Annotated in this window: 54 protein-coding genes and 1 tRNA gene; 31 read left to right on the top strand and 24 right to left on the bottom strand. The window is 73.3% G+C overall.

Going from position 1 to position 55763, the window contains the following annotated elements; translation table 11 throughout:
• The first annotated feature begins 92 nt into the window (after positions 1-92).
• Genes RE027_RS14615 through RE027_RS14605 form a run of 3 tightly spaced genes read left to right on the top strand, consistent with a single transcriptional unit; the run spans position 93 to position 2038 of the window.
• Complete coding sequence (locus RE027_RS14615) at positions 93-356, top strand: PLDc N-terminal domain-containing protein (protein WP_368809005.1); 264 nt, start codon at positions 93-95, stop codon at positions 354-356.
• Positions 357-401: 45 nt separating this feature from the next.
• Positions 402-1085 carry a tetratricopeptide repeat protein gene (locus tag RE027_RS14610; protein WP_368809004.1) on the top strand — a complete coding sequence of 228 codons (684 nt, stop codon included), beginning with the start codon at positions 402-404 and terminating at the stop codon, positions 1083-1085.
• Positions 1082-2038, top strand: a complete 957-nt coding sequence (locus RE027_RS14605) for an aldo/keto reductase (RefSeq protein WP_368809003.1) — start codon at positions 1082-1084, stop codon at positions 2036-2038. Before RE027_RS14610 ends, RE027_RS14605 begins: the two co-directional genes overlap by 4 nt.
• Positions 2039-2092: 54 nt before the next feature.
• Here the strand turns inward: RE027_RS14605 and RE027_RS14600 are convergent, their stop codons facing one another.
• Complete coding sequence (locus RE027_RS14600) at positions 2093-2566, bottom strand: acyl-CoA thioesterase (RefSeq protein WP_368809002.1); 474 nt, start codon at positions 2564-2566, stop codon at positions 2093-2095.
• Between the two features lie 197 nt (positions 2567-2763).
• Here RE027_RS14600 and RE027_RS14595 point away from each other — a divergent pair, with 197 nt between their 5' ends.
• Complete coding sequence (locus tag RE027_RS14595) at positions 2764-3393, top strand: YdcF family protein (protein WP_368809001.1); 630 nt, start codon at positions 2764-2766, stop codon at positions 3391-3393.
• 22 nt (positions 3394-3415) lie between these two features.
• On the opposite strand, the gene RE027_RS14590 is transcribed toward RE027_RS14595, so the two are convergent.
• Positions 3416-3667 carry a hypothetical protein gene (locus RE027_RS14590; protein ID WP_368809000.1) on the bottom strand — a complete coding sequence of 84 codons (252 nt, stop codon included), beginning with the start codon at positions 3665-3667 and terminating at the stop codon, positions 3416-3418.
• Between the two features lie 45 nt (positions 3668-3712).
• Between RE027_RS14590 and RE027_RS14585 the strand changes: the two genes are divergently transcribed.
• Positions 3713-4000 carry a hypothetical protein gene (locus RE027_RS14585; RefSeq protein ID WP_368808999.1) on the top strand — a complete coding sequence of 96 codons (288 nt, stop codon included), beginning with the start codon at positions 3713-3715 and terminating at the stop codon, positions 3998-4000.
• A 16-nt stretch (positions 4001-4016) separates the two neighbouring features.
• Here RE027_RS14585 and RE027_RS14580 read toward each other — a convergent pair whose 3' ends face one another.
• Entirely contained in the window at positions 4017-4775 is a 759-nt protein-coding gene (locus tag RE027_RS14580; RefSeq protein ID WP_368808998.1) for an alpha/beta fold hydrolase, read from the bottom strand.
• Positions 4776-4957: 182 nt separating this feature from the next.
• Between RE027_RS14580 and RE027_RS14575 the strand changes: the two genes are divergently transcribed.
• Entirely contained in the window at positions 4958-5740 is a 783-nt protein-coding gene (locus tag RE027_RS14575; protein WP_368808997.1) for a metal-dependent hydrolase, read from the top strand.
• Positions 5741-5744: 4 nt separating this feature from the next.
• On the opposite strand, the gene RE027_RS14570 is transcribed toward RE027_RS14575, so the two are convergent.
• Positions 5745-6602, bottom strand: a complete 858-nt coding sequence (locus RE027_RS14570) for a formate/nitrite transporter family protein (protein WP_368808996.1) — start codon at positions 6600-6602, stop codon at positions 5745-5747.
• Positions 6603-6749: 147 nt separating this feature from the next.
• Between RE027_RS14570 and RE027_RS14565 the strand changes: the two genes are divergently transcribed.
• Positions 6750-6833: transfer RNA gene (locus tag RE027_RS14565), tRNA-Leu, on the top strand.
• Positions 6834-6926: 93 nt separating this feature from the next.
• Here RE027_RS14565 and RE027_RS14560 read toward each other — a convergent pair.
• Both RE027_RS14560 and RE027_RS14555 read right to left on the bottom strand, forming a co-directional pair.
• Positions 6927-8114, bottom strand: coding sequence for a M14 family zinc carboxypeptidase (locus tag RE027_RS14560; RefSeq protein WP_368808995.1), 1188 nt, complete (start codon positions 8112-8114; stop codon positions 6927-6929).
• Positions 8115-8342: 228 nt separating this feature from the next.
• Complete coding sequence (locus RE027_RS14555) at positions 8343-9539, bottom strand: glycoside hydrolase family 26 protein (RefSeq protein ID WP_368808994.1); 1197 nt, start codon at positions 9537-9539, stop codon at positions 8343-8345.
• A gap of 143 nt (positions 9540-9682) precedes the next feature.
• Between RE027_RS14555 and RE027_RS14550 the strand changes: the two genes are divergently transcribed.
• From RE027_RS14550 to RE027_RS14535, 4 genes are all read left to right on the top strand, one after another.
• Entirely contained in the window at positions 9683-10315 is a 633-nt protein-coding gene (locus RE027_RS14550) for a TetR family transcriptional regulator (protein ID WP_368808993.1), read from the top strand.
• A gap of 82 nt (positions 10316-10397) precedes the next feature.
• On the top strand, positions 10398-12962 hold the full coding sequence (locus RE027_RS14545) for an MMPL family transporter (protein ID WP_368808992.1): 2565 nt from the start codon (positions 10398-10400) through the stop codon (positions 12960-12962).
• A gap of 74 nt (positions 12963-13036) precedes the next feature.
• A complete protein-coding gene (gene serA / locus RE027_RS14540; RefSeq protein WP_368808991.1) occupies positions 13037-14233 on the top strand; it encodes a phosphoglycerate dehydrogenase in 1197 nt (398 codons plus the stop codon).
• 376 nt (positions 14234-14609) lie between these two features.
• Entirely contained in the window at positions 14610-15497 is an 888-nt protein-coding gene (locus RE027_RS14535) for an endonuclease/exonuclease/phosphatase family protein (RefSeq protein WP_368808990.1), read from the top strand.
• A 3-nt stretch (positions 15498-15500) separates the two neighbouring features.
• Here RE027_RS14535 and RE027_RS14530 read toward each other — a convergent pair whose 3' ends face one another.
• Positions 15501-16715, bottom strand: a complete 1215-nt coding sequence (locus tag RE027_RS14530; protein WP_368808989.1) for a CapA family protein — start codon at positions 16713-16715, stop codon at positions 15501-15503.
• Between the two features lie 28 nt (positions 16716-16743).
• On the bottom strand, positions 16744-17469 hold the full coding sequence (locus RE027_RS14525) for a DUF1028 domain-containing protein (RefSeq protein ID WP_368808988.1): 726 nt from the start codon (positions 17467-17469) through the stop codon (positions 16744-16746).
• Positions 17470-17711: 242 nt separating this feature from the next.
• Between RE027_RS14525 and RE027_RS14520 the strand changes: the two genes are divergently transcribed.
• From RE027_RS14520 to RE027_RS14495, 6 genes are read left to right on the top strand one after another with little or no spacing between them, the layout of a single operon-like run.
• Positions 17712-19250 (top strand): ABC transporter substrate-binding protein, encoded by a 1539-nt coding sequence (locus RE027_RS14520; RefSeq protein ID WP_368808987.1) that lies wholly within the window; start codon positions 17712-17714, stop codon positions 19248-19250.
• Complete coding sequence (locus tag RE027_RS14515) at positions 19247-20203, top strand: ABC transporter permease (RefSeq protein ID WP_368808986.1); 957 nt, start codon at positions 19247-19249, stop codon at positions 20201-20203. Before RE027_RS14520 ends, RE027_RS14515 begins: the two co-directional genes overlap by 4 nt.
• Positions 20200-21159: an ABC transporter permease gene (locus tag RE027_RS14510; RefSeq protein WP_368808985.1), complete on the top strand. Its 960-nt coding sequence runs from the start codon at positions 20200-20202 to the stop codon at positions 21157-21159. The genes RE027_RS14515 and RE027_RS14510 overlap by 4 nt, the downstream gene beginning before the upstream one ends.
• Complete coding sequence (locus tag RE027_RS14505; protein ID WP_368808984.1) at positions 21159-22190, top strand: ABC transporter ATP-binding protein; 1032 nt, start codon at positions 21159-21161, stop codon at positions 22188-22190. Before RE027_RS14510 ends, RE027_RS14505 begins: the two co-directional genes overlap by 1 nt.
• Entirely contained in the window at positions 22187-23362 is a 1176-nt protein-coding gene (locus RE027_RS14500; RefSeq protein ID WP_368808983.1) for an ABC transporter ATP-binding protein, read from the top strand. The genes RE027_RS14505 and RE027_RS14500 overlap by 4 nt, the downstream gene beginning before the upstream one ends.
• Before the next feature lie 38 nt (positions 23363-23400).
• Positions 23401-25047 (top strand): SLC13 family permease, encoded by a 1647-nt coding sequence (locus RE027_RS14495; protein WP_368808982.1) that lies wholly within the window; start codon positions 23401-23403, stop codon positions 25045-25047.
• 31 nt (positions 25048-25078) lie between these two features.
• Here RE027_RS14495 and RE027_RS14490 read toward each other — a convergent pair whose 3' ends face one another.
• Together RE027_RS14490 and RE027_RS14485 are read right to left on the bottom strand one after the other, a co-directional pair.
• Complete coding sequence (locus tag RE027_RS14490) at positions 25079-25846, bottom strand: endonuclease/exonuclease/phosphatase family protein (protein WP_368808981.1); 768 nt, start codon at positions 25844-25846, stop codon at positions 25079-25081.
• A 95-nt stretch (positions 25847-25941) separates the two neighbouring features.
• Positions 25942-26505 (bottom strand): Dps family protein, encoded by a 564-nt coding sequence (locus tag RE027_RS14485; protein ID WP_368808980.1) that lies wholly within the window; start codon positions 26503-26505, stop codon positions 25942-25944.
• A 233-nt stretch (positions 26506-26738) separates the two neighbouring features.
• Between RE027_RS14485 and RE027_RS14480 the strand changes: the two genes are divergently transcribed.
• The 3 genes from RE027_RS14480 (at position 26739) to RE027_RS14470 (ending at position 30907) form a co-directional block, all read left to right on the top strand.
• Positions 26739-26963 (top strand): hypothetical protein, encoded by a 225-nt coding sequence (locus RE027_RS14480; protein WP_368808979.1) that lies wholly within the window; start codon positions 26739-26741, stop codon positions 26961-26963.
• 191 nt (positions 26964-27154) lie between these two features.
• Complete coding sequence (locus RE027_RS14475; protein ID WP_368808978.1) at positions 27155-29197, top strand: oxidoreductase; 2043 nt, start codon at positions 27155-27157, stop codon at positions 29195-29197.
• 81 nt (positions 29198-29278) lie between these two features.
• On the top strand, positions 29279-30907 hold the full coding sequence (locus tag RE027_RS14470) for an amidohydrolase (RefSeq protein WP_368808977.1): 1629 nt from the start codon (positions 29279-29281) through the stop codon (positions 30905-30907).
• A 171-nt stretch (positions 30908-31078) separates the two neighbouring features.
• Here RE027_RS14470 and rraA read toward each other — a convergent pair whose 3' ends face one another.
• From rraA to RE027_RS14455, 3 genes are read right to left on the bottom strand one after another with little or no spacing between them, the layout of a single operon-like run.
• Positions 31079-31558 (bottom strand): ribonuclease E activity regulator RraA, encoded by a 480-nt coding sequence (gene rraA / locus RE027_RS14465; RefSeq protein ID WP_368808976.1) that lies wholly within the window; start codon positions 31556-31558, stop codon positions 31079-31081.
• Between the two features lie 40 nt (positions 31559-31598).
• A complete protein-coding gene (locus RE027_RS14460) occupies positions 31599-33179 on the bottom strand; it encodes an MDR family MFS transporter (RefSeq protein ID WP_368808975.1) in 1581 nt (526 codons plus the stop codon).
• 4 nt (positions 33180-33183) lie between these two features.
• A complete protein-coding gene (locus RE027_RS14455) occupies positions 33184-33930 on the bottom strand; it encodes a PepSY domain-containing protein (protein ID WP_368808974.1) in 747 nt (248 codons plus the stop codon).
• 160 nt (positions 33931-34090) lie between these two features.
• Between RE027_RS14455 and RE027_RS14450 the strand changes: the two genes are divergently transcribed.
• Genes RE027_RS14450 through pknB form a run of 7 tightly spaced genes read left to right on the top strand, consistent with a single transcriptional unit; the run spans position 34091 to position 43918 of the window.
• A complete protein-coding gene (locus RE027_RS14450; RefSeq protein ID WP_368808973.1) occupies positions 34091-34861 on the top strand; it encodes an FHA domain-containing protein in 771 nt (256 codons plus the stop codon).
• The gene (locus RE027_RS14445; protein ID WP_368808972.1) at positions 34862-35368 is read left to right on the top strand and encodes an FHA domain-containing protein FhaB/FipA; all 507 of its coding nucleotides are present in this window, start codon (positions 34862-34864) and stop codon (positions 35366-35368) included.
• Positions 35369-35371: 3 nt separating this feature from the next.
• The gene (locus tag RE027_RS14440) at positions 35372-36883 is read left to right on the top strand and encodes a PP2C family protein-serine/threonine phosphatase (RefSeq protein ID WP_368808971.1); all 1512 of its coding nucleotides are present in this window, start codon (positions 35372-35374) and stop codon (positions 36881-36883) included.
• Entirely contained in the window at positions 36880-38622 is a 1743-nt protein-coding gene (locus tag RE027_RS14435; RefSeq protein ID WP_368808970.1) for an FtsW/RodA/SpoVE family cell cycle protein, read from the top strand. Before RE027_RS14440 ends, RE027_RS14435 begins: the two co-directional genes overlap by 4 nt.
• On the top strand, positions 38619-40064 hold the full coding sequence (locus tag RE027_RS14430; RefSeq protein ID WP_368808969.1) for a peptidoglycan D,D-transpeptidase FtsI family protein: 1446 nt from the start codon (positions 38619-38621) through the stop codon (positions 40062-40064). The genes RE027_RS14435 and RE027_RS14430 overlap by 4 nt, the downstream gene beginning before the upstream one ends.
• Entirely contained in the window at positions 40061-41854 is a 1794-nt protein-coding gene (locus RE027_RS14425; protein WP_368808968.1) for a protein kinase domain-containing protein, read from the top strand. The genes RE027_RS14430 and RE027_RS14425 overlap by 4 nt, the downstream gene beginning before the upstream one ends.
• Positions 41855-41857: 3 nt before the next feature.
• Positions 41858-43918, top strand: a complete 2061-nt coding sequence (gene pknB / locus RE027_RS14420; protein WP_368808967.1) for a Stk1 family PASTA domain-containing Ser/Thr kinase — start codon at positions 41858-41860, stop codon at positions 43916-43918.
• Positions 43919-43930: 12 nt separating this feature from the next.
• Here pknB and RE027_RS14415 read toward each other — a convergent pair whose 3' ends face one another.
• Entirely contained in the window at positions 43931-44569 is a 639-nt protein-coding gene (locus tag RE027_RS14415; RefSeq protein WP_368808966.1) for an aminodeoxychorismate/anthranilate synthase component II, read from the bottom strand.
• 146 nt (positions 44570-44715) lie between these two features.
• Between RE027_RS14415 and RE027_RS14410 the strand changes: the two genes are divergently transcribed.
• Both RE027_RS14410 and RE027_RS14405 read left to right on the top strand, forming a co-directional pair.
• Complete coding sequence (locus RE027_RS14410) at positions 44716-45117, top strand: cell division protein CrgA (protein ID WP_368808965.1); 402 nt, start codon at positions 44716-44718, stop codon at positions 45115-45117.
• Positions 45118-45211: 94 nt separating this feature from the next.
• Complete coding sequence (locus RE027_RS14405) at positions 45212-45409, top strand: hypothetical protein (protein ID WP_368808964.1); 198 nt, start codon at positions 45212-45214, stop codon at positions 45407-45409.
• Positions 45410-45507: 98 nt separating this feature from the next.
• Here RE027_RS14405 and RE027_RS14400 read toward each other — a convergent pair whose 3' ends face one another.
• The 4 genes from RE027_RS14400 to RE027_RS14385 all read right to left on the bottom strand — a co-directional run bounded on the left by RE027_RS14400 (position 45508) and on the right by RE027_RS14385 (position 48395).
• Entirely contained in the window at positions 45508-46104 is a 597-nt protein-coding gene (locus RE027_RS14400; protein ID WP_368808963.1) for a YceI family protein, read from the bottom strand.
• Positions 46105-46269: 165 nt separating this feature from the next.
• A complete protein-coding gene (locus RE027_RS14395; RefSeq protein WP_368808962.1) occupies positions 46270-46962 on the bottom strand; it encodes a flavin reductase family protein in 693 nt (230 codons plus the stop codon).
• A gap of 164 nt (positions 46963-47126) precedes the next feature.
• On the bottom strand, positions 47127-47678 hold the full coding sequence (locus RE027_RS14390) for a flavin reductase family protein (RefSeq protein ID WP_368808961.1): 552 nt from the start codon (positions 47676-47678) through the stop codon (positions 47127-47129).
• Between the two features lie 21 nt (positions 47679-47699).
• Positions 47700-48395, bottom strand: coding sequence for an alpha-ketoglutarate-dependent dioxygenase AlkB family protein (locus RE027_RS14385; RefSeq protein ID WP_368808960.1), 696 nt, complete (start codon positions 48393-48395; stop codon positions 47700-47702).
• A gap of 146 nt (positions 48396-48541) precedes the next feature.
• On the opposite strand from RE027_RS14385, the gene RE027_RS14380 reads away from it, so the two are divergent.
• Complete coding sequence (locus RE027_RS14380) at positions 48542-49561, top strand: LLM class flavin-dependent oxidoreductase (protein ID WP_368808959.1); 1020 nt, start codon at positions 48542-48544, stop codon at positions 49559-49561.
• A gap of 93 nt (positions 49562-49654) precedes the next feature.
• Positions 49655-50572, top strand: a complete 918-nt coding sequence (locus RE027_RS14375; protein ID WP_368808958.1) for an SGNH/GDSL hydrolase family protein — start codon at positions 49655-49657, stop codon at positions 50570-50572.
• A gap of 118 nt (positions 50573-50690) precedes the next feature.
• Here the strand turns inward: RE027_RS14375 and RE027_RS14370 are convergent, their stop codons facing one another.
• The 6 genes from RE027_RS14370 to RE027_RS14345 form a co-directional block, all read right to left on the bottom strand.
• Entirely contained in the window at positions 50691-51359 is a 669-nt protein-coding gene (locus tag RE027_RS14370; RefSeq protein ID WP_368808957.1) for a DUF3618 domain-containing protein, read from the bottom strand.
• Positions 51356-51829, bottom strand: coding sequence for a phage holin family protein (locus RE027_RS14365; RefSeq protein WP_368808956.1), 474 nt, complete (start codon positions 51827-51829; stop codon positions 51356-51358). The genes RE027_RS14370 and RE027_RS14365 overlap by 4 nt, the downstream gene beginning before the upstream one ends.
• Entirely contained in the window at positions 51826-52641 is an 816-nt protein-coding gene (locus tag RE027_RS14360; protein ID WP_368808955.1) for an ATP synthase subunit B family protein, read from the bottom strand. The genes RE027_RS14365 and RE027_RS14360 overlap by 4 nt, the downstream gene beginning before the upstream one ends.
• A 137-nt stretch (positions 52642-52778) precedes the next feature.
• Positions 52779-53717, bottom strand: a complete 939-nt coding sequence (locus tag RE027_RS14355; protein ID WP_368808954.1) for an SDR family oxidoreductase — start codon at positions 53715-53717, stop codon at positions 52779-52781.
• A gap of 117 nt (positions 53718-53834) precedes the next feature.
• Positions 53835-54647 carry an alpha/beta fold hydrolase gene (locus RE027_RS14350; RefSeq protein ID WP_368808953.1) on the bottom strand — a complete coding sequence of 271 codons (813 nt, stop codon included), beginning with the start codon at positions 54645-54647 and terminating at the stop codon, positions 53835-53837.
• Between the two features lie 102 nt (positions 54648-54749).
• Positions 54750-55361, bottom strand: coding sequence for a superoxide dismutase family protein (locus RE027_RS14345; protein ID WP_368808952.1), 612 nt, complete (start codon positions 55359-55361; stop codon positions 54750-54752).
• Between the last annotated feature and the right edge of the window lie 402 nt (positions 55362-55763).

The following is a 55763-nucleotide window of genomic DNA, read 5'->3' as shown; positions in this document are numbered from 1 at the left end:
TGGTGCTGCAGCCCACTCTACGGGGGACCGGCTCGGGACACGCCTCGGCGCCCGCCCTTGTCCGTCCGCCCCCGCGGTGCCAGTATCGGAGCATGAGCACCTGGACCGCCCTCGCGGCCGGCGGCGCCGAGGCCGTGCGGACGGGGGCGTGGGAGAGCGGCGCGACGGCGGCCGGCGCGGTCGTCGTCGTGCTGATGGTCGCCGCGTCCGCCTCCCTGCTGCGCACCCCGGCCCAGGACCCGGTCCTGCGGCTGCTCTGGCTGCTCGTGATCCTCGCGTTCCCCGTGGCCGGCGCCGGCCTGTGGTTCGTACTGGGCCGCCGCGCGCCGGGCGCCCACGACGCGCACCCCGCGTAGTCGCCTCCGTCCCCCGCGGAGGACCCGGCCGAGAAAGGAACCCGCATGAGCTACTCCCAGGACGGGCACGGGTTCTTCACCCGGGCCATCGACGCCGAGGACCGCGGGCGGCTCGACGAGGCCGAGACCGCCTACCAGCAGGCCATCGTGCTCTTCGAGGAGGCGGGCGACTCCCTGCAGGAGCAGGCCGCCTGCCACTACAACCTGGGCCACCTGTACCTGACGATGAACCGGCCGGACCGGGCCCTCACCGCCTACGAGGAGGCCCTGCGGCTCTTCCACCGCATCCCCGGCAGCGGCAAGCACAAGGCCCGCACGCACCTGATCCTGGGCAGCCTGCTGCTGGAGCTGGAGCGCGGCCACGACGCCGAGGAGCACCTGCTGGACGCGCTGGGGCAGTACCTCGACACCCCCCACGACGCCCACGACCAGGCACAGTGCCACGTCAACCTCGGCCGGGTCTACGAGCTCGGCGAGCGCCGCACCCAGGCCATCACCGCGTACAACCGGGCCCTGGACTTCTACCAGGAGACCGAGGCCACCACCGCGGACCAGGCGGAGTGCTTCACCGCCCTGGGGCGGCTGTACGAGCACGCGGGCCGGATGAAGGAGTCCGGGTCGGCCTACGCGGCGGCGGCCCGGCTGCGCTGGGCCGCCGAGCAGCAGCGCGTGGAGAGCGCGGATCCCGCCCGGGACGCCGGTGTCCCCGAGGGCGAGGACCGCCCGTGAGCTCGCCCCTGATCTACGGCTGCATGACCATCGGCGGTTCGTGGGACGACGCCCCGCCGGACGCCGGGACCGTCGACCGCGCCCGCACGGCGGTGCACACCGCCCTCGACGCCGGCATCACCGACTTCGACCACGCCGACATCTACGCCAACGGGAAGTCCGAGACGGTCTTCGGGGAGCTGCTCGCGGAGGACCCGCGGCTCGCGGGCCGGGTCCGCCTCCAGACCAAGTGCGGCGTCCGCCTGCCCGGCAACACCGCCGCCTCCGGCGCCCCGGTCCACTACCGGCTGGACCGGGACACGATCCGGGCCGGGCTGGAGGGCTCCCTGCGCCGGCTCCGCGTGGACTCGGTGGAGCGGCTCATGCTGCACCGCCCGGATCCGCTCGCCGACCCGCACGAGGTCGCGGAGATCCTGGACGAGCTGCGCAAGGAGGGGCTCATCCGCTCCGTGGGCCTGTCCAACATGTCCACGCTCCAGGTCGCCCACTACCAGCAGCTGCTGGCCACGCCCGTCACGGCCCTGCAGCTGGAGCTGAGCCTGCGGCACCGCGGCTTCGTGGAGCAGCAGATCCTCGCCAACCACCCCGAGGGCGCCCAGCACTCGTTCCCCGAGGGGGTCCTGGAGTACTGCACGGCCAACGGCATCGAGGTGCAGGCCTGGGGCGCCCTGGCCCGGGGACTGTACACCGGCGCGCCGATCCCGCCGGAGGACCAGCACGCCGCCGCCACGGCGGAGACGGTCCGGCGGGTCGCCGACGCGCACGGGGTGTCCGGGGAGGCCGTGGTGCTCGCGTGGCTGATGCGCCACCCGGGCGGCATCCGCCCGGTGCTGGGCACCACCGACCCGCGCCGGATCGCCGCGTGCGCCGAGGCTGCGGCCCTGGCGCCCCGGCTCGGCCACGAGGACTGGTACGCCCTGCTCACCGCCGCGCGCGGCGCCCCGGTGCCCTGAACCCCGCCCGGCGGTGAGCAGCCGGCGGAAGGGCCCGGCGGCCTGCCGGACCGGTCAGCGGAAGAGCGGCGGACCGGCGTAGGGCGCGAGCACCTCCTGCTGCTCCGGGGTGATGCGCAGGACCGTCCCGGTGGCGGGCACGAAGAACGCCAGCTGGGTCTCGGCCCGCACGCACGCCCGGCGGGTCACCACATCCGTGATCTCGAAGCCCAGCGTGAGCGCCCCGCCGCGGGCCGAGACGACCCACACGCGGACCTCCACCGGGGTGTTGCGGTACTCGAGGGCCCGCAGGTACTTGATCCGGTTCTCCGTGATCAGCGCCTGGGTGCCCCCGGGCAGCGCGGAGAAGAAGGGGATCAGCGGGGGATCCACCTGGTCCCCGGTGCCCACGGGCACCCCGAGCGCCGCGATCCGCGCCTCCTCGAGCAGGCGCACGACCTCGACGTTGTTCACGTGCCCGTACGGGTCCATGTCGCCCCAGCGCATGGGCACCCGGCACAGCACCCCGGTCTCTTCCTCCACCGTCATGCGGTCCGTCCTCCTCGGTCGTCGGGCCCGGTCTCCGGCGGCAGGACGGGCATCGGCCGCCGCCCCGCGGGCGTCCCCATCGTAGGCCCGCGCCGCGCGGGGACCGACCCCACCCGGGCCGGTGCAACGGCCCGGGTGCGAGAATGGGCGCGGACCACGGGTCCTCCCGAGGAGCAGGACGAGCAAGGAGCGGCGCCATGACCGGAACCACCCGCACCGGGCTCCGGGCACGGTGGGCGGCGTGGAGCGCCGCCTCGGTGGTCGCCCTCGGCGTGGTCTGGCTGCTCGTCGGCTGGATCGTGTTCCAGCACCCCCGCACGGAGCAGCCGGCCCGCTCGGACGCCCTGCTCGTGCTCGGCCCGCCGGACCGGACCCGCATGGCCGAGGCGCTGCGGCTCATGGACGCCGGGCTGGCACCGGTGCTCGTCGTCGCCACCCCCGGCACCGGGGACCTCGGCGACGACCCGGGAGAGGCCCACTACACGCGCGCCGAACAGACCTGCGCGGCGGACCCGGGCTACGAGGTGATCTGCTTCCGGCCGGACCCGTCCACCACCCAGGGCGAGGCCGTGCGGCTGCGGGAGCTCGGCGAGCAGCGGGGGTGGGAGCACGTCAGCGTGCTCACCTACCGCCAGCACGTCGCCCGCTCCCGGCTGCTCCTGACGCGCTGCTACGCCGGTGAGCTGGACGTGCTCGCCTTCGACTACCCGTCCGTGCCGAGGGGGCTGCTGCGGGAGTTCGCCTACCAGTCCGGCGGCTTCGTCAAGGCCTGGCTCACCCCGGGCTGCGACCAGCAGCTGCCGTGGCGGCCGAAGTCCCTGGACTGAGCCCGCGCCGCGGCCGGGGCGCTCAGCCGCCGCGGTCGGCGAGGTCCCGGATCCACTCGACGGAGCGGCGGTCGCTCTCGGTCGAGACGGTGTGGGCGTCGTCGCGCCCGGAGAGGACGTCCGCGGCGGAGGTCCTCGGCGCCCCCGGGCGGTGCGGTCCGCCGGACGCGGCGATCCCGGCGATCCAGGGCTCGGTCTCCGCACCGCGGTGCGCGTCCGCGGCCATGCGCGCCCGGGCGGCGGCGACGGTGATGGGGTCCACGGGGTCGGTCATGCCCCCAGTCTTCCGCTGCCGCCGCGCCGGGGGAAGACTCGTGCCATGACCGACCTGCAGTGTCCCGCGACGGCCGTCCTGCTCGACGACGGGGCCCCGGACCCGCCATGGCTGGACCGGCTGCGCGTGGCCGATCGGTTCACGGGCTCCGGGCCCGGCGAGCTGGTCCGGCTGGTCGAGGACACGGCCGACCTGTTCCGCGGGGAGACGTTCGTGGTCGCGGCCCCGGCCGCGGACGTCGTCTCGGCGCTGCGGCGGCGCGGCGTGGGGGGCGGTGTCCCCGTCGTCGTCGAGGTGGACTCCGCCGGCTGGCGGCGGGTGCCCGCGCCCTGATCCGGGAGCACGTCGGTCAGGAGGACCGCTCCAGCTCGTCGGCCAGCCAGCCGTGGACGATGCCCGCGAAGGTGTGCGGGTCGGTGAGCACCCCCATGTGCGCGGTGTCCGTGACGATCCGGGTGACGTGGCGCTCCTGCGGGTCGAGGGCGTCGATCGCGGGGTCGTCGTCCCCCTGGACGAGCAGCACCGGCAGCTCGGAGTGCTCGAGCAGCAGGGGCGTGCGGTCGGGCCGGTCCCGCATGGCCTCCAGCGCCCGGACCACCGCGTCCTCCGGCCAGTCCTGCGCCTGCCGGATCGCGGCCTCGACGTCCTCGGCGCGGGCGTCCTCCCGGAACGTCCTGGGCATCTGCCGGCGCGCGTAGGCCGCGACGCCCTTCTCCCGCACGGCGGAGACGCCCTTGTCCCGGCCCGCGCGAGCTGCCTCGTCGTCGGGCTCGGTGGTGCTGTAGGCCAGGACCGCGTGGCTGATCCGCCGGGCGTGGCGCTCCAGGGCCGCCGCCAGCACGTAGCCGCCGAGCGAGTGCCCCACCCACACGCAGCGCTCGATCCCCTCGGCGTCGAGCACCTCGCACACCAGGTCCGCGTACGCCCCGAGGTCCACGGCGCCCTCCGGGAGCTCCCCGCCGCCGACCCCCGGCAGGTCCACCGTGAGGACGTCGTGGAAGGCCTCGAGCAGAGGACGCGCCCGGTCCCACAGCTGCTGGGTGCAGAGCAGCCCGGGGAGCAGCAGCACGGTGGGCGCCCCCGTGCCGGAGCGGGTGGATCGGAGCACGGCGCTGTCCTTCCTCGGGCGGGGTCCTGGCCGTCAGCCTACGGACGGGGTGGGTGCCGTGCCACCGGGGACGCCCGCCACGAGGCCGCTGCGCCGCGCTGTCCGTCCCGGGCCCTAGTGTTTCCGCTGGTGGGGTCGGCCCGGCCCCACCGCACCGGAGATCCGAGGAGGACGTCTTTTCCATGATGGGACCGAGCCACGCGGCCTGCGGGGCGGCCGCGTGGGTGGCGCTGACCGCCGACTACCAGCTGCACCTGCAGGACCTCAGCATTCCGATCGGATGGGGGCTCCTCGACGTCGGCGACGCCGGGGTCCTCACCGGCGCCCTCGTCACCGCGGGCGCGGCCCTGCTGCCGGACCTGGACCACCCGGGCGGGACCGTGGCGCGGTCCCTGCCGCCCCTGTCCACGTGGCTGGCCCGCGGGGTCTGCCGGATCTCGGGCGGGCACCGGCGGGGCACCCACTCGCTGCTGGGGGTGGCGGCGTTCACCGGCCTCGCGGCGACCGCGCAGCGGATCGGCGTCCCGGCCGGGGACCTCGGCCGGGTCTGGCCGCTGGCGGCGGTCATGTCCGTGCTGCTCATCGCCTTCGCCGTGCAGGTGCTCGCCTTCCTGCCGGAGCGGGTGGCGAAGCTCAACTGGGTCGTGGGGATCGGGCTCGGCGTCGTCGTGGGCCTGCACCCGCCCGCCCACGAGTGGTGGTTCGCCGCGGCGGTGGGCACGGGTGTGGTCGCCCACCTGGCCGGGGACCTGGTGACCACGCGCGGGATCCACCTGCTCTATCCCCTGCGGGCGCCCCTGCCCCTGCCGCGCGCCCTGTACCGGAACAGGTCCTTCCTGACGGTCCCGCTGCTCGGCAACGCGGGCTCGGTCACGGAGATCGTGGTGCTCGCCCCGATCACCGTCTTCGCGCTGACGGGCCTGTGGGGCGCGTTCGCCCTGACCACCGGGCTGGCGGTCGCCTGACCCCTCAGACCACCCGCCCGTCGTCGGCGTGCCGGCTCTCCTGCGCCGCGCGCTCCTTCTTGATCAGCTCGAGGGTGCGGACCAGCCGCGGCAGGGTGATGATGAGGAGCCCGCCCGCCATGTTCAGCGGGATGACCCACAGCATCCACACGAGCCAGTCCGTGTAGGAGATGGCCGCGCCCGCGTGCATCGCACCGAAGATGATGGCCGAGTTCAGCGCTCCGTGCAGCATGCCCAGCCCGACCACCAGCAGGCCGTCGAAGACGGCGATGACGGCGTGCACCACCTCGTTGCTCGACCCCTGGCTCATCCGCGTCCCGAGCGTGATGGTGCTGCCGGCCAGCAGCGCCAGGGCGGCCGACTCCACCGTCAGCCCGCCCTCCATGTACTTGGTCGCCGACTCCTCCAGGACGTCGTGGAACTGCGGGAACCCCGCCACCACGAACCAGGTGAACAGCCATCCGCCCAGGAGGTTGGTCAGCAGGGTCACCACCCAGAACCGTGCCAGCTGCAACCAGGTGCTGTGCCGGGAGACGACGGCGTAGATGGGCACCAGGAAGTTCTCCGTGAACAGCTCCGAGTGGGCGAGCTGGAGGGCGAGCAGACCGAAGCCGAACGCCGCGCCGGCCAGCAGGTCCGACCCGGTGGCCTCCTTGACCGCCAGGAAGGCGAGGATGCCCACGCCCACGTCGATGCCGCCGAAGAGTCCCGTGATGGTCAGGGCCCGCCACGTGCGGCTCAGTCGTTCCGCGCCCTCGGTGACGGTGTTCTCGAACCCTTCGACCAGTTCGTCCTCGAGCGGCTCGTCCGTCCGGCCCAGCTCCTTGCGCTTCTCCTCGAGATTCTCGCTGTCGGGTTCCATCCGTGCCCCCTGTGTGACGTCGTCGGTCCCGGTCCGGGATGCGGCAAGCTTACTGATGGACCCGCGCGGCGCCGATTCGCCTTTCCGCACCGAGTGTGGGTAACATTGTCGTCGTTGCTCACGGCGGTCCACCGCCGGGTTCGACGAGCGCGAGTGGCGGAATAGGCAGACGCGCACGGTTCAGGTCCGTGTGCCCGAAAGGGCGTGGGGGTTCAACTCCCCCCTCGCGCACCGCACAGGAGAAAGAGCGGGACATCCGACGGGTGTCCCGCTCTTTCTCGTTCCCGCCCCGTCGGCGCCCGGGCAGGGCGCCGGCGACCGGGCTCAGCCGACCGGGATCACGCCGGCGTAGTCGGTCTGGTAGCCGGTGACCGGTGCGTGCGGGATCTCGTCCCACCGCTCCGGGTCCTCCTGCTGGACCTCCCCCGTGGCCAGGCCGAGCAGCAGCTCCTTCATGGCGAGCACGTTCTGCTGCACGCTGCGGCCCCGGGCCTTCTGGCCGAGACTGCCGTCGGAGGTGTTGCCGGAGGTCTCGAAGAACACCACCGGGTGGGAGTGGCCCTCGGGGTTCAGCCCGTCGTGGTCCAGGCCGAGCATCATCGCGGAGACGACACCGCCCTTGATGTCGATCTCCTGGCTGCCGCCCACCTGGTAGCGGTCCATGTTGACGTAGCCGTACTTCGAGAGCTCGTCGTAGACGTGCACGTGCATCTGGCGGGTGAGCCTGTCGTAGGCGCCGTCCTCGAGCCCCGGCAGGGTCGGTCCGCCGGGGGCGAGCGAGATGCCGAGGGAGAGGGTGACGTCGTCGCCGGTCCCGTACTCCTTCTTCAGGCCCTGGTGGTGGATGTCGACGCCCCAGGCCGGGTCGACGGTCGTCCAGTACTCGTAGAACGCACGGGACTCGTCGGCCGCGAAGCCCTCGGCCGTCCAGTCGCGGTTGAGGTCGATGCGCTGGGGCGCACCGCCCTCCGGCCCGCCGGAGACCTGGTCCCACAGGACGGTGTGCCGGATGTTGGCCTCGGCGCCGTCCGGGTTGTACATCGGGATGACGTGGAAGGTGAACTTCTCGCGCAGCAGCTCGTACTCGGCGGAGCCGTTGGTGCCGAGATCCTTGAGCAGGCTCAGCAGGGAGTCGGTGCCGTAGGGCTCGTTGCCGTGGATGCGGCCCTGGAGCCACACGTGCTCCTCCCCGGAGCCGACGGTCGCGACCCACAGGTCCCGGCCCTGCTCGGAGGTGGACACCTCCATGCCGGCCTCCGCCAGGGTGAAGGCGTCCACGCCGTAGCGGCTGGTCCGCTCGAGCTTCTGCAGCTCCCGCACCACGTCGTCGGAGGTGAGGATGCTCGAGATGCTGGTCCGCCCCTCCGTGGAGGGGAAGCTGACGTCCGCGGCGGCGGGGGCGGCGGCGCCGAGGGGAAGGGCGACGGCGAGCACCGCCGCCGCGAGCCGGCGCCGGTGTCGCGGGCGGTCCGAGGAGCGGGGGGTCGTGGGGTCACGGTGCTGTGGGATCACGTGCAGGTCCTCCGGAGGGGGGTGAACGGTGCTGCCGGTGCGGCCCTGTGGTGGGCGGCGCCGGAGCGGGGGTGCTCGTGATGCTAATCACGAATGCACACACGCGTCACGACCCGGGGCGCAACACCGGAAATACTGCTCAGTAGGGCAGCCCCCGCGCACGGATCGTCCACGGACGGAGCACCCGCACGGGGCGTGGCCGACCGCGGCAACCGCCCGCCGGGGCTCTCAGCAGCCGCCCTCCGGGGCGAAGTGCAGCCACTCCGGCAGGGCCCGGACGAACTCCGTCCGCACGGTGTCGTCGGTGGTGGTGGTCCAGTCCACGCGGCCGTCGACCTCCACCTCGTGCTTGTCCCACTCGAACCAGTTGATCATCTTCAGCTGCGGGAACCGCTCCGGCAGTGCGGGGTCGAACACCTGGTCCCACCACGAGCGCTTGACCTCGAGCTCGTCCACCCCGCCCCCGTCCGGCACCCACAGCGCAGCCGTCTCCGGGATCGCCACGGGCTTGCCGTGCTCCTCCCCGTAGGTCGCGTAGAAGTCGGGGACCCCGGTGTCGTCACCGCCGGATCCGTCGTAGACGCCCGTGAGCTGGTCGGCGAACTTGTCCGGCTCGGAGAGCTCGTTCTCGCCCCAGGGGTGCGCCGAGCCCCAGTGGTACAGGGACATCCCGACCCAGTCGACGGCGTCGTCACCGGGATAGTAGGGGGCGTAGGAGTCGTCGGCCATGCTCAGGGCGCCGTCCCCGTCGGTGTCCAGCGCCGCGAAGTCGGCGCTGCCCGGCTCCGCCTCGTACTGCCCGCCGGAGAACGGGTAGCCACCGCCGTAGTTGGGCGCCCACATCATGGCCGAGCCCGGGGCGTGCTCGTGCACCGCGTCGGCCACCCTGCGGAAGGTCTGCACGTAGGCGGTCGGCTGCTGGCCCCACGCGTACCAGGAGCCGTTCATCTCGTGGGCGAAGCGCACGACCACCGGCACCCCGGTCTCGTTGATCTCGTGCAGGTCCGCCGCCAGGGTCCGTGCCGCCTCGTCGGTGACGGCGCCCAGCCCCTCCTCGGGCTCGAGGGTGAGCAGCATCGTCCGCCCGCTGGCACGGATCTGCTCGGCGGCCTGCAGCAGGTAGTCGTGACCGCGTGAGTCGTAGGGGAAGCCGGTGAAGGAGACGCTCACCGCCGCCCGGTGCCCGAGGTCCTGCGCGTAGTCCGCCAGGGACCGGCTCCCCAGGTCGAGGTTCACGCCGAACAGCGCGCCGTCCGCAGGCACCAGCTCGTCCCGGGGGACGGCGGCGCACCGTGGCGAGGAGCCGGACGCCGCCGCGGCGACCTGCTCGGCGGCCCTCTTGTCGGAGAGGCCGTCGGCGACGCCGATGCCTCCGATGGCCAGGGCGGCGACTGCGACGAGCGCGACCAGACGGAACTCCTTCATGCGACCAGCGTATTTGCATTTGCATCATTTTGGCGCTTCGCAGGACCGAGGCGCGGGCGTGTCCCCGGCCGCCCTCCGGACGGTGCGCCGAACGGTCGGCCAAGAAATTGCACGGAGTGCAACGTTGCACTTAGTGTCATCAAGTGCTCGAATCAGACGACCGCCGGCGCCAGGTCAAGTCCGCCAACCGCCGCGCCATCCTGGACGCCGCCGCCGCCCTCGCCGAGGAGCGGGGCCTCGGCCACTTCACCGTCAAGGACCTCGCCGAGCGCGCCGGCGTCTCGCGGCGGACGATCTTCAACCACTTCGCCTCCGTCGACGACGCCGTCTACGCCCGGCTCAGCGAGCTGCTGGGGGTCGTCGTCGACGACTTCGTCGAGATCGCCGACGCCACCCCTCTCCCCGCGACCCCGAGCACGGGGGCGGTCTTCGAGCAGCTGGCGGACGTGATCGAGCGGACCGCGCTGGTCCGGTCCCTGTCCCACATCGCCCGGCTGGTGGGCACCAGCGAGGACCACCCCGCCACGGTGCTGTGGCGCCACGAGGTGCTGCAGAGCGTCACGGCCCGTCTGACGGCCGAGGTCACCCGGCGCAACCCGCAGTCCGATCCGTTCACCGTGGCCCTGCTGGCCGGCTCCCTGATCAACGCGATGATCGTCACCTTCGAGCAGTGGGAGAGGGAGACGGGCGCGGCCGACACACCCGGCAGCCGGCGCGTCTGGCAACGACTGCTGCGCACGGCGGTCGAGCACCTGCGGCACGGCTTCGCCGGCTGAGCGGCCCCGCCGCCCCCACACGTTTTCCGTTCCCGTTCCTTCCCCCCGGGCCCGACCCGGGATCGACCGACAGAGAAGAGCCATGGCCCAACTCCTGTACCGACTCGGGCGCCTCGCCGCCCGCCGCGCCTGGGCCGTGATCGCGGCCTGGACGACCGTCCTCGTCGTCGCCGGCGGCGCCTTCGCCGTGGCCGGCGGCGAGCTGACCAGCGCGATCACGATCCCCGGCACCGAGACCCAGCGCCTGTCCGACCGACTCCAGAGCGAGCTGCCCGATGCCGGGCACGGCACCGGGCGCATCGTGTTCCGGACGGAGAGCGGAGAGCCGTTCACCCCGGAGCAGCGCGAGCAGATCGACGAGGCGCTGACGGCGGCCGGCGACTCCGCCGGGGTCGACCGCGTGCTCAACCCGTTCACCGCCCAGGAGGAGCGCGAGGAGCAGGAGCAGCAGCTCGCCGACGGCCGCGAGCAGCTGGCCGACGGCCGTGCCCAGCTCGAGGACGGGCGCGCGCAGCTGGAGGACGCCGAGTCCGCCCTCGAGGAGAACCAGGACGAGCTCGACGCCGCCCGCGAGCGGGCGGAGCGGGCGAACGCCCCGGACCCGGTGCTCGACGAGCTCGACGAGCGCCAGGAGGCCCTCGACGACGCGCGCGCGGAGCTGGAGCGCAACCGGGCGCAGCTCGGGACCGGTGCGGACGAGCTCGAGGCCCGTGCCCCGGAGGTGGACCGCGGCGAGCGGCTGCTGGCGCTGGCCGAGGAGACCCGCACGGTCTCCGCGGACGGGACCGCGGCGATGGCCGTGGTGACCTTCACCGCGGAGCAGCAGGCGGTCACCGCCGAGGACAAGGAGGCGCTGCAGGCCGCCGTGGGCGGGGTGACGATCGACGGCGTGCAGGTCGGGTACTCCGTCGAGATCGCCCAGGACATCTCCCAGCTGTTCGGCCCCGCCGAAGTGATCGGCGTCGTGATCGCGGCCGTGGTGCTGCTGGTGATGCTCGGCACGCTGGTCGCGGCGGGCCTGCCCATCCTCATGGCGCTGGTCGGGGTGGGGGTCGGCGCCCTGGCGACACTGTCCTTCTCCGGGGTCGTGCAGATGACCTCGGTGACCCCCATGCTCGGGCTCATGCTGGGCCTGGCCGTGGGCATCGACTACTCGCTGTTCATCCTCAACCGCCACCGTCAGCAGTTGCTGCGGGGCGTGCCGCTGCACGAGTCGATCGGGCTGGCCACCGGCACCTCCGGCAACGCGGTGGTCTTCGCCGGGCTGACCGTCATCATCGCCCTGGCCGCCCTGAACGTCACCGGCATCGGGTTCCTGGGCATGATGGGCACCGCGGCGGCGGTGTGCGTGGCCGTGGCCGTGCTCATCGCCGTCACCCTCACCCCGGCCCTGCTGTCCCTGACCGGCCCGCGGCTGCTCTCGGCCCGGGCCCGGGAGCGGTCCGCCCGCACCCCGGCACACCGCGGCGAGCGCCGCGAGGGCGTGGCCACCCGCCACCCGGTCCTGACCCTGGTGGCCGGGGTGGCGGCCCTCGCGCTCATCGCCCTGCCGGCCGCCTCGATGCGCCTGGGCCTGCCGGACGCCTCCTCGGAGCCGGCCGGCTCCACCCAGTACCAGGCCTACCGGATCATCGACGAGGAGTTCGGGGCCGGCGCCAACGGGCCCGTCCTGGTGGTCGCGGACCTGCCCGAGGGCACCGACGGGACCGGGGCCGCCGATCTGCAGGTGGCCGTCGGCGAGGAGCTGATGGCCCGCGAGGACGTCGTCTCGGTCGTTCCGGCGGGGCTCTCCGAGGACCGGCGGACCGCGGTCTTCCAGGTCACCCCCACCGACGGCCCTGCGGCCGAGTCCACCGAGAACCTTGTCGACGACCTGCGGGCCCTCTCCCCCGCCCTGGAGGACGAGTACGGCGTCGGCATCGGCGTCACCGGGCTGACCGGCGGCAACATCGACGTGTCCCAGAAGCTCGCCGACGCCCTGCCCCTGTACCTCGCGGTGGTGCTGGGCCTGTCCCTGGTGCTGATGGTGCTGGTGTTCCGCTCGATCCTGGTCCCGCTGATCGCCACCGGCGGGTTCATGCTCTCGCTCTTCGCGGCCTTCGGAGCGGTGGTGGCCATCTACCAGTGGGGCTGGCTGGGCGCCGTGTTCGGCGTCCACGACCCGGGACCCGTGCTCAGCTTCCTGCCCACGCTGCTGGTGGGTGTGCTGTTCGGGCTGGCCATGGACTACCAGCTGTTCCTCGTCTCCGGGATGCGGGAGGCCTACGTCCACGGGCACCCGGCCCGCGCCGCCGTGCGCGAGGGCCTGAACGCGGGCCGGGCCGTGGTCACGGCCGCGGCGATCATCATGATCTCGGTGTTCACCGGCTTCGTGTTCTCCCACATGGCCATGGTCCGGCCCCTCGGCTTCGGGCTCGCCTTCGGGGTGCTCGTCGACGCGTTCGTGGTGCGGATGACCCTGGTCCCCGCGGCCATGCACCTGCTCGGGGACCGGGCGTGGTGGCTCCCCGGCTGGCTGGACCGGGTTCTGCCCGACGTCGACGTCGAGGGCCAGTCCCTCGAGCGCTCGCACGGGACGGCACCGGAGGAGCCCGCACCGGCCGGGGCGCCCGCGGAGGAGGCCCGGGAGCCCGCCATCGTGCGGTGACGTGCACCACACCCGGTGCGGAGGTCGCGGAGCGCGTCGTCGTCCTCCGCACCGGAGCCATAGACTGGACCACTGTGAAAGCACTTCTGCTGGAGAACGTCCACCCCGAGGCCGAACGCATCCTCACCGAGAAGGGCATCGAGGTCGAGACCCGCAAGGGAGCCCTCGACACCGGAGAGCTCATCGACGCCCTCGGCGGCGTCGAGCTGCTCGGGATCCGGTCGAAGACCCACGTGACCCGGGAGGTGTTCGACGCCCACCCGCAGCTGCTGTCCGTGGGCGCGTTCTGCATCGGCACCAACCAGATCGACCTGGCGGCCGCCACGGAGCACGCTGTGGCCTGCTTCAACGCCCCGTACTCCAACACCCGGTCCGTGGTGGAGCTGGCGATCGCCGAGATCATCTCGATGGCCCGGCACCTGACCGACAAGAACAAGGCCATGCACGAGGGTGTGTGGGACAAGTCCGCCAAGGGCGCCCACGAGGTCCGCGGCCGCACCCTCGGCATCGTGGGCTACGGCAACATCGGCTCCCAGCTGTCCGTGCTCGCCGAGACGCTCGGCATGCGCGTGTACTACTACGACATCGTGGACCGTCTGCCGCTGGGCAACGCCCAGCGCTGCGACACCCTCGAGGAGCTGCTGGAGCGGGTCGAGACCGTCTCGCTGCACGTGGACGGGCGGGCCGGCAACGACAGCCTCTTCGGCCGGGAGCAGTTCGAGCGGATGCGCCCCCGGTCCCTGTTCCTCAACCTGTGCCGCGGCATGGTGGTGGACTACAACGCCCTGCGCGACGCCCTCGTCAGCGGGCACATCGCCGGGGCGTCCGTGGACGTCTTCCCGAACGAGCCCAAGGTCGCCGGCGACCCGTTCAGCTCGGTGCTGCAGGGCCTGCCCAATGTGATCCTCACCCCGCACATCGGCGGCTCCACGCAGGAGGCCCAGGTGGACATCGGCCGGTTCGTGGCCGGGAAGCTCTCGTCCTTCGTGACCTCGGGCTCCACGACCCTGTCGGTGAACATGCCGCAGGTCCAGCTCGACAACGCCGTCAACGGCACCCGCATGCTCCACCTGCACCGCAACGTGCCGGGCGTGCTCGCGACCGTCAACAGCGTCCTGGGCGACCACGGGATCAACATCGACCGCCAGCAGCTGTCCACCCACGGGGACACCGGCTACCTCGTCACGGACGCCGCCAACGGCGTGACCCGCGAGGTCATCGAGCAGATCCTGGGCCTGCCGGAGACCATCCGCCTGAGCACCATCAACTGAGACCCGCCCGCACCTGCCTCCGTCCCATGACGGAGGCAGGTGGCACAATGACCGCATGAGCGGCGTCCAGGAGCAGCCGGCGGGCCACGTCAGGAGCGGCGACGGGGCGGTCCTGCTCGCGCCCGGCGCCGCGGGAGCGGCCCCGGGCCCCGAGGAGGGCTCCTGCGCGGGCGACGACGCCGACCCGCCCCCGCCGCGGTCCGCGACGGGCGAGCCGGGCGCCGGCCGGGCTGCTGACCGGCCTGACGGCACGGATGCGGACAGCGCGATTTCATCTCCTGGTCACCGCGGGTTCTCCCGCGGTCCGACCGGGGCGGGTCCGCCCGGTCCACCATGGGACGACGACGCCCCCGCCCACGCCCACCCTGGAGCAGTGATGTCAGCAGAGCCCGCCCTCCGCGACCGCAGCACGACCGTCGGGGCGCCGGATCCCGACGTGCCGGTCATCGGCCCCGCCACGGGCCGGGCCCTGCACGTGATGAGCTACAACATCCGCTTCCACCACGAGCACAGCCGGCCGGGCGAGCCCGACCACTGGCCCGACCGGGCGCCCCGGCTGGCACGGCTGCTGCAGCTGGAGCAGCCGACCCTGCTCGGCGTGCAGGAGGCCCTCCACCACCAGCTGCCGGCGGTGGAGCGGGCCCTGCCCGCCGGCTACGGGATGCTCGGCTACGGCCGCGCCGGCGGGAGCAAGGGCGAGTACTCCGCGATCTTCTACGACGCGCGCCGCCTGGAGGCCCTCGAGTGGGACCAGTTCTGGCTCTCCGACACCCCGGAGCTCATCGGCTCGACCACCTGGGGCAACGACGTCCCCCGCATCGTGACCTGGGGCCGTTTCCTGGACCGCGGCACCGGCTGCGAGCTCGTGCACGTGAACACGCACTTCGACCACGACTCCGAGGCCGCCCGCGAGCGCAGCGCGGACGCCGTGATGGAGCTCGTGCACAGCTTCCGCCCGCACACCCCCACCGTGGTCACCGGGGACTTCAACGCGGAAGCGGGCAGCTCCAGGCCGTACGACGCGCTCGTGGGCTCGGGAGTGCTGGACGACACCTGGGCGACCGCCGAGCAGCGGCTCACCCCGGAGTGGGGCACGTTCCCGGACTACGGCGAGCCCGTCCGTGGCGACGACCGCATCGACTGGGTGCTGGCCAGCCCCGACGTCCGGGTGCGGCGCAGCGCGATCAATCCCGCACGCTTCGCCGGGGGCCACCCGAGCGACCACACCCCGGTGCAGGTGCTCGTCTCCGTCGACCGGGGCTGAGCGCTACGGCCCGGCGGGGCCGAGGGTGAGGGTGCGCCACGGGCGGGCGCCGTCGGCCTCGGCCCCCATGGCCCCCACGGTCCCTGCCGTGCGGGCCAGGGACGCCGCGTCCTCCTCCGGGGACCGGCACCCCTGCTCGGCGGGCAGGGCGCACCACCGGATCGGGTCGAGGGTGAGGATGTGCGGGGTCCACACGGGGTCCCCGGCCACCCACTGCCCGTCCTCGCGGGTGAAGGTCATGCTGACCGTCAGGCCCTCGTTGTTGACCGGCACCCGCGTGGCGTGCTCGGAGAGACTGTTGCCCAGGCCGTGGACGATCCAGGTGTCCCCGTGCTTCTCGAGGGGCAGCACCGAGTGCGTGTGGTGGCCGTAGACGAAGTCGAACTCGCCGCTGTCGGCCAGCGCGTGCGTGACCTCGAGCTGCTGCTGGTTGGGCGCGGAGGAGTACTCGTCCCCGGCGTGCACCGCCGCGAGCACGATCTCGGCCCCCGCCGCCCGGGCCCGGCGGGCCTTCTCGACCATCTCCGGCACGTCCAGCAGGTCCACCCGCCAGGGGGCGTCCGGGACGTTGCCGTTGAGGCCGTAGGTGCCGGTCACCAGGCCCACGCGCACCCCGTTCGCGTCCAGGACCAGGGGCTCGGCGGCCTCCGCCGCGGTGCGGTACGAGCCGGTGCTGGCGATCCCGGCCTCGTCCAGGACGCCGAGGGTCCGCTCGAGCCCCTCCGCCCCGGCGTCGAGGGTGTGGTTCGTGGCGGTGGTGCACGCGTCGTAGCCGATCTCCGCGAGCGCCGGCACGATCTGCGGCGGCACCTCGAACGCGGGATAGCCGGAGTACGGGCCGCCGGGCTCGGCCAGCGGGGTCTCCATGTCGCAGATCGCCAGGTCGGCGTCCTGCGTGAACGGGCGCAGGCCCGCCACGAGCGGGCCGAAGTCCAGCTCCCCGTTCCCGTCGGCCTCGGCCTGGGCCCACAGGCCCGGGTGCAGCAGGACGTCGCCGGTGACCACGACCTCCACCTCGTCCGGCGCGGCGGCACCGGACGGGCTCGCCCCCGCGGTGGCGCCTCCGCCGGCGGACGACGACGGGCCCTCCCCCGGTGCGGGCTCCGGCCCCTCGGGGGCGGAGCAGCCGGTCAGGACGGGTCCCGCGGCGAGCAGCGCCGTGACCAGCGCCGCCGCGGCACCGCGGCGCACGGGCCGGGACAGGGGTCGGGATCTCATGGACCGAGGGTAGGTCACCGGCGGGCGGTCAGGACAGGACCGTGGACCACAGGCCCTCGTCCTCGGGGCGGTGGGGCACCTCCGTGCTGGGCACGAGCTCGGCGGGCGCCGCGTGGGCGCGGCCCTTGAGCTCGAGCATCTCCGCGAGGTCCTCCAGGGGGGTGGGCGAGTTGTCGGCCCGGAGGTCGACGTCGAGGAGCACGGGATACTGGAACCCGGCGAGGGTGTCGGCCACGACCACGGCGGCGCTCTGCCGGCCGCGGCTGTCCCCGCCGGCGTCCTGCCCCGCGCGCAGGCAGGCCACCAGCGCCCGGGCCATCTCCGTGCTGGTCAGCCCCGGCGCGGCGAGCGCCTCGACCACCGAGGCGCGCATGGCCTCGACCACCTCCGGGCCGGTCAGGAAGTTGCCGATCACCACGAAGTCGGTGCCGGCCACCCCACCGGCCCAGGGGGTGCACAGGCTCCCGGTGAGGTGCGCTCCGGGGCCCTCCACCGGCAGGACCGCGACCTGGCGCAGCGCCAGATCGCGGTCGGCGTCGGCCAGTCCCGCGAGCGCCTCCTCGGCCGTGCCGCCGTGGTGCAGGGTGCGCAGCATCTCGAAGCGCAGCCGCCGGTTGGTCCACGCCTGCGAGGCCACCACCCCGGCGGTGGGCACGAGGGCGGGCACGGCGTTGCCCACGGCGAGCGAGCAGCTCGCGGTGGCGGCGCCGAGGAGGCGGGAGTCCGCGCTCCGGGCGATCACGGTGTACGTCACGAGCACCTCCTGGCCGTCATCGTCGGGACGGCCGCTTCATCTTCTCCGTGTGGTTGCCGCCCCGACCTGGGACGGCACCGGGACCGCCCGGCACGCCCGGGGCGGCAGGTGTGGTCGGGACCGTCCCGCGTGCATAGGGTGGGAGGACACCGACGACCAGGTGTGCACCGGCAGGGCGGCCGGACCCGGCCTGCCGGAGCCCACGGGGCGGACGGCTCATTCCTACCACCGGGAGGCGGCGAATGGCACGCGGAGCACGGATCGTCGGACTGGCCGCCGCCGCGGGCCTGGTGCTGAGCGCCTGCTCGGTGGGCGAGGGCGTGGACCTCGCGGGGGCGGGCGAGGTGGACACCGACGACTACCTCAGGGTCGCGATCGCCGGCGAGCCCGACCAGCTGGACCCCCACAACACCAGCGCCTACTTCTCCTTCCAGATCCTCGAGAACGTCTACGACACCCTGGTCCAGCCCGACGAGAACCTCGTCATGGAGCCCGCCCTCGCGGAGTCCTGGGAGGTCAGCGAGGACCAGCTGTCCTGGACGTTCCGCCTGCGGGAGGGCGTCACCTTCCACGACGGCTCCCCGTTCACCGCCGAGGACGTCGTGTACTCCTACGACCGGATCGTCGACGAGCAGCTCGCCAACGCCTACCGGCTGGCCGCCGTCGAGGACGTCGTGGCGGTCGACGAGCACACGGTGCGCATCGACGTGGCCCAGCCGACCCCGCACCTGCTCGCCGCGATCGGCGGGTACAAGGGAATGGCCATCGTCGAGCAGCAGAACGTGGAGAGCGGGGACGTCCAGCTCGACCCGGTGGGCACCGGACCGTTCGAGGTGGTGGGCAACTCCGCGAGCACGGCCGTGACCCTGCGCGCCAACGAGGACTACTGGGGCGAGGGCCCGCACGTGCCGGGGGTGGTCTACCGGTTCATCTCGGAGGGGACCACGGCGCTCGCGGACCTCACCGCCGGCGAGGTGCACTGGACCGACTCGATCCCGCCGCAGCGGGTGAACTCCCTGCGGCAGAACCCCGACGTGGAGGTCGCCGGCGTCCCGTCCACCGACTACTGGTACTTGACCATGAACGAGGGGCGCCCGCCCTTCGACTCCCTCGACGCGCGCCTCGCCGTCGCCCACGCCATCGACCGCGAGGCCATCGCCCAGGTCACCTGGTACGGCAACGCCACGGTGAACCAGACGGCGGTGCCGGAGACGTCCGTCTGGTACCACGAGTACGCGCCCTTCGAGCAGGACGTGGACCGGGCCCGCGCACTCGCCGAGGGCTCGGGGCTGGCCGGGGAGACCGTCGAGCTCATGGTCACCAACGAGTTCCCGGAGACGGTCACGGCGGCCCAGGTGATCGCCGCCAACCTCTCGGAGATCGGGGTCTCCACGGACATCCGGACCCTGGACTTCGCCACCTGGCTCGACGAGCAGGCCCAGGGGAACTTCGACATGCTGCTCCTGGGCTGGCTCGGCAACGTGGACGTGAACGACTACTACTACAACCAGCACCACTCGGAGGGCTCGAACAACGCCCAGGGCTACAGCAGTCCCGAGGTCGACCGGCTGCTGGACGCGGGACGGACCGAGACCGACCAGGACGCCCGCAAGGAGCTCTACGACCGGGCCGCCGAGCAGATCGTGGACGACGCCAGCTACGTGTACCTGTACAACCCCGACGTGGTCCAGGCGTGGGTCCCCGAGCTGCAGGGCTACGAGCCCCGGCCGGACCGCGCCGTCCGGTTCAACGACGTCCGGCTCGAGGAGGACCCGGAATGAAGAGCCCACTCCTGAGATTCCTCGTCAAGCGCCTGCTGCACACCGTGGTGGTGCTGTTCGGGGTGCTGATCGTGGTCTTCGCGCTCCTCCAGCTCGTCCCGGGCGACCCCGTGCGGGTGGCCCTGGGCACCCGGTTCACCCAGGAGTCCTACGACGCCCTGCGGGAGGCCTCCGGGCTGGACCGGCCCCTGCTGATCCAGTTCTTCTCCTACATCGGCAACGCCCTCACCGGGAACCTGGGCGTGAGCTTCCGCAGCGGGGAGCCGGTGACCCTCGTCCTGCTCGACCGGCTGCCGGCCACGGTGTCCCTGGCGCTGGCCGGGATCGCCGTGGCGCTGCTCATCGCGTTCCCGCTCGGCACCTGGGCCGCCCTGCGCCGGGGCTCCGCGGCGGACGGGGGGATCCGGGCCGTGAGCCAGTTCGGCGTCTCGGTCCCCGACTTCTGGCTCGGCCTGATGCTGATCATCGTGTTCTCGACGATGCTCGGGCTGCTGCCGCCCTCCGGCTACGTGCCCTTCACGGAGGACCCGTGGGGCTGGCTCCAGCGGGTGGTCCTGCCGGGCCTGGCCGTGGGCGTGGTCTCCGGGTCGATCATGACCCGCTACGTGCGCTCCGCGGTGCTCGACGTCGTCGGCTCCAACTACGTCCGGACCGCCCGGTCCAAGGGCCTGCCCCGGCGCGCGGTCGTCGGGCGGCACGTGATGCGCAACGCCCTCGTGCCGATCCTCACCGTGGCGGGCGTGCAGGCCGCCACGATGCTCGGCGGGCTCATCGTGATCGAGGTGGTCTTCGCCTGGCCGGGGCTGGGCCGGCTCGTGTTCGACGCCGTCGCGGCCCGCGACTACCCGGTGGTCCAGGGCACGGTGCTGCTGATCGCCCTCATGTTCCTGCTCATCAACCTGTTGGTGGACATCCTGTACGCCGTCGTCGACCCGAGGATCCGTGTGTCATGAGCGCCTCCCAGACGCCCTCGCCCGACCGCCGCGCCCCGGGCGCCGGGGACGCCCGCACCGGCCCCGTGCCCGAGCCCGCGGAGACGCCCGAGGAGGTCAGCCGCACCGGCACCCTGCGGATGCTGGTCTCCAACAGGGTCACGGCGGCCGGGCTGGTCATCCTGCTCGTCGTGGTCCTGCTCGCGCTGCTCGGGCGCTGGATCGCGCCCTACGGGGCCAACGACATCGACGTGGTCAACGCCCTGCAGCCGCCCTCGGGCGCGCACCTGTTCGGCACCGACGAGCTGGGCCGGGACGTGTTCTCCCGCGTGGTGCTCTCGGCCCGGATCTCGCTGCTGGTGGGACTGGTGGCGGTGGGCATCGCCCTGGTGGTCGGGGTGGCCGTGGGCCTGGTGGCCGGGTTCTTCGGCGGCTGGCTGGACACGGTGATCATGCGCAGCGCGGACGTGCTCTTCGCGTTCCCCATCCTGCTGCTGGCCATGGCGATCGTGGCCGTGCTCGGGCCCGGGCTGACCACGGCGATGATCGCGATCGGGGTGGTCTACACCCCGATCTTCGCCCGGATCACCCGCGCCTCCACGCTCGCCGTGCGCGAGGAGCTCTACGTCAAGGCCTCCGTGTCCGTCGGGGCGTCCAACGGGCTGATCCTGCGCCGGCACGTGCTGCCGAACATCATGGGCCCCATCACCGTCCAGACCTCCCTCTCGCTGGCCTTCGCGATCCTCTCCGAGGCCGCGCTGTCCTTCCTGGGGCTGGGCGTCCAGCCGCCGGAGCCGTCCTGGGGGCGGATGCTCTACGACGCGCAGGCCTTCATCTACGACGCCTGGTGGATGAGCGTGTTCCCGGGCCTGGCGATCTTCTTCACCGTGCTGGCGTTCAACCTCGTGGGCGACGGCATGCGCGACGTCCTGGACCCGCGCCAGCGCACCGCCGACGAGATCCGCAGGAGCGCCTGATGAGCACGACCGAGCACCGCCGCACCACCCCGCCGACGTCCTCCGGGCAGGACGTGCTGCTGGACGTGCGGGACCTCTCCGTGCGCATCGGCCCCGCCGAGATCGTCAACGGCGTGTCCTTCTCCGTCCCCCGCGGCGGCACCCTGGGGATCGTGGGCGAGTCCGGCTCCGGGAAGTCCATGACGGTGCTCGCGGCCACCGGCCTGATCGACTCCCCGCCCGCCCGTGTGAGCGGGCAGTCCCTGCTGGACGGCCAGGACATCGTGGCCGTGGACCCCCGCCGGCTGCGCGGGGTCCACGGCAAGCGGGTCGGCTTCGTCTTCCAGGACCCCTCCACCTCCCTGAACCCCGTGCTGACCATCGAGCAGCAGCTCACGGAGGCCCCGCGCTTCCACCTCGGCGTGACGCGCCGCGAGGCCCGCCGCCGCGCCCTCGAGCTGCTCGAGGCGGTCGGCATCCCGGACCCGCAGTCCCGCCTGTCCTCGTACCCCCACCAGCTCTCGGGCGGGATGAAGCAGCGCGTGATGATCGCGGTGGCCCTGGCCTGCGACCCGGAGCTGCTCGTGGCGGACGAGCCGACCACGGCGCTCGACGTCACCACCCAGGCCCAGATCCTCGAGCAGGTCAAGCAGCTGCAGGCCTCCCGCGGGATGAGCGTCATCTGGATCAGCCACGACCTCGGGGTGGTCTCGGGGATCGCGGACCGGGTGGCGGTCCTCTACGGCGGGCAGATCGTGGAGTCCGCGCCCCTCGAGGAGCTCTTCACCGACCCCCGGCACCCCTACACCCGGGGGCTCATGGCCTCCCGGCCGCAGACGGCCCACCGCAAGGGCGAGCTCTCCGTGATCCCCGGCAGCCCCCCGGACCCCAAGCACCTGCCCGAGGGCTGCCTGTTCTGGGACCGCTGCCCGGTCCGCGGGGACCCCCGCTGCGAGACCGAGCGCCCGCCGGAGACCCCGGTGGGTCCGGAGCACGTGGTCCGCACCTTCTGCGGTCCGGACCGGACCGACCGGCGAGGAGGAGCCCGATGACCGGCGACGAGCGCCCGCTGCTGAGCGTGCGGGACCTGCAGGTCCGCTTCCCCGTCACCACCGACCGCGGCAAGGGCGTGGTGCACGCGGTGGCCGGGATCGACTTCGACATCCACCGTGGGCAGACGGTGTCCCTGGTGGGCGAGTCCGGCTCCGGCAAGTCCACGGTCGCCAACGCCCTGATGCACCTCGTGGAGCCCAGCGCGGGGACCGTGCTGCTCGACGACCGGGACATCACCTCGGTCCGGGGCAAGGACCTCACGGCGCTGCGCCGCCGGATCGCCATGGTGTTCCAGGACCCGTTCGCGTCCCTGGACCCCCGCCAGCACGTCTCCCGCGCCGTGGCGGAGCCCCTCGAGGTGCACGGCCTCGGCGGGGACAAGGCCGGGCGCCGCCGCCGGGTCGCCGAGCTGTTCGACCTCGTGGGACTGTCCCAGCGGTTCCTCGACCGGTATCCCCACGAGCTCTCCGGCGGGCAGCGCCAGCGGGTGTCCATCGCCCGGGCCCTGGCGGGCGAGCCGGACCTCGTCGTCCTCGACGAGGCGACCGCCTCCCTCGACGTCTCGGTGCAGGCCCAGATCATGAACCTGCTCAACCGGCTGCAGGACGAGCTGGGGCTCACGTACCTGTTCATCGCCCACGACCTCGCCGTCGTGGAGCACATGAGCGACCACGTGCTGGTGATGTACCTGGGCCGGCTCATGGAGGACGGGGACGTGCAGGACGTCTTCGAGAACCCCGCCCACCCCTACACGAAGGCCCTGCTCGCCTCGGCCCCGTCCGCGGACCCCGTGGCGGAGCGGCAGCGGCGGACCGCTCCGCTCGAGGGAGAGGTCCCGTCCCCCCTCGACCCGCCCTCCGGCTGCGTGTTCCGCACGCGCTGCCCGTGGGCGGCCGACGAGTGCGCCCGCACCGTGCCCGTCCCGGTGCCGCCCCCGGGCCCCCGGGGCGCCCCGACGGGGCCCCGGCACGCCACCGGGGAGCACACGGCCCGGGAGCACGTCGCCGCCTGCATCCGGTTGCCGGAGGTGCAGGCGTCGTCGCGCACGGGCGCCCGGCCCACGGAGGCCCCGTCCGCTGACGCCGCGCGCACCGGCCCGGCACACACCGGCTCGACGCGCACCACCTCGACGCGCACCGCGCCGTGGGACGCCGGCCGCCGCGACCCCTGATCCGGAGCACGACCGACCCGACCACACCTGGAGCGAAGATGAGCGACAGACCCTCCGTCCCCGGAGCGCACCTGAAGGACTACGACCCCACGCCGCGGGACCGGGAGGACGCCGATCTCCGGTCCCCCGGGGAGCAGGCCCCCGCGGAGCCGCCGAAGACGCACCGGATCCGGTGGACGGGGCTCGTCGTCGGCCTGGTCCTCGCCCTGGCCGTCTACTTCGCCATGCCCGCGGACCTGGCCCACCCCGCGAAGCTCACCGCCGCCACGGCCGTCCTGATGGGCGCGTGGTGGATGACCGAGGCCATCCCGATCCCCGCCACCGCCCTGCTCCCGCTGGTCGTCTTCCCCGTGCTCGGGGAGGACGTCGCGGTGGACGACGTCGGGGCGTCCTACGGCAGCAACATCATCTTCCTGTTCATGGGCGGGTTCCTGCTGGCCCTGGCGATGCAGCGCTGGAACCTGCACCGCCGGATCGCCCTGCGCACCGTCCGGGTCATGGGGACGAAGCCGGCGCAGATGGTGGCCGGGTTCATGGTGGCCACCGCCTTCCTCAGCATGTGGGTCTCCAACACCGCCACCGCGGTGATGATGCTGCCCATCGGCGTGTCCGTCCTGCTGCTGCTGCCGAAGCTGCTGGAGGGCGCCGACCCGGGCCCCGGTGGCGCGGCGGAGGACGCCTCGGCGGATCCCGCCCTGGAGGGCGCCGACCCCCAGAGCACGGAGGTCAAGGAGGCGGTCATCAAGTCCAACTTCGGGACCGCCCTGATGCTGGGCATCGCCTACGCCGCGTCGATCGGCTCCCTGAGCACGATCATCGGCACCCCGCCCAACACGCTGATGGTCGGCTACCTGCAGGAGGCCCACGGCATCACCGTGGGCTTCGGCCAGTGGATGCTCGTGGGCGTCCCGCTGTCCGTCGTCATGCTCGCGATCGCCTGGCTCCTGCTCACCAAGGTGCTGTTCAAGCCCGAGATCGACGAGATCCCCGGCGGCCGGAAGCTGATCACCGCGGAGCTGGACAAGCTCGGCCCCATGGCCACCGGCGAGAAGCTCGTGCTCGCCGTCTTCGTGCTGGCCGCGCTCAGCTGGGTGTTCGTGCCCATCCTCTTCGACTCCCCGCCGATCAGCGACGCCGGCATCGCCATGGTCGTGGGGCTGCTGCTGTTCCTGCTGCCCGCCGGCGCCCAGCGCGGGGTCCGGCTGCTGGACTGGGAGACCGCCGTCAAGCTGCCCTGGGGCGTGCTCCTGCTCTTCGGCGGCGGGCTGGCCCTGTCCTCCCAGTTCTCCTCCTCCGGGCTGACCGACTGGATCGGCCAGGGCGCCGCCGCCCTGGGGGCGGTGCCGGTGGTGCTGGTCGTGGCGATCTTCGCGGCCGGCATCCTGTTCCTCACCGAGCTGACCAGCAACACGGCCACGGCGGCCACGTTCCTGCCGGTCTCCGGCGGCGTGGCCCTCGGCCTGGGGCTGGACCCCATGCTGCTGGCCATCCCCGTGGCCCTCGCGGCCACCTGCGCGTTCATGCTGCCGGTGGCGACGCCGCCCAACGCGATCGCCTTCGGCTCCGGATACGTGACCATCGGGCAGATGATCAAGGGCGGCGTGTGGCTGAACCTCATCGGCATCGTCCTGATCACGCTCCTGACGATGACCCTCGGGGTCTGGGTGTTCAGCATCGTGTACTGACCGCCCACCGCCCCGCACGGCGGCCCCGTCCTCAGCCGGCGGGGCCGCCGTCGTGCTCGAGCTCGGCCAGCACCGGGAAGTGGTCCGAGGCCCACACGCCGCGCGGCCGCTCGGTCAGCACCCGGGCGCCGAGGACGCGGACCGGACCGCCGTGCAGGATCCAGTCCAGCCGCGGGGTCCTCGCCCCCGGCTCCCGGTAGCGGTGGAAGGTTCCGGGGGCCTCCGGCGGGAGGGTGTCGCGCAGGCCGCCGGCGAGGGCGGCGTCCCACGTCCGGGACCGCCCGGCGGCCGCGTTCCAGTCCGCGAGGAGCAGCCGCGGCCCGTCCCAGCCGAGGAGCAGGCACTGCAGCGCCGCGAGCTGGCGCAGCCGGGCGCTCTCCGGCCACGGGTCGAGGTGGGTCGCGACGGCCCGCCAGGCCACCCCGGTGCGCCGGTCCGTGAGGTCGGCGAGGACCGCGGTGCGCGGAAAGGCGTCCCCGGAGCCCCGCGAGCCGGGAACCTCCGGGGTGCGGGACAGCCACCGCTGCCGCCACCCGTCCACCGCGAAGCGGCCGGTGTCCACGGCCAGCAGGCACCGTTCGCCGTGACCGTCCGCGTTCCGCCCCGTGCCCAGCAGGACGTGCTCCGGGCCCAGCGCCTCGCGGAGCAGGTGCAGCTGCTCCGGCTGGACCTCCTGGAGCGCGGCCAGGCCGGGCCGGTGCGCGTGCAGCAGCGCCTGCACCGCCGGCGCGCGCGTGAACCACGCGTCCGGGTCGCCCCGGCGGTACCGCGGCAGGGGGCGCCGGACGTTGAAGGTCATGGCCGTGAGCACGCCCCGGCCCCGCGGACCACGGAGGTCGGCGGGGCCGGGGCGATCAGGGGCTGCCACGACGGCGGCGGGATCTGCCGCGCGGGCTACTGCGCGGCGGACTCGGCCGCGTCCCGCTCCGTGCGGGCACCGCCGTGCTGCAGGTCGCCGCCGCTGTTCTCGAGGTGGGCGCGCATGAACCACTGGAACAGCTCGAGCTCCTTGACCTGGCCGATGAGGATGTCCTCGGTGATGGGGTCGAGCTCGCCGACCTTCTGGACGGCGTCGCGGTGGTCCTCGATGATGCCGTTGTAGACGAGGTCCAGGGCCGCGAGGTGCTCCACGCCGGTGGCACGGTTGACCGAGTAGTCGTCCCAGGTGCGGGCCTGCACGAGGTCGCCGGGCAGGCCGCTCGGCCCCACGCCCATGGTCGCCATGCGCTCGGCGAGCTCGTCGACGAAGCCGCGCACGAGCTCGATCTGCGGGTCCAGCATCTCGTGGACGGAGATGAAGTTGGGCCCGACCACGTTCCAGTGCGCGTGCTTGAGGGTCAGCTGCAGGTCGTTCAGCGCGTGCAGCCGCTGCTGCAGGGTCTGGGCGACCTCGTGACCGTTCTCGGTGGACAGACCGGGCACGGTGTAGGGGGCGGTGCGCTGGTTCGGGGTGGCCATGGGATCGTCTCCTTGTTCCGGCCGCCGCCGGGCGGCGGCCTTGATCGACAACGGTGAACGGCTCGCCGGAGCGGGCCTCTCCTCACCACTATGGCACGGCCTCCACAGACTGTCAGCACCCTGTCCATTCGCTGAGCGCGATATCCGCCGCCCCCGCGCCCCCTGCCGGTTCTCCCGCCGATTCCCCGGCCCCGACCCTTGCCAGGGCCGGGAGCCACTGCTTGGCTGGGCCCATGGACACGACTCCCGCCTCCGGCAGCCAGCTCCCCGACGACCCGCACCTGGCCGACGACGTCGGCGTGCCCGACACCCCGGCCCGCGACCTCGAGACGGCCCAGGACCCGCTGGGCCAGACCAACGCCGGCCAGCGCGCGCCGAGCGCGGGCAACGCCGACGACCCCGCCGACCCGGACTTCGGCAAGGGGGCGGGCGGCCCCGGCCCCGCGGCCGGGGACTGAGCCGCACCCGGGGCGGCGGTGCTCCGCCGCCACCCCGGGCTCCGTGAGCACGCGGAGCCGCCGAGCACCGGCGCGCCCTCCGGAAGGACCGGCGTGCGGGGCGGGCTCCGGGTCCACCCCGCACGCCCGTCTTGTGGCCTGGCTCACTTCTCGCCTACGGTGACCCAAGTACCTGAGACGAGGAGTATCGGATGACCCTGCCCTATCCGCACCTGCTGGCGCCCCTGGAGCTCGGTCCCGTCGTCCTGCCGAACCGGGTGCTCATGGGCTCGATGCACACCGGCCTCGAGGAGCAGCCCGGCGGGTTCGAGCGCCTGGCCGAGTTCTACGCGGAGCGGGTGCGCGGCGGCGTCGGGCTCATCGTCACGGGCGGCGTCGGCCCCAGCCCCGAGGGCGCCACCCGCGCCGGCGGGGCCCTCCTGCGCACCCCCGAGGAGGTGGCACGGCACCGCCTGGTGACCGAGGCCGTGCACGCCGAGGGCGGGCGGATCGCGCTGCAGATCCTGCACTCGGGCCGCTACGCCATGACGCCCGACGCCGTGGCCCCGAGCGCCCTACGCGCCCCCATCAGCCCGGTGGTCCCGCACGAGCTCACGGCCGAGGAGATCGAGCGGACCATCGAGGACTTCGCCCGCACCGCCTCCCTCGCCCGGGAGGCCGGCTACGACGGCGTGGAGATCATGGGCTCCGAGGGCTACCTCGTCAACGAGTTCGTCGCCGCCGAGACCAACCACCGCACCGACGAGTGGGGCGGGTGCTACGCGAACCGGATGCGCCTGCCCGTGGAGATCGTCCGCCGCGTCCGCGAGCGCACCGGCCCCGAGACCATCCTGATCTACCGCCTGTCCATGCTGGACCTGGTCCCGGGCGGCTCCACGCTCGAGGAGGTCGTGGCGCTGGCCCGGGCGGTCGAGGCCGCCGGGGCCACGCTGCTCAACACGGGCATCGGCTGGCACGAGGCCAGGATCCCCACCATCGCCACCGCCGTCCCCCGCGGCGGCTTCTCCTGGGTGACCCGCCGCCTGAAGGGCGAGGTCGGGATCCCCCTGGTGGCGGTCAACCGCATCAACACCCCGGAGACGGCCGAGCGGATCCTGGCCTCCGGCGACGCCGACATGGTCTCCCTCGCCCGGCCGCTGCTCGCGGACCCGGAGTTCGTGGCCAAGGCCGCACGGGGCCGCGCCGACGCGATCAACACCTGCATCGCCTGCAACCAGGCGTGCCTGGACCACACCTTCGCGGGCCGGACCGCGTCCTGCCTGGTCAACCCGCGAGCGGGCCACGAGACCCTGCTGCGCCTGGGTCCCACCCGCCGGGCCGAGCGGATCGGCGTGGTCGGGGCGGGCCCCGCCGGCCTCGCCTTCGCGGTCGCCGCCGCGGAGGCCGGTCACGCCGTGACGCTGTTCGAGGCCGAGGAGCGGATCGGCGGGCAGTTCTGCATGGCCCTGCGCATCCCCGGCAAGGAGGAGTACGCCGAGACCCTGCGCTACTACGGCGTGCGACTGGCCGAGCTGGGGGTGGACGTGCGCCTGGGCACCACCGCCACGCCCGCGCACCTGGGCGGCTTCGACCGCGTGGTGCTCGCCACCGGCGTGGAGCCGCGCGTGCCCGCCGTCGAGGGCGTGGACCACCCCTCGGTCGTGGGCTACCGGGACGTCCTGCACCACGACGCCCCCGTCGGCCGGAGGGTCGCCGTCCTGGGCGCCGGGGGCATCGGCTTCGACGTCGCCGAGTTCCTCCTGCACGCCCCGGGCACCGAGGTGGACTTCTACCGGGCCTGGGGCGTGGACACGACGCTCTCCGCCCGCGGCGGCCTGGCCGCGCCCGCACCGCCGCGCCCGGCCCGCGAGGTGACCCTGCTGCAGCGCTCCCCCGGCAAGCCCGGGGCCGGCCTGGGCCGCACCACCGGCTGGATCCACCGGGCCTCGCTCAAGGCCGGGGGCGTGCGCACGCTCAGCGGCGTGACCTACCGCAGGATCGACGACGACGGGCTGCACCTCACCGTGGCCGGCCCCGACGGCGCGGGGCCGGCCGACCAGGTGCTCGCGGTGGACACCGTGGTGCTGTGCACGGGCCAGGAGCCGCTGCGGGAGCTGCACGACGCGCTGCTCGCCTCCGGCCACGACACGGACGCCGTCCCGGTGCACCTCGTCGGCGGCGCGGACGTGGCGGCCGAGCTGGATGCCAAGCGGGCGATCCGCCAGGCCACGGAGCTCGTCGCCGCCCTGGGCTGAGCCGCCCCGCCCCGGCCTCCGGGACCGTGCGGCGACGGGCCCCGGGTGCCACGATGGGACCGAACCGAGGAAAGGACCCTCATGCAGCTCGACCTCCTGCTCCTCAACGCCACGGTCCGCACGATGGACCCCGCCCGCCCGCGGGCGTCCAGCCTCGGGGTGCACGGCGGACGGATCGTGGTTCTCGACGACCCCGGTGCTCCGGCGGCCGAGACCGTGGACCTGGGCGGGGCCACGGTGCTGCCCGGCTTCGTGGACGCGCACTGCCACACCACGTGGTTCGGGCTGGGCCTCGCGGAGGTGGACCTGTCCCGGTGCGCCTCCCTGGACGAGCTCTACGACGCCCTGGAGCGCGGCATGGCCGCCAGGCCGCGGGACGAGGAGTGGCTCATGGCGACCGGTTTCTACCCGGCCACGGTGGGCGGGACCCTGCCCGACATCGACGTCCTGGACCGGCTCACCGGCAGCACACCGCTGTTCGTGCGCCTCACGTCCGGCCACGCCGCGGTGGTGAACTCCGAGGCGCTGCGCCGGGCCGGGATCCTCACCCCCGGCACCCCGGACCCGGTGGGCGGCCGGGTGGTGCGCGACCACGCCGGGCGCGCCACCGGCCTCGTCGAGGAGACGGCCCAGGCGATGGTGCAGGAGCTCTTCCGCCCCTACCCGCTGACCAGGATCGTGGCCGCGATCGAGCGTGCCACCGCCCGCTACGCGGCCGAGGGCATCACCACGTTCGCCGAGGCCGGGGTGGGCGGCGGCTGGATCGGGCACAACCCGTCGGAGCTGCTGGCCTACCAGCGGGCCCGCGACGAGGGGGTCCTGCACGCCCGTGCGCAGGTCATGCCCGTGCTGGACGTCCTGCACGAGATCGGCGGACTCGGGGACGGCTCCGCCCGCGGGCTCGACCTGGGGCTGCGCACCGGCTTCGGCGACGACGAGCTCGTGCTCGGGCCGGTCAAGGTCTTCGTCGACGGCTCGCTGCTCGGGGAGACCGCCGCGGTGACCGAGGCCTTCTGCGGCGGCCACTCCACCGGGTACTTCCAGGAGAACCCCGAGCAGATGGCGGCGGCGATCCGGGAGGCGTACCGGGCGGGCTGGTCGGTGGCCGCCCACGCCATCGGGGACCGCGCCATCGACTTCGCGATCGACGTGATCACCGGGTGCCAGGACGAGCACGGGCGCCGCCGCTTCCCCAACCGGATCGAGCACGCGAGCATCACCCGCCCGGACCAGCTCCCGCGGCTCGCGGCCGCCGGGATCTGCGTCACCCCGCAGATCGGCTTCCTGCGCCCCATGGCCGCGCAGTTCCGCCGGCTCCTGGGCCCGCAGCGCACGGACTGGACCTACCGGGGCCGCAGCTTCCTCGACGCGGGCGTGCGGATCGCGGGCAGCTCCGACCGCCCGGTCGCCGACGGCGACGTGCTGCGCTCGGTCCAGGCCTGGACCGACCGCCTGGACGGGGACGGGGTGCGCTTCGGCCCCGCCGCGGAACGGCTGGACGTCGTGGAGGCCCTGGCCGCCTACACGTCCGAGGCCGCGCGGGCCCTGGGCATGTCCGACCGGATCGGCTCCCTCACCGTCGGCAAGCAGGCGGACCTGGTGGTGCTGGAGCGGGACCCGGTCGAGGTGCACCGGCGCGGGGACTCGGTGGAGCACATCGGCGTCCGCGCCACCTACCGCGCCGGCCGGCCCACGCACCGGGCCGGCTGAGCGGGTGGGCTGCCGCCCCGTGGCCGGCCCGTCGAGCGCTGCGGGCCGGCTCCGGTCGTCCTCGGCGCCCAGGCCACCTCGAGAGCCGGTACGGGCGGTCCGGCTCCGTGCGCACCGGGAAGACGCTCCTCGCGGACGGCGTCCCGCACGTGCCGGTGCGCGGTGGGCCGTTCAGCCCTCGACCAGGATCCCGTCCTCGTCCGCCCACACCGTCCGGCCGGGACGGAAGGTCACGCCCTCGATGACGACCGGCACGTCCTGCTCCCCGGCGCCGTCCTTGGCGGACTTGCGCGGATTGGAGCCCAGGGCCTTGACCCCCAGGGCCAGCCCGGCGAGCGCCACGCGGTCCCGGACCGGCCCGTTGATGATGACGCCGGCCCAGCCGTTGCGCACGGCCGCCTCCGCGATCATGTCCCCCATGAGGGCGGTGCCCATCGAGCCGTGGCCGTCCACCACGAGGACCGCGCCGTCCCCCGGGGAGTTGAGCACCGACTTGACGAGGCCGTTGTCCTGGAAGCAGCGCACCGTGCGCACCGGGCCGCTGAACGCGCGGACACCGCCGAGGTCGAGGAACTGGCGCGGGCAGGACATCAGCTGCTCCCCGCGCTCGTCGTAGAGGTCGGCCGTGGTGAACGGGCGCGGATCGGTCATCTGCTGCTCCTCGGTCTTCGGTGGCGCTCCCGGGACCAGCCTAGCCAGCGGCGTCCAGGGACCGGCCCCCGGCGCGCTCCGGGGAGGACCCCGCAGCCCCCTCGACCGCGCCGCCCGCGCTCGTCCCCAGCGGGATCTCCTCGATCAGCAGGGACAGGACCAGGCACGCCGCCGCCACGGGCAGCCCCCACAGGAAGATCGGGGGCAGCGCCTGGGCGAAGGCCTGCGCGACAGCCTCCTGCACCGGGACGGGCAGGGACGCGAGCACCTGCGGGCTCAGGACGTGGACGTCGAGGGCGGACGCGGGGCTGCCCGGGGGCAGGGCCGCCCCGAGGGCACCGTCGAGCCGGGCGACGAACACCGAGCCGAACACGGCGATCCCGAAGGAGGCACCGGTCTGCCGGAAGTAGTTCGACGACGACGTCGCGACCCCCACGTCCGCGGGCGGCACGGCGTTCCGCACGATCAGCACGAGGTTCTGCAGGAGGCAGCCGATCCCGAAGCCGGTCACGACCATGCCCGCGGCCGTCAGGGCGTAGGGGGTGGTCTCGTCGATGCCCGAGAGCAGCACGAGGCCCGCGGCCATCACCGCCGAGCCCAGTACCGGCCACAGCCGGTAGCGCCCCGTGTGCGCGATGCGGCGCCCGGTGCCGATCGTGCCGACGAGCATCCCCACCGTCACGGGGATCATCATCAGCCCGGCCGCCGTGGCCGAGGCGCCCTCCACCATCTGCAGGTACGTGGGCAGGTAGGTGATCGTCGAGAACATGATCACGCCCATCCCGACGGCCGCCGCGGTGGGCACCACGACGTTGCGCACCCGGAACAGGTGCAGCGGGATGATCGGCTCCGCGGCGCGCCGCTCGGCCAGCACGAACAGACCCGCCAGCACGGCGACCGCCCCGGCCAGCCCGAGGATCGGCGGGCTCGTCCAGGCGTGCGCGGTTCCGGCCCACGTGGTCAGCAGCACGAAGGCGACACTGCCCAGGGCCAGCAGCGCGGCCCCGAGCAGGTCCAGCCGCACCCGCCCGCGCGGCACGTGCGGCAGGTGCAGGAAGCGCGGGATGAACACGAGCGTGACCAGGCCCAGCGGCAGGTTGATGTAGAACACCCACCGCCAGCTCACGAGGTCGGTGAGGAGACCGCCGAGGAGCGGCCCGCTCACCGAGGCGAGGCCGAAGGCCGCCCCGATCACGCCCATGTACCTGCCGCGCTCGCGCGGGGGGACGAGGTCCGCGATGATCGCCTGCGCGCCGATCAGCAGGCCTCCTCCGCCCAGGCCCTGCACCGCGCGGAAGACGATGAGCTGCGTCATGCCCTGGGCGGCGCCGGCGAGGACCGATCCCAGGAGGAAGACCAGCACGGCCGCGAGGAAGATCCGCTTGCGCCCGTAGAGGTCGCCCAGCTTCCCGTAGACCGGCAGGCCCACGGTGGCCGCGAGCACGTACGCCGTGACCACCCAGGAGATGCGGTCCAGTCCGTCGAGGTCCCCGACGATCGAGGGCAGGGCCGTGGCCACGATCGTCTGGTCGAGGGCGGCCAGCAGCACCGCCATGAGCAGCCCCAGGAACGTGAGCCGCAGCTGCTGCTGCTGCTGGGAACGCCCCGGAACCCCGGTCACCGGGTCAGCGATCGACCTTGACGACGGAGCCGTTGTCCACGTTGACGTACACGTCCACCGAGGTGCCCTCGGTGTCGTCGATGTCGACCTCCCACACGGTGGTGCCGTCCTCCGTGTCGAGCTGGGCGCCGTCGAGCGTGCCGTCCACCTCGTTCAGCGCGGTCCGGACGGCCTCCTCCAGCGAGACCTGCACCTGGGCGATCAGCTCGCGGTCCTCCTGGTCCAGCTGGTCGTCGCCGTCCTGCGGGGTGACCTCGGAGCCGTCCTCCGAGACGTCGACCTCCTTCTCCCGGTCACCGACGGCGAGCTTGACCTCCCAGCCGCCCTCGCTGTCCTTGCGGTCGATCTCGAACGCCTGGCCTCCTGTGACGGCCTCCTCGGCGGCGACGACCGCACCCGCCACGGCGGCGGCCTCGCTCCCCGTGCCCGGGGAGGCGCTCGAGGTCCCGGTGCTCGTCGGGGACGCGCTCTCGCCGGCGGTGGCGGTGCCCGAGGGGCTCTCACCGGCGGTCGCGCCGTCCGTCGGCGACGCGCTGGGACTCCCGCCGGCGGTCGCGTCCTCGGTGCCGGCGGTCGCATCCTCGGTGCCGGTGGGTTCGGCCGGGGTGCCGGTGGGCTCGGCCGCCGTGGTGGGCTCGGCTCCGCCCGTGTTCTCCGCACCCCCCGTGCTGCCGTTGCCGCATCCTGCCAGGAGCAGGGCCGAGAGCGTGAGAGCGGCCAGGGAAAGGGTTTTTTGATCAGTGTGCTTCATACCCGAATTCTTCCCCCGGGACAGCGTCCTGGCAAGAGGTCTCCCGCCGCGCCTGCCTCCGCCCACGCGGCTCACAGGCCCCGCGTCTACTATCCTGGAGAACGCCTGACCCCGGACCGGGGTGCATGCGCACCGCGATCGATGCCAGGAAGGAGGCGGTATGGGATTCCTCGAGAGCCTCGAGAAGAACATCGAGAAGGCCGTCCGCACCGCCTTCTCCACGGGCTCCCGCAAGCGGGTGGAGGCGGTCGAGATCGCCAGCGCGCTGCGGCGCGAGCTCGACCAGGAGGCGTTCACCATCTCCGCCGGGCGCACCATGGCCCCCAACGTCTTCGTCGTGGAGTTCTCGGACGAGGACTTCCCCCGTGCCCAGGACTGGGGCACGCCGCTGGCGGAGGAGCTGTGCGACGTCGTGATCAAGCACGCGCGCAGCCAGGCCTACACGCTGCAGGGAGCGGTGAAGGTCTCCTTCACCCGCAATCCCGAGGTCGAGGCCGGGGAGTTCCGGGTGCACTCCTCGGCGCAGCGCACCGCGGAGTCCCCGAACACGCCGGCCACGCCGAGCGGGCACCGCATCGCGCGCGGGCACCGCGACGAGGCGGACGAGCCGACGCAGGCCGCGCCGGCACAGCACTGGATCCCGGTGCTCGACGTCGAGGGCGAGCGGTTCTCCATCAACGCGGACTCGATCGTGCTGGGCCGCTCCGCCGAGGCGGACATCACCGTGGAGGACACCGGGGTGTCCCGCAAGCACCTCGAGATCCGCCGGCAGGGCGAGCGCTTCCTGGCCGTGGACCTCGGCTCGACCAACGGTTCCTACGTGGACGGGGAGCGGGTGATCGGCCGCTCCGAGCTGGTCAACGGTTCCGTGATCACCATGGGACGGACCCGGATCACGTTCCGCCTCCTGACCCCGAAGGGGAACCGCTGAATGTCCGAGCTCACCGTCACCCTCCTCCGCTTCGGCTTCCTGGCCCTGCTCTGGATCTTCATCTTCAGCATCGTGGCCAGCCAGGGCCGCGACCTCGCCGTCGGCGGGAAGCTCCCGACCGTCCCCGGCCGCTCCCGGCCCGAGCGGCGCACCCCGGCGCCGGCGTCCGAGCCGACCGTGCCGCCCGCGGCCGGCCCCACCACGGGCCAGCGCTCCCGCCCCCAGACCCTGGTCGTGCTCGACGGCCCGCTCCGGGGCCACACCTACGCCCTGGGCAACGCGCCCGTCCTGCTGGGCCGCTCACCCGAGACCACGGTCCCGCTCGGCGACGACTACGCCTCGGGGCGCCACGCCCGGCTGTTCCCCCAGGGCTCCCGCTGGTTCCTCGAGGACCTCGGCTCCACCAACGGCACCTTCGTGGGCCAGCAGCAGCTCACCAGGGCTGTGCCCCTCGACGCCGGGACCCCGTTCCGGGTGGGCAAGACCGTCCTGGAACTGAGGTCCTGACGCATGGCGATCGCTTTCCGCTACGCCGCGCGCTCCGACGTGGGCAGGGTGCGCTCGAAGAACGACGACTCCGCCTACGCAGGTCGTCACCTCGCCGTGGTGGCCGACGGCATGGGAGGGCACGTGGGCGGTGACGTCGCGTCGGCGTCCGCGGTCATGGACCTCACCGCCCTGGACCGGCCCGGCCACCACGGGGACGGTGCCACTGTGCTCGCGGACGAGATCCAGAACGCCAACCAGAACCTGGCCCGGCTGGTCGTGGGCAACCCCCGTCTGGGCGGCATGGGCACCACGGTCACGGCCCTGCTGGCCGACGAGGACGAGATCGTCGTCGCCCACATCGGCGACTCCCGGGCCTACCGCCTGCGGGAGGACGAGTTCCTCCAGGTCACCCGGGACCACACGTTCGTGCAGCGGCTCATCGACGAAGGGCGGCTGCGCCCGGACGAGGCGGAGTCCCACCCGCACAAGAACGTGCTGATGCGCGTGCTCGGGGACGTCGACGCCTCCCCCGAGATCGAGGTGGAGACCGTCCGCCCCGAGATCGGCGAGCGGTGGCTGCTGTGCTCGGACGGGCTCAACGCCGTCGTCCGGCCCGAGACCATCGAGTCGGTGCTGCGCTCCGGCGACGACCTCAACGAGATCGTCGACACCCTCGTGGAGCTGACCCTGGACCGCGGCGCGCCGGACAACGTCACCGTGGTCGTCGTGCAGGTCTTCGAGACCGACGAGGACGCCCCGGCCGCCGTTGCGGCCGGCGAGGAGCACGGCGAGGTCCCGGACCCCGGCTTCGCCCGGACCTCGGACGAGATCACGGGCGACGCCGCGCCGGAGGCCGCCGCGTCCGGCCCGGAGTCGTCGGAGTCCTCGGCCGCGGTGCTGCGCCGCGACCTCGCAGCCCGCCCGCACCTGCTCGTGGGCGCCGCCGCCAACGCGACCCAGACCGGGCGCATCCCCACCGTCAGCGACAGCATCCTGCAGCGCCGGGCGACCCTGCTGCAGACCTCCGCGCCGGACACCCTGGCCGACCCCCAGGAGGTCGAGTCGGCCCTGCACCGGGCGGAGGCCACCGCCCCCTCCCCGCACCGGCGCCGCCGGAAGCGCGCGCTCACCGTGCTCGCGCTCGCCACGGTCGGCCTCCTCCTGGTGGCCGGCGGATGGCTGACCAGCAACTGGATCGGCTCGCAGTACTACGTGGGCGAGCAGCAGGGCACCGTGGCGATCTACAGCGGCGTCTCGCAGTCGCTCGGTCCCATCAGCCTCAGCGACCTCGAGCGGACCACCGACCTGCGGGTCGAGGACCTCCCCGGTTTCGCCCAGGAGCGGGTGCGCAACGCCATTCCGGCCGGGAGCCTGGAGGAGGCGGAGCGGATCGTGCGCGAGCTGCGCGAGTCCGCCCCGGAGGCCGGGTCCGAGCCGGAGCCCCGCCCCACCGGGACCGTCCGGTGGGCGACCTCGTCGCCCGCCACGTCCCCCACGGCCTCCCCCACCGCGAGCCCTGGAGGTGACGGATGAGCTCCACCACCGGAACCCCGGCCCCCGAGGAGCTCGCGGAGCCCCGTCAGAAGCCGCGCCGGCTCACCGAGCTGCTGCTCCTGGTGCTCGCCGTGGGCATCGGCGTGGGCGCCAACATCCTCGTGGACCCGGACCAGCTCGGCTCCGGGAACCCGCACATCCTCGTCTCCGGGCTGGTCCTGGGCATCGGCGCCCTGCTCCTGCACCTGGTGGTCCATCTGCGGGCCAAGTACGCGGACCCCTACGTCCTGCCCATCGTGGTCGCCCTCAACGGCCTCGGCATCGCCATGATCCACCGCATCGACCTCACCACGGACCAGAGCGCCGCGGACTCCCAGGTGCTGTGGACGGCGGTCGCGATGACGGCCGCCGGCCTCGTGCTCTGGTTCCTCAAGGACCACCGGGTGCTGCGGCGGATCACCTACATCTCCCTGCTGCTCAGCGGCCTGCTCCTGCTCCTGCCGCTCCTGCCGGGACTCGGCCTGGAGCTGAACGGCGCACGGATCTGGATCTCCGTGGGCGGGCGCACGTTCCAGCCGGGCGAGGTCGCGAAGATCACCCTCGCGGTCTTCTTCGCCGGCTACCTCTCGACCAACCGGGACCTCATCCTCCTGGCCGGCAAGAAGCTCGGCCCCGTGCGCCTGCCACGGTTCCGCGATATGGCCCCCATGTTCGCCGCGTGGCTCGTGGCCATCGGCGTGCTCGTGTTCCAGCGGGACCTCGGCTCCGCGATCCTGTTCTTCGGCCTGTTCCTGGCCATGATCTACCTCGCCACGAGCCGGCTGAGCTGGATCGTCATCGGCCTGCTGCTCGTGGCCGTCGGCGGTTTCTTCGCGAGCCGGGTGTTCGGCCATGTGGCGGCCCGCCTGGACTCCTGGCTCAACGCGTTCGACCCGGAGGTCTACAACCGGGCCCCCGGCGGATCGGGCCAGATCGTGCAGGGCCTGTTCGGCCTCTCCTCGGGCGGGCTGTTCGGTCAGGGCCTCGGGCAGGGACGGCCGGACCTCGTCTCCTACGCCAACTCGGACATGATCATCACCGCGTTCGGCGAGGAGCTCGGCCTGATCGGGCTGGCCGCGGTCCTGATGCTCTTCTTCCTCCTCGTCAGCCGCGGCTTCCGCGCCGCGCTGGGCACCCGTGACGCCTTCGGCAAGCTGCTCGCCGCGGGCCTGTCTGCGGTCATCGTCCTGCAGCTGTTCGTGGTCGTGGGCGGTGTCACACGGCTCATCCCGCTGACCGGTCTCACCACCCCGTTCATGTCCGCCGGCGGCTCCTCGCTGCTGTCCAACTGGATCATCGCGGCGATCATCCTGGCGATCTCGCACACGGCCCGCCGGCCCGTGGTCACCGGGCCGGCCACCGAGGCGGACCTCGCCGAGATCGCCGCGTACGAGGCCGCGCTGCGGGAGTCCTCGCTGCGGGACGACCAGGAGCGCGCCGAGCGCCTCGAGCGCCGTCGCGGGCCGGCCGCGAGCGCCGAGCCCGGCGCCGCGGAGCCCGCCGGCGGCCGCACCGTCGAGCAGCGGGCCGTGCGCCCGGACACGGCTCGCACTCCGGCGGTGCCCGACGACACCGCGGCCACCGAGCCGATCGCGGCCACCGGCCCGGGCGGGCGCCGGGAGCACGAGGACGGTCCCGCGGACGGCGGCACCCCCACCGAGGCCATGTCCCGCCTCACCGACCAGGACCGCCGGGGCCCCGGCGGTTCCCGGAGCACCGAGAACGGAGGAGCATCGTGAACCGGGCGATCCGACACACCTGGGTGGCCGGCGTGGCGATCTTCACCGTGCTGCTCCTGGCCCTGACCTACGTGCAGTTCTTCGCGGCGCGCACCCTCGAGGCCCACCCGTGGAACAACCGCAGCCTCTACGACCAGTTCGGCGCGGACCGCGGCGCGATCCTCGTGGGCGGCGACGCCAAGGCGGTCTCCGCCCCCTCCGACGACGACTTCGAGTACCAGCGGGTCTACGCGGACCCGCTCATGTACGGGCACCTGACGGGATACTTCTCGCTCGTCTACGGGGCCACCGGCCTCGAGGCGGCCATGGGCGAGGAGCTCTCCGGCGCCTCCGACGAGCAGTTCTACGACCGTGTGGTCTCCATGTTCTCCGGCAACCAGCCCACCGGCGCGTCGGTCGAGCTCACCATCGACCCGGTCCTCCAGCAGACCGCCCACCAGCTGCTGGAGGGACGCCAGGGCGCGATCGTCGCCCTGGACCCGGAGACCGGCGCGATCCTGGCCATGGTCTCGAGCCCCGGCTACGACCCGAACGAGCTCGCCTCCCACGACTCCGCCTCCGTGATCGCCGCCGCGGAGCGGCTCAACGCGGACCCCGCGGAGCCGCTCGTCAACCGCGCGATCTCCGGCGACCTCTACGCGCCCGCCTCGACGTTCAAGATCATCGACACCGTGGCGGCACTGGAGTCCGGCGAGTACACCACGGAGTCCTCGATCCCCAACCCGCAGGAGCTTCCCCTGCCCGGCACCGACGTGACCCTGCCCAACTACGTGAACGGCGGGTGCACCGCACGTGCGGAGGCGGACCTCGAGTTCGCGCTCGAGCAGTCCTGCAACACCCCCTTCGCCTCGATCGCCCTGGACCTCGGGGAGGACACGATCCGCCGGACCGCCCAGAACTTCGGCTACGGGGAGCCCCTGTCGGTCCCCCTGAAGGTGACCCCGTCGGTCTTCCCCGGGGAGCTCAACGACGCACAGCTCGCGCTGTCCTCCATCGGCCAGTACGACGTGCGCACCACGCCCCTGCAGGTCGCGATGATGAGCGCCGCGATCGCCAACAACGGTGTGATGATGAAGCCGCAGCTCGTGGAGACCGTGCGCTCCGCCGACCTGTCCGTGATCGACGAGTTCACCCCGGAGCAGCTGCGCCGCTCCACGAGCGCGGACGTCGCCGACGTCGTCACCGACCTCATGGTCTCGGTCGTCGACGACGGGATCGCCCGGGGGGCGGCCGTGCCCGGCGTCGAGGTGGCCGGCAAGACGGGCACCGCCGAGATCGGCTCGGACGAGGGCCTGAACGACTCCTGGTTCACCGGCTTCGCCCCGGCCGACGATCCCCGCGTCGCCGTCGCCGTCGTCTTCGAGGACGTGGACGTGGCGACCGGTTCCAGCCTGACCACCACGAGCGCCAAGCAACTCTTCGAGGCGGTGTTGAACAAGTGAGACCATCGTCGAGCACCGTCCTGGGCGGGCGCTACGGACTGACCGATCGGATCGCGATCGGCGGCATGGGAGAGGTGTGGAAGGCCAAGGACGGGGTCCTGGGCCGGATCGTCGCCGTGAAGATCCTCAAGGAGGAGTACACAGGGGACCCGAACTTCCTGCAGCGCTTCCGCGCCGAGGCGCGGCACACCGCCCTGCTGAACCACCCCGGTGTCGCGAACGTCTTCGACTACGGCGAGGAGGATGGCTCGGCCTTCCTCGTCATGGAGCTCGTGCCCGGCGAGCCCCTGTCCAACATCATCGAGCGGCAGAAGACGCTGGACTCGGACACGGTGCTCAACTACATCGGGCAGACGGCCCGGGCCCTCGCGGCCGCACACGCGCAGGGCCTGGTGCACCGCGACGTGAAGCCCGGCAACCTGATCATCACCCCGGACAACCGGGTGAAGGTCACCGACTTCGGGATCGCCCGCCTCGCGGACCAGGTGCCGCTCACCGCCACCGGTCAGGTGATGGGCACCGCCCAGTACCTCGCGCCCGAGCAGGCCACGGGACAGACCGCCACGGGCTCCTCGGACATCTACTCGCTGGGCATCATCGGCTACGAGTGCCTGGCCGGGCGCCGGCCGTTCACCGGCGAGTCGCAGATCGCGATCGCCCTCGCCCAGGTCAACGACCCGCCGCCGTCCCTGCCCGCGGACGTGCCGGACCCGGTGCAGGCCCTCGTGATGTCGATGCTCGCCAAGGATCCGAAGGACCGCCCGGCCACCGCCGGCGCCCTCGCCACCGCTGTGGACGCGATCCGCCGGGGGGACGAGGCCGCCGCGGTCTCCGCCGTGCCCGGGATGCGGCCCTTCCTCGACCTCCCCGACGACGACGACACCCAGGCCTTCGAGCCGGTGCGCGACGAGCCGACCCGGCTGCTGGAGCGCGGTGACACCGCACGGACCGCGGCGGCCGGTGCGGCGGCGGCCGGCGCCGCCGGCGCGGCAACCGGTTCCGCACGCCCGATCACGGCCGAGATGGACGCCGTGGAGGACCCCCGCGGGCCCGAGGACGACCGCACGCGCTACGCCACGGACCCGGTGCCGCCGGAGGGCCCGCGCCCCGGGCGGCGCTCGGTGTGGGCCTGGCTGCTGCCGGTGCTGCTGACGCTGCTCGTGCTCGCCGGGCTCCTGTGGTTCTTCCTCCTCCGGGAGACCACCCCCGTGAGCCGGGAGCCCTCCCCCACGGGCACCGTCTCCACGTCCGTCGTGCCCGGGGAGCCGACGCCCCCGGCGGCGGACGGGGCGGGAACCGTGGAGCTGCTCGCGGCCCGGTACGAGGGCCGTCCCGTCGAGGAGGTCGCGCAGGAGCTCTCCGACCTCGGCTTCCTGGTGGAGCGGCAGGGCCAGATCTCCGACGAGGAGGAGAACACGGTCCTGTCCCTGGCCCCCGTGGGACAGGTGGAGCGGGGTTCGACCGTCACGGTGTCCTTCTCGACCGGCCCGGACACCGTGGAGCTGCCCTCCGGGATGGTCGGGCAGCAGGCGGACCCCCTGATCGACGAGATCCGGCTGCTCGGCGTCAACATCATCCGGTACGACGAGCCCACCGAGGACGCGGAGCCGGGGACGGTGCTGCGCACGGAACCGTTGGGCGGCTCGACCGTCCGCCCCGGCGACACCATCGAGATGTGGGTGGCCGTGGCGCCGGAGAGCGTCCCGACCGCCGAGCCGTCGGGGACGCCCGCGGCGACGCCCGCCGAGACGCCCGCCGGGACGCCGACCGGAACCGGCGAGGAGAGCTGAGCCGTGCCGGGCCGGAACGTGGTCCCCCGCCTGATCAACGACCGCTACGAGGTGGGCGAGACCATCGGGCGGGGCGGGATGGCCACGGTCCACGTCGGGCGGGACCTGCGGCTCGGCCGGCGGGTGGCCATCAAGGTGCTCCGGCCCGAGCTGGCCCGGGACGCGACCTTCCACGAGCGCTTCAAGCGCGAGGCGCAGTCCGTGGCGGCCCTCAACCACCACTCGATCGTCTCCGTCTACGACACGGGCGAGATCCTCGCCCGGACCGACGAGGGCGTGGACCGCCCGTTCATCGTGATGGAGTACGTGCCCGGCCGCACCCTCCGCGAGCTGATCCACGAGGACGCCGTCACACCCCGGGACGCCGTGGACATCACGCTGGGCGTCCTCGACGCCCTCGAGTACAGCCACCGGGCCGGCATCGTCCACCGGGACATCAAGCCGGCCAACGTGATCATGACCCCGGAGCGGCAGGTCAAGGTCATGGACTTCGGGATCGCCCGGGCCGTGGAGGACACCTCGCCCGCGCTCACCCAGGCCCAGACCGTCCTGGGCACCGCCCAGTACCTGTCCCCCGAGCAGGCGCGGGGGGAGTCCGTGGACGCCCGATCCGACCTCTACTCCACCGCGTGCGTGCTCTTCGAGATGCTCACCGGGCGCGCGCCGTTCGTCGGCGAGTCCTCCGTGGACATCGCCGCCCAGCACGTGCGGGACCGCCCGCCCGCCCCCTCCGAGGTGGATCCCCGGATCGGGCACCGGGTGGACGAGTTCATGGCCAGGGCCCTCGCCAAGGACCCCTCGGCCCGCTTCCAGGACGCCGGCCAGATGCGCCGCGCCCTGCGCGAGCTGCGCCCCGCCGTGCCGGACGACCTCGAGGCCACCCAGCCCCTGCGGGCGGTGCCGGGCCGGGACGAGGACACGAAGACGCTCCCGCCCGTGCCCGTGCCCGTCCTCGCGGCGGCGGCCCGGCCGGAGACCGACGGCGCTGCCGCGGCAGGGCCCGGGGCTCCTCCCCCGGCCGTGCCCGCGGACCCGGCGGGCCACGGCTCGGTGCCGGCACGGCGGCGGCGGCATCCCCTGCGCACGGCCCTGCTCGCCCTGCTCGCCCTCGCCCTGCTGGCCGTGCTGGGGATCGTCGCCCTCCAGTGGGTGCAGAGCCAGCGCAGCGGGCCCGCCCTCGTCGCGGTGCCCTACGTCGCCGGGATGGACGCGTCGGTGGCGGAGACGGCGCTGCGCAACGCGCAGCTCGTGCCGGAGCGCGAGGAGGTCTTCGACGACGAGGTGCCCGAGGGCGACGTGGTGGGCACCGACCCCGCGGCCGACACCCAGGTGGCGGAGGGCACCACGGTGGTCCTCGACGTCTCCCGGGGCCCCGCCGAGGTGGAGGTCCCGGGCGACCTCGCCGGCCGCCCGGAGGACGACGTGCGGGAGGCCCTGGAGTCGGCCGGGCTCGAGGCCGGGTCCACCCGCCCGGCGAACAGCTCCTGGGTGCCCCGGGGGATGGTGGTCGCCACCGACCCCGCAGCCGGGACCACCGTCCCCAGCGGGTCCGAGGTGCAGCTCGTCGTGTCCACGGGCCGGGTGACCGTGCCACAGCTCGTGGGGCTGAGCCGCCAGCAGGCCGTCGCCGCCCTCGGCGCCGACGAGGTCCGCCTCTCCGCCGAGGTCGTCACGACCCCACAGGACGGGGTCCGGCCCGGACAGGTGGTGGACCAGAGCGTCGACGCCGGCCAGTCCGCCCCCCAGGGGTCCACGGTCACCCTCACGGTGGCGGTGGCCCCGGAGCCCGAGCCGGCCCCGGAGCCGACCCCCTCGCCCACGCCGTCGCCGTCCCCCGAGGAGACCCAGGAGCCCGAGGAGACGCAGGAGCCGACCGAGGACGCCCAGGACCAGGGGGACTCCGCGGAGGAAGCCTCGGAGGACGAGCAGCGGGCGGCCGAGCAGGCCCGTGAGGCCCGGGAGCGGTCAGCCGAGCAGGCCCGCGAGGACGAGGAACGGGCTGCCGAGCAGGCCCGCGAGAACGAGGAGCGGGCCGCCGAGCGCGAGGCCCGGCGCGACGAGTGACCGCGTCCCTGCTCAGGCCGTGATCAGCGGGGACAGGGACGCGGCGGCCCGCGCCGCGTCCCTGAGGCCCACGAGTTCCAGCCAGTTGCCGAGCATGAGGTAGCCGCCCTCCGTGAGAACGGACTCGGGGTGGAACTGCACGCCGTGCAGCGGGGCGCTGCGGTGGCGCAGGCCCATGATGACCCCGTTCGGGGTGCGCGCCGTGACCTCGAGGACGTCGGGGACCGACCGGTCGACCACGGCCAGCGAGTGGTAGCGGGTCGCGGTGAACGGGCTGGGCACCCCGCCGAAGACGCTGGACCCGTTGTGCTCCACGCGGGAGGTCTTCCCGTGCATGAGCTCCTCCGCGTGGGTCACGGTCCCGCCGTAGGCCTCCGCGAGCGCCTGGTGGCCGAGGCAGACGCCCAGCAGCGGCTGCCGGGTCCGCTCGGCGTGCCGGATCAGGGGGGTGCAGACGCCGGCGTCGGCAGGGGCACCGGGGCCCGGCGAGAGCAGGACGCCGTCGTGCTCGTCGGCGAGGGAGCACGCCGCGGCCTCGTCGAGGTCGTCGTTGCGGATGACCGTGGTCCGGGCGCCGAGCTGCTCGAGGTAGCCGACGAGGGTGTAGACGAAGCTGTCGTAGTTGTCCACGACGAGGATCTTGACGGTCACGGGATCTCCTGGGAGTGGGGTGCCTCTTCGGCGCGTGCGCCCGTCCAGCTTACGCGCCCGCGGGAGGAAGGCCCGCACCGGACGGCTAGACTGGGACCTCGGACCCCCCGCCGTGAACACGGCCCGCTTGGTGATCAGGAGGATCAGTGCCCGAGTCCAGGAACCGCCGCAAGAAGCCCGCCCGCCGTCCGGGCGGGTCCGGCCGGACGGCGCCGTCCGCCGCCCCGCCGGTCGACGAGGAACTCGTACGGCTGGCCGCGGAGGGACTGCCCGGCGGGTCCACCGCGTTCGACCCGGACGCCACCGCCGCAGCGGTGGCACAGGAGCTGACCGAGCGCTCCCGGCACGGCTCCCCGGAGAGCCACGCCCCCACCCCCACCTGGTACAAGGTCATCATGCTGGGCCTGCTGGTCGTCGGGCTGCTGTGGCTGATCGTCTACTACCTGTTCCAGGGCGCCTACCCCGTGCCCGGGATCGGGACGTGGAACATCGGCGTCGGACTGGCCCTGATGATGGTGGGACTGGTCATGACCACGAGGTGGCGCTGACGACGGCCCGGACCCCGTGACGCCCTGACGCGGCGCGCGGTCCGCCCCGGCTGCCGAGAGGATGGGAGCCGATCCCGACGACCACGGAGGAAACGTGTCCCATTCCAGCACCGATCCGGAGGAGCCCGGCGACAGCCCTCCGCAGCCCCTGAAGGACGAGATCGCCGGGTCGCGGCCCCAGCGCCGCGGGCGGATCAACCCCGCGACGTTCGAGGTGCGGCTGCGCCGGTGGGCGCTGCTGCTGCTGGTCGCCGTGCCCGCCGTCTGGTTCCTGGTGCAGCGGCTCACCTAGCCCGCGAGGCGACGACCCACGACGACGGCCCGCACCCCGAGGGGTGCGGGCCGTCGTCGTGGGCTGCCGGAGCGCCCGCCCCGGCAGCCGCGCCGGGATCAGGCGTCGGCCGAGACGGCCTCCTGGCCCTCGACGGTCTCCTGGGGGTCGTCCTGCGGGGCGGTGAAGGCCACGTCCAGGGTGATCGCCACCTTGTCGGAGACCAGCACCCCGCCGGCCTCCATGGCCGCGTTCCAGGTGATGCCGAAGTCCTTGCGGGAGATCGTGGTCTCGGCGGAGAAGCCGCCGCGGGTCACGCCGAAGGCGTCGACGACCACGCCGTTGAACTCGGTCGCGAACTCCACGGTGCGGGTGACGTCCTTGATCGTCAGCTCACCGGTGATCGTGCCCTCCTCGCCCTCGAAGGCCACGGAGGTCGAGCGGAAGGTCATGGTGGGGTGCTGCTCGACGTCGAAGAAGTCCGCGCTGCGCACGTGGCCGTCGCGGTCGGCGTTCTTGGTGTCGATGGAGGCCATCTGCACGGTGGCCTCCAGGACCGAGTCCTCGATCGGCTCGGCGACCCGGAGCTGGGCGTCGACGTCCCGGAAGGTGCCGCGGACCTTGGAGATGCCGGCGTGGCGGACGGTGAAGGCGACCTCCGAGTGGGCGGGGTCGAAGGTCCAGGAGCCGGGGACGAGACCGTTGAACTGCGACATGGTGTTCTCCTCGTGGTGTGGGGCGAGCAGGTGGTTGCTTCGTCAACTACTCTACGAACACCTTGGTGATGTGTCAACAACCATGGTGGAGAATCTTCCCGGTCGGTAGCGGGATCCGGAGGAGACCGCCCGTCCCGGGAGCCGGAGGGCGGCGCTGCGGCGTGCTCAGTCCCCGGGGTCGAGCGCGGAACGGTCGTTGAGCCCGTGGAAGCGACGGCGGTGGTAGACGAGCGGGACGCCCGTGCCCTCGTCGCCGAGGACGTCGACCACGACGGCGTTGAACACCAGGGCGGGACCGGCCTTGATCCGGGCCAGCGGGACGGCGCGGAGGACGCGCCCCACGCCGAGCAGCAGGGGCTCCCCGGTCGCCAGGTACTCCCACGGCATGTCGGCCCCGAAGCGGGGGGCCCCGGAGACGGCGAAGGACCGGGCGAGCGCCAGGTTCTGTGCGTCCAGCAGGTGCACGAGGAAGGAGTCGGCCTCGGCCAGCAGCGCGGCGGAGCCCTGCCGGGCCTGCAGCGAGAAGCCGAGGATGGGCGGGACGACCGACACGGAGGACACGGAGGACGCCGTGAGGCCCACCGGCCCCTCGGGACCGCGGGCGGTGATGATGGCGACCCCCGCGGGGTGATCGGCGAACGCGGCCTTGAACGCGCCCCCCACGTGGTCCAGATCCGGGAGGTGGTCGGCGGGCACCTCGAGGTCGGCGACCTCCGCGGCCGCGCGCTCGGCCGGTGTCCCGGACCGCGGGACGGCGCTGAGACGGGGCTCCTCCACGGACTGCTCCGCGGTTCCGCCGGTGGGCGCGTCGTCGCCGGGCACCCGGCGGGGTCCGCGTTCGTGGTGCTGGGCCGCCATGAGAATCCTTCCGTGGAGAGCCGTGGGAGCGGTGCCGCCGGAGGCGGTGCCGCGCACCCACGCTAAGACCTCAACCGGGGCGGACGGCGAACCATTCCGCCGGTGACGGTCCGGGGACACCTGACGTCACAGTCTTGCACGGGCGCCGGTCCCGTGCCCGGGGATCACCGGGTGAGACCCCGGTAGCCGCGGGCGTAGTGCACCAGCGGGTCGTCCGCCTGCGCCTCGGTGACACCGCGGCCCATCGCGGTCACCTCCCCGACGACGATCCGGTGCGTCGCCGCGGTGTGGACCGCCACGGTGGAGAGCTCGAACCACGCGAGTGCCCCGTCCAGCACGGCGGCCCCCGAGCCGGGTGCACGGCGGAAGGGCACCCGGTCCAGCAGACCCTCCACGGGGTTGCCCGGGCTCGCGAGCCAGTTGGCGGTCCCCTCCTGGTCCCGGCGCAGCACGGAGAGCGTCCACGCGCCGGACGACTCCACGGCGTCGCAGATCCGGCCCTCCTCGAACAGGCTCACGAGCATGGTGGGCGGGTCGTAGGACACGTCGAGGAAGCCGGTCACGGTCGCGGCGACGTCGCGCCGCCGGTGCCGGGCGGCCACGACCGCCACCCCGGAGGCGATGTCCGCGGCGAGCAGCCGGTAGGCGCCGGCGTCCTCGGCGTCCACGGCCGCCGGGTCGATCAGGTGGGCCGGTGCGGCGTCGGGAAGCTCCATGCCGCCAGTGTGGCACGGCGCTCAGCGGCCCGGCGCGGCCCGGCCCGTCATCCGCAGGGTGAGGTTCAGCCGCCCGCCCCTCATCCCCAGCTCCGGTGCCGCGGTGCCCGGGTGGATCCGCGGCACGCCGTGGAAGGCGTAGCGGGAGGGCCCGCCGAAGACGAAGAGGTCGCCGCTGCGCAGCTCCACGTCCCGGTACGGCGCCGCGCGGGTCTGCGTGTTGCCGAACCGGAAGACGCAGGCGTCCCCGAGGGAGAGGGAGACGACCGGGGCGGCCGAGAACTCGTCCCTGTCCTGGTGCATGCCCATCCGGGCCGCGGCGTCGTAGAAGTTCACCAGGGCCGTGTCCGGCCGGTAGTCCAGGACCTCCGCGCCGCCCGGTCCGTAGGCCTCCGCCACCGCCCGGCGGCCCAGCTCGGCCAGCCACGGCGGCATGTCCGGAGCACGCTTGTGCTCCCCGGTGCGCAGGTACCGGTAGGGCGCCCAGTCCCAGCCCAGCGTGGTGGAGCGCACGGACATCCGTCCGCCCCCGGGCAGCACGACCTGGCGCAGCGGGGCCGGTCCGGTGGCCCACTCCCGGCACCGGAGCACCAGTTCACGCTGCTGCTCGAGGCCGAGCCATCCCGGCACGTGGACGGCACCCGGCGCGATCTCGGCGCGCTCCCGCGGCAGCTCGAAGAGCTCGGGCACCCCGAACGGAGTCGAGGGATCGGTCATGGTGCCGAGCGTAGCCCCGACCGCCGACAGCCCCGACCGGCCCGGGCCCGGGAAGGGGCGGCGCCGGGTGTGCGCCCCGCCACGGCGCCGTCCGGCGGACAGGAGTAGCGTGGAGGCCCTCCCCCGACTCCTGTGAAAGGTCTGCTGTGCCCCTGCCGCTGTCCGTCATCGACTTCGCCACCGTCCGCCAGGGCGCGAGCATCGGCGAGAGCTTCGCCGACTCCGTCCGGCTCGCCCAGCACGCCGAGCGGCTGGGCTACCGGCGTGTCTGGTACTCGGAGCACCACAACATGCCCACGATCGCCTCCTCGGCCCCGGCCGTGCTGATCGCCCACGTCGCGGCGCACACCTCCACGATCCGCCTCGGCTCCGGCGGCGTGATGCTCCCCAACCACTCGCCCCTGGTCGTCGCCGAGCAGTTCGGCACCCTGGCGGAGCTGCACCCCGGGCGGATCGACCTGGGCCTGGGCCGGGCACCCGGCACCGACATGCGGACGGTGCGGGCCATGCGCCGGGACCCCTCCGCCGCCGAGCAGTTCCCGCAGGACGTCCGGGAGCTGCAGGGCTACCTCAGCGGCCGCTCCGTCGTCCCCGGCGTCAGCGCCGTCCCGGGCGCCGGGACGAACGTGCCGCTCACGATCCTCGGGTCCTCCCTGTTCGGCGCGCAGCTCGCCGCGGCCTACGGGCTGCCCTACGCGTTCGCCTCGCACTTCGCGCCGGACGCCCTCGTGGACGCGGTGGCCGCCTACCGCGCGCGGTTCCAGCCCTCCGAGCAGCTCGCGGAGCCCTACGTCATCGCGGCGGCCAACGTCATCGCCGCGGACACCGCCGACGACGCCGCCGCGCAGCTGGAGACCGCCCGGCGCGAGCGGGTGCGGGCCATGGTCGGCCGCGGGCGCGAGCTGAGCGAGGCGGAGCTGGACATGGTGATGGACAGCCCCGCCGGCCAGCAGATCCTGCACATGCTCCACTGGTCCGTCGCCGGCACGGGCGACGAGGCCCGCGGCTATCTCGAGCGCTTCGCCGAGACGGCGGATGCCGACGAGCTGATGATCGCCCCCGCCTCCCCCACCGCGGACCAGGTGTTACGCTCCATGGCGCTCCTGGCGGAGGCCTGGGCGCCGGAGGGCGCTCCGGACCTTCCGCCGGCGGCTCCGCGGCTGTAGTTTCTGGCCCAGCGGGTCCCGTCGTGGAGGCCCGCGCCGGACCCGCCCGCCGACGGCGGCCGGGCCGGTTCACGGTTCCCGGAAGGACCCGCCATGTCAGCCTCTCTTCCCCGCCGCGCCGCATCCGCCGTCGCCACGGCCGCGGCCCTGGCCCTGCTCGGGGCCGCACCGGCCACCGCGCACCAGGCCCACGGTGCAGGGCACCACGGTCACGGCACCGAGCACCACAGGCACGGGCACGGGCACGGGCATCCGAAGCAGATCGACTACGTCAACCTCGGCGACTCCTACTCGGCCGCCATCGGCACCGGTGGCGTCGTGGAATCACCCCCGGGATCCGGGTGCTACCAGGGGGACGGCCCGGACCACGTCTCCGCACTGGACGCGAAGAAGCGCGTGGACCTGCTGCTCGACGCCGCCTGCGCGGGGGCCACCACGAGCGGGATCCGGCAGATCGTCTCCTCGCCGGCCGTCACGGCAGCCCTGGCGGAGGCCGAGCTCGTGACCCTGACCCTGGGCGGCAACGACGTCGGCTGGATCGAGATCATCCGGGCCTGCAGCCTGCAGGGCAGCGCTCCGGTGTGCGACGGCCTCATCGCCGACGCGCCCCAGCGCATCGAGGCCGCCGCGGCGTCCGCCGGCGAGACGGTCGCGGCCGTCGATGCCAGGACCCGCGGACAGGTCGTGGTGCTGGGCTATCCGGAACTGTTCTCGGAGGACCCGAAGAGCCCACTGATCTCCGCACAGCGGGCCGAGCAGCTCAACGACCTGACGGAGGAGCTCAACGACGCCCTCGAGGAGGCGGTGGAGCAGGACGACGCCGCCGAGTTCGTGGACGTCGCGCCCCGCTTCGAGGGCCACGCCGTCGACTCGGGGGACCCGTGGATCTACTACGACCCCGCCGCCCCCGGGGACCCGAACAACCTGCACCCCACCGAGCGCGGCTACCTCTTCGGCTACTACAAGGCGCTCAAGGACGAGATCCGCCTCGGGCACCTGGCGCGGCACTGACACCCCGCTGCCCCGGCACGGGACCCGTGCCGGGGCAGCGACGAAGGCCCCGGATCGTCGCCGATCCGGGGCCTTCGTCGTGGTGCCGTGCCCGGCCGCACCGCGGCCGGGCACGGTGTCACGAGTTCTTCGTCTCGTCCTTGACGGACTGCGCGGAGCCCTGGGCGGAGGACTTCAGCTGCTGGGCCTCGTCCTGGCCCTGCGACTTGACCTCCTGCGCGCCGGACTGGGCGGTCTCCTTCACGGACTGCGCCGCGTCCTTGGCCGGCTCCTTGAGGTCCTGAGCGACCTCCTGGGCCATGTCCTTGGCCGACTCGACCGCCTGCTGGGCGTGGGGCTGGACCCGGTCCGCAGCGTTGGCGACGAGCTCCTGCTCCTTCTGCGTGGAGGGCAGCAGCGAGCCCACGAGCCAGCCGGCACCGAGCGCGATCAGGCCTGCGGCCAGCGGGTTGCCGCGGGTCTTCGCCTTGGCGGCGGCCGGGGCGTGCTGCACCCCCTCCCGGAGGTCACCGGCGCGATCCTGCACGCCGTCCCGGAGGTCGCCTGCGCGATCCTGCACGCCCTCCTTGAGGTGGCGGCCGTGCTCGGACGCGTCGTCGGACGCTCCCATGACACGCTCCCGCACTCCCTGGACCTTGTCCTGGACCTTCCCGCGGACCTTGTCCTTCTGACGCTCGACGACGCGGTCCGGGGTCACCTTCTCCGCGACCGCGTCGACGTCGGAGTTGAGGCGGGCACGGGTCGCCTCGATGTCGGCACGGATCTGTTCGGGGTTCTGCTGGCTCATCGGTTCTCCTTCTTGGAAGGCTTCACGGCCTCCGGGATCTCGGTGACGGTCTCGCGGGTCAGGGGCAGGGGATCCTCGGTGGCCTCGGCCATCTCCCGCTTGCCCTCGTTGAGATTCTTCTTGCCCACAGCGGCGAGGATGCCGGCGATGATGGCCCAGACGACCGCCACGATGACGGCGGCCCAGGTCAGACCGACCAGGTTGCCCAGCCCCCACATGAGGGCGATGGACAGGAAGAGGAGGACGAAGTGACCGGCAACACCGGCCCCGGCGAGCATGCCGGCGCCCTTGCCCGCGTCCTTGGCGGACTGCTTGGCCTCCTGCACCGTCTGGCTCGTCTCGGCCTTCGCGAGGGCGATCTCCTGCTGGATGAGGGTGGAGAGGTTGCTGCTCAGCGACTTGAACATCTCACCGAGCGACTCGTGCTCCGCCCTGTTCTCGGCGTCCGAGGGGGGAATGGGGTGGCTCATCGACGGTCGCCCTCCTGATCCGGGTAGACGGTGCCGGGCACGCGGTCCGTGTAGGTGCGGGCGGCCTCGCCCTGCTCGTCCGAGCGGTAGGCGTAGGGGTCGCCCGGGGTGTAGCCGGAGGTCTCGGTCGGCGTGAGGTTGCGGTCGTAGCCCTGGTCGTAGACAGCGCCGGTCGCGACGCCGGACGTGGTGCCCCGGCCGCCCTGGGTGGTGCCGGCGCCCTGGTCCTGCTGCCCGCTGACGCCGAAGTACTCCTTGGCGCCCTGGCGGTCGGTGGAGACCTCGTCGCTGTCCTTCACGCCGCGGGTGGTGCGGCCGGCCAGGAGGCCGATGCCGGCAGCCACGGCCAGGAAGGTGCCGGGGCGGCGGGCCGCGAAGCGCCGGACGTCCTCGAGCAGGTCCTTGGCGTCCTTGTTCTCGAGCGAGGAGGCGAACGAGTCGACCCGGCCGGACACGTTGCCCAGGAGCCCGCTCACGTAGTCGGACTCGGGCTTCTCGCCGCGGGACAGCGCGGTGATCTCGTCGCTGAAGGAGCGCACGGTGGAGGCGATGCGGTCCTGCTGGGGACCCACCTGCTCCTTGAGCCCGCTCCGGAGCTGACCGAGCAGGTCCTGGGCCTGGTGGACCGCCTCGTCCTTGACGTTGGCGGCCTGGTCCTTGGCGGTCTCCTTGACGCGCTGGCCGGAGCCGGCCGCCTCGTTCTTGAGCTGCTGCGCCTCGGCCTTGCCCTTCTCCGCGGCGACGTCCTTCTTGGAGGTGGTGTTGGTGTCGGCCGCGTGGCTCGCCGTACCGTCATACGGGTTGGTGGTCATGATTCCGCCTTTCTACAGCACTTAATAAGTTCGCTGAGTATGCGAGCTGTTCCCAGACTATGTCGCAAGGCCGGGCTCGCCAAGCACTTCCGCGGGTGGCGCGGCTCGCGCCGCAGCCCTTCCCGCGGGAGCGGGACTCACGGCGACGGGCTGCCGCCGTTGACGTTGAGGGTCTCCCCGATCACGTAGCTGGACTCGGAGGAGGCCAGGAAGACGTAGGCCGGGGCGAGCTCGGTCGGCTGACCGGCGCGGCCGAGGGGCGTCGACTGCCCGAACTCCGGGAGGGCCTCCTTCGGCTGCCCGTCCGTGACCTGGAGGGGGGTCCAGAACGGACCCGGCGCCACGGCGTTGACCCGGATGCCCTTGGGCGCCAGCTGCTGGCCGAGGCCCTTGGTGAAGTTGTTGATCGCCGCCTTGGTCGACGCGTAGTCGAGCAGCTCGGGCGAGGGCTGGTAGGCCTGGATCGACGTCGTGTTGATGATCGAGGAACCGGCCGCCAGGTGCTTCAGGGCCGCCTTGGTGATCCGGAACATCGCCACGATGTTGACCGTGAAGGTGTCGGTCAGCTGCTCGTCGCTCAGGTCCTCGAGGCTCTCGACCGCGACCTGCTTGCCGGCGTTGTTGACGAGGATGTCCAGTCCGCCGAGACCGTTCACGGCGTTCTCGACCAGGGCCTCGCAGAAGTCCTTGTCCTTCAGGTCACCGGGCAGCAGCACGGCGGTGCGGCCCGCCTTCTCGATGATGCCCTTCACGACCTGCGCGTCGGGCTCCTCGTCCGGCAGGTAGTTCAGGGCGACGTCGGCGCCCTCCTTGGCGAACGCGATGGCCACGGCGGCGCCGATGCCCGAGTCCGCGCCGGTGACGAGGGCCTTGCGGCCTTCCAGCCGGCCCGTACCGCGGTAGGAGAACTCGCCGCGGTCGGTCTTCGGCTCGAGCTCCACGTCCAGGCCCGGCTCGGGCTGGTCCTGCACGGGCGGGGACAGGACGGGGTAGCGCGTCACCGGGTCCTGGAAGGTGAGCTGGTCCGTCGACTCCTGGTCGGCGTCCTGGGGGGTGCCGTTGTTCGTCTCACTCATGTCCACTCCTTTCGTCGTGCACTGATGTTAGATCAGCATACTGAGTAACCGGTCGCTCCGACAGGTGTTCTCCCAGGGAGAACAGAACTTCCGGCTCGGCCGGGAGTTTTCCGCCGCTCAGAGGGTGAGCCGGTGCAGGAAGGCACCGAGAACGTCGTCGAACGCGGTGGGCTGCTCGATGCTCGGCGTGTGGCCGGCGGCGTCGATGACGACGAGCTCCGCACCCGGCGCCAGCTCCGCCATCCGCCGGCCGGCGCCTCCGTCGAAGACGTCGTCCGCACCCGCCACGACGAGCACGGGGACCCGGGCGCCTCGCAGCACCTCGGTGAAGTCGCGGCGCTCGGCACGGCCGCGCATCGCCGCGGCCGCACCCTTCGCGGGTGCGTTCTGCAGCATCGCGAGCACCTCCGCCGCCACCCCGGGCTGGAACTCCACGGTCGACTCGGCGACCATCCCGCCGAGCACGCTGCGCCCGTAGGACTCCATCCCGCCGGCCAGGATCGCGTCCGCCGTGGTGTGCCGGCGGCGCCTGCCGACGACGTCCTCCGCCTCCGGGACCGTGTCGACGACGACGAGGGCGCGCACCCGGTCCGGGTGGCGGTGGAGCAGCTCCATGGCGATCTGCCCGGACATCGAGAAGCCGACCACCACCGCCTCCGTCACGCCGAGGTGGGCGAGCAGGCCGGCGACGTCGGCGGCGAACTCCTCCGTGTAGACGATTCCCTCGGTGACCTCGGAGTCCCCGAAACCGCGCAGATCCGGAGCGAGCACCCGCCAGCCGAGTGCCGAGAACACCTCGGTCTGCCGGGTCCACATGCTCCGGTCGTAGGCGTGCCCGTGCAGCAGGAGCAGCACGGGCCCCTCGCCCCGGTCGGTGTAGGTCAGGGTGACGTCGTCGATCCGGGCAGTGGCTGAACGGACGTCGCGCACGACGGAGAACTCCTTCGGCTGATGGGCAGCTACGGTTCCTCCAGCGTAGCCAACCCCGCCCGGCCGGACAGGGCCCCCGGCGTCACCGACTCCGGCGACTCGTCATTCGACCACGCCGCAGGCCAGCCGCGATCCGGCGTCGCCCGTGGCCAGCGTGGTCTCGTCCGGGCCCTCGGGCGCATACCGTTCCGGGACGTTGCCGAAGTTGTCGGGACCGGCGTGGAGCATCACCGCGCTGCCGTCGTCGTCCGCGACGAGGTCCTCCACCGCGAAACGGTCCGTCACGGTGGTGAGGAAGCCCAGGCCGCCCTCGGTGACGTAGAGGCTGGTGAGGTCGCCCATGTGCTCCGGGTGGTCCCCGGAGTCGCTCCCGAGGTGCCCGCCGGCGGAGAGGAAGTCCCCGGTCGTCCCCGGATCTCCCGGCGCCGCGCTGTCCGCCTCGCACAGGCCGGCCCCGTGGACGTGCAGGCCGTAGAAGCCCGGCTCGAGCCCCTGCACCTCGGCCCGGACCTCCGTGCCGGCGGCGACCTCCGCGAACTGCACGGTGCCGACCTCGGCCCCCTCCGGGTCACGGAGCACCGCGCGCGAGCCCGCGCCGCCCTCCGCGGCCGCCGTGCTCTCCTCGACGACGGCGCCCTCGCCCCCGTCGCCGCACGCGGTCAGGGCCAGGACCGCCGCTCCCGTTGCTGCCGCCACCAGGACGCTCTGCCGCATCGCTCCTCCTCGAGGTCATCGGATCCGCGTCCTCCGACCATATGCCGTGGTCGGGACAGGGACAACGGTGGGGTTTCGTGTCCTGGTGCGGGCGCCTCCGGTGGGTCCGGGCACGGCAAGGGCCCCGCACCGGGGTCGGTGGGGGCCTGTGCTGCGGAATGTGCCCCGCAGGGGCGCTGTGGTGGTGGTGGTTAATGTGGGGAGCCCCCGTGGCATGCAAAGGGCCCCGCACCGTGTCCGGTGGGGGTCGTGTCCCTGGTGCGGGCACCCTTGGTGGGTCCGGGCACGGCAAGGGCCCGGCACCGGTGTTGGTGGGGGCCTGTGCTGTGGTGGTGGTTAATGTGGGGAGCCCCCGCACCGTGGTGGTGCGGGGGCTCGACCCGTGGTGTGGTCCGGCGGTGT

The sequence above is a fragment of the Kocuria sabuli genome, assembly GCF_040981185.1.
In the GTDB taxonomy this organism is placed as follows: domain Bacteria; phylum Actinomycetota; class Actinomycetes; order Actinomycetales; family Micrococcaceae; genus Kocuria; species Kocuria sabuli.
Note: the sequence above shows the minus strand (reverse complement) of the source record. Positions and strands in the feature narration are given on the sequence as shown.

Coding starts and splice junctions, on each gene's coding strand:
- RE027_RS14615 (WP_368809005.1), top strand. CDS start 93: ATGAGCACCTGGACCGCCCTCGCGGCCGGCGGCGCCGAGGCCGTGCGG.
- RE027_RS14610 (WP_368809004.1), top strand. CDS start 402: ATGAGCTACTCCCAGGACGGGCACGGGTTCTTCACCCGGGCCATCGAC.
- RE027_RS14600 (WP_368809002.1), bottom strand. CDS start 2,566: ATGACGGTGGAGGAAGAGACCGGGGTGCTGTGCCGGGTGCCCATGCGC.
- RE027_RS14595 (WP_368809001.1), top strand. CDS start 2,764: ATGACCGGAACCACCCGCACCGGGCTCCGGGCACGGTGGGCGGCGTGG.
- RE027_RS14590 (WP_368809000.1), bottom strand. CDS start 3,667: ATGACCGACCCCGTGGACCCCATCACCGTCGCCGCCGCCCGGGCGCGC.
- RE027_RS14585 (WP_368808999.1), top strand. CDS start 3,713: ATGACCGACCTGCAGTGTCCCGCGACGGCCGTCCTGCTCGACGACGGG.
- RE027_RS14575 (WP_368808997.1), top strand. CDS start 4,958: ATGATGGGACCGAGCCACGCGGCCTGCGGGGCGGCCGCGTGGGTGGCG.
- RE027_RS14570 (WP_368808996.1), bottom strand. CDS start 6,602: ATGGAACCCGACAGCGAGAATCTCGAGGAGAAGCGCAAGGAGCTGGGC.
- RE027_RS14555 (WP_368808994.1), bottom strand. CDS start 9,539: ATGAAGGAGTTCCGTCTGGTCGCGCTCGTCGCAGTCGCCGCCCTGGCC.
- RE027_RS14545 (WP_368808992.1), top strand. CDS start 10,398: ATGGCCCAACTCCTGTACCGACTCGGGCGCCTCGCCGCCCGCCGCGCC.
- RE027_RS14535 (WP_368808990.1), top strand. CDS start 14,610: ATGTCAGCAGAGCCCGCCCTCCGCGACCGCAGCACGACCGTCGGGGCG.
- RE027_RS14530 (WP_368808989.1), bottom strand. CDS start 16,715: ATGAGATCCCGACCCCTGTCCCGGCCCGTGCGCCGCGGTGCCGCGGCG.
- RE027_RS14520 (WP_368808987.1), top strand. CDS start 17,712: ATGGCACGCGGAGCACGGATCGTCGGACTGGCCGCCGCCGCGGGCCTG.
- RE027_RS14515 (WP_368808986.1), top strand. CDS start 19,247: ATGAAGAGCCCACTCCTGAGATTCCTCGTCAAGCGCCTGCTGCACACC.
- RE027_RS14510 (WP_368808985.1), top strand. CDS start 20,200: ATGAGCGCCTCCCAGACGCCCTCGCCCGACCGCCGCGCCCCGGGCGCC.
- RE027_RS14505 (WP_368808984.1), top strand. CDS start 21,159: ATGAGCACGACCGAGCACCGCCGCACCACCCCGCCGACGTCCTCCGGG.
- RE027_RS14500 (WP_368808983.1), top strand. CDS start 22,187: ATGACCGGCGACGAGCGCCCGCTGCTGAGCGTGCGGGACCTGCAGGTC.
- RE027_RS14495 (WP_368808982.1), top strand. CDS start 23,401: ATGAGCGACAGACCCTCCGTCCCCGGAGCGCACCTGAAGGACTACGAC.
- RE027_RS14490 (WP_368808981.1), bottom strand. CDS start 25,846: ATGACCTTCAACGTCCGGCGCCCCCTGCCGCGGTACCGCCGGGGCGAC.
- RE027_RS14485 (WP_368808980.1), bottom strand. CDS start 26,505: ATGGCCACCCCGAACCAGCGCACCGCCCCCTACACCGTGCCCGGTCTG.
- RE027_RS14480 (WP_368808979.1), top strand. CDS start 26,739: ATGGACACGACTCCCGCCTCCGGCAGCCAGCTCCCCGACGACCCGCAC.
- RE027_RS14475 (WP_368808978.1), top strand. CDS start 27,155: ATGACCCTGCCCTATCCGCACCTGCTGGCGCCCCTGGAGCTCGGTCCC.
- RE027_RS14470 (WP_368808977.1), top strand. CDS start 29,279: ATGCAGCTCGACCTCCTGCTCCTCAACGCCACGGTCCGCACGATGGAC.
- rraA (WP_368808976.1), bottom strand. CDS start 31,558: ATGACCGATCCGCGCCCGTTCACCACGGCCGACCTCTACGACGAGCGC.
- RE027_RS14455 (WP_368808974.1), bottom strand. CDS start 33,930: ATGAAGCACACTGATCAAAAAACCCTTTCCCTGGCCGCTCTCACGCTC.
- RE027_RS14450 (WP_368808973.1), top strand. CDS start 34,091: ATGGGATTCCTCGAGAGCCTCGAGAAGAACATCGAGAAGGCCGTCCGC.
- RE027_RS14445 (WP_368808972.1), top strand. CDS start 34,862: ATGTCCGAGCTCACCGTCACCCTCCTCCGCTTCGGCTTCCTGGCCCTG.
- RE027_RS14440 (WP_368808971.1), top strand. CDS start 35,372: ATGGCGATCGCTTTCCGCTACGCCGCGCGCTCCGACGTGGGCAGGGTG.
- RE027_RS14435 (WP_368808970.1), top strand. CDS start 36,880: ATGAGCTCCACCACCGGAACCCCGGCCCCCGAGGAGCTCGCGGAGCCC.
- RE027_RS14400 (WP_368808963.1), bottom strand. CDS start 46,104: ATGTCGCAGTTCAACGGTCTCGTCCCCGGCTCCTGGACCTTCGACCCC.
- RE027_RS14395 (WP_368808962.1), bottom strand. CDS start 46,962: ATGGCGGCCCAGCACCACGAACGCGGACCCCGCCGGGTGCCCGGCGAC.
- RE027_RS14390 (WP_368808961.1), bottom strand. CDS start 47,678: ATGGAGCTTCCCGACGCCGCACCGGCCCACCTGATCGACCCGGCGGCC.
- RE027_RS14385 (WP_368808960.1), bottom strand. CDS start 48,395: ATGACCGATCCCTCGACTCCGTTCGGGGTGCCCGAGCTCTTCGAGCTG.
- RE027_RS14375 (WP_368808958.1), top strand. CDS start 49,655: ATGTCAGCCTCTCTTCCCCGCCGCGCCGCATCCGCCGTCGCCACGGCC.
- RE027_RS14370 (WP_368808957.1), bottom strand. CDS start 51,359: ATGAGCCAGCAGAACCCCGAACAGATCCGTGCCGACATCGAGGCGACC.
- RE027_RS14365 (WP_368808956.1), bottom strand. CDS start 51,829: ATGAGCCACCCCATTCCCCCCTCGGACGCCGAGAACAGGGCGGAGCAC.
- RE027_RS14360 (WP_368808955.1), bottom strand. CDS start 52,641: ATGACCACCAACCCGTATGACGGTACGGCGAGCCACGCGGCCGACACC.
- RE027_RS14355 (WP_368808954.1), bottom strand. CDS start 53,717: ATGAGTGAGACGAACAACGGCACCCCCCAGGACGCCGACCAGGAGTCG.
- RE027_RS14345 (WP_368808952.1), bottom strand. CDS start 55,361: ATGCGGCAGAGCGTCCTGGTGGCGGCAGCAACGGGAGCGGCGGTCCTG.